The sequence below is a fragment of the Flavobacterium hydatis genome, from assembly GCF_000737695.1.
Lineage (GTDB): Bacteria > Bacteroidota > Bacteroidia > Flavobacteriales > Flavobacteriaceae > Flavobacterium > Flavobacterium hydatis.
In genome coordinates this window covers 1-53,432 of record NZ_JPRM01000043.1, presented here as the reverse complement: position 1 = coordinate 53,432, position 53,432 = coordinate 1, and the positions used below count along the sequence as shown (strand labels likewise).

The 53,432-nt window shown below is 31.8% G+C and carries 45 protein-coding genes; 19 read left to right on the top strand and 26 right to left on the bottom strand.

The window, feature by feature from the left end; all coding sequences use genetic code 11:
- Positions 1-148 precede the first annotated feature (148 nt).
- The 5 genes from IW20_RS21395 to IW20_RS21375 all read left to right on the top strand — a co-directional run bounded on the left by IW20_RS21395 (position 149) and on the right by IW20_RS21375 (position 6,527).
- Positions 149-1,216, top strand: a complete 1,068-nt coding sequence (locus IW20_RS21395) for a hypothetical protein (protein WP_035627334.1) — start codon at positions 149-151, stop codon at positions 1,214-1,216.
- A gap of 177 nt (positions 1,217-1,393) precedes the next feature.
- Entirely contained in the window at positions 1,394-2,908 is a 1,515-nt protein-coding gene (gene hutH / locus IW20_RS21390) for a histidine ammonia-lyase (RefSeq protein ID WP_035627332.1), read from the top strand.
- Positions 2,909-2,956: 48 nt separating this feature from the next.
- Complete coding sequence (locus tag IW20_RS21385) at positions 2,957-3,601, top strand: DUF47 domain-containing protein (RefSeq protein WP_035627329.1); 645 nt, start codon at positions 2,957-2,959, stop codon at positions 3,599-3,601.
- Between the two features lie 34 nt (positions 3,602-3,635).
- Positions 3,636-4,976, top strand: a complete 1,341-nt coding sequence (locus IW20_RS21380) for an inorganic phosphate transporter (RefSeq protein WP_035627327.1) — start codon at positions 3,636-3,638, stop codon at positions 4,974-4,976.
- 174 nt (positions 4,977-5,150) lie between these two features.
- A complete protein-coding gene (locus IW20_RS21375; RefSeq protein ID WP_035627325.1) occupies positions 5,151-6,527 on the top strand; it encodes an SMI1/KNR4 family protein in 1,377 nt (458 codons plus the stop codon).
- 82 nt (positions 6,528-6,609) lie between these two features.
- Here the strand turns inward: IW20_RS21375 and IW20_RS21370 are convergent, their stop codons facing one another.
- From IW20_RS21370 to IW20_RS21355, 4 genes are all read right to left on the bottom strand, one after another.
- Positions 6,610-7,005, bottom strand: coding sequence for a tautomerase family protein (locus IW20_RS21370; protein ID WP_035627322.1), 396 nt, complete (start codon positions 7,003-7,005; stop codon positions 6,610-6,612).
- Between the two features lie 83 nt (positions 7,006-7,088).
- The gene (locus tag IW20_RS21365) at positions 7,089-7,601 is read right to left on the bottom strand and encodes a DUF421 domain-containing protein (protein WP_035627319.1); all 513 of its coding nucleotides are present in this window, start codon (positions 7,599-7,601) and stop codon (positions 7,089-7,091) included.
- Between the two features lie 99 nt (positions 7,602-7,700).
- Positions 7,701-9,071 (bottom strand): 30S ribosomal protein S6--L-glutamate ligase, encoded by a 1,371-nt coding sequence (gene rimK / locus IW20_RS21360; protein WP_035627316.1) that lies wholly within the window; start codon positions 9,069-9,071, stop codon positions 7,701-7,703.
- A gap of 132 nt (positions 9,072-9,203) precedes the next feature.
- Positions 9,204-11,750, bottom strand: coding sequence for an ATP-dependent Clp protease ATP-binding subunit (locus tag IW20_RS21355; RefSeq protein WP_035627314.1), 2,547 nt, complete (start codon positions 11,748-11,750; stop codon positions 9,204-9,206).
- Between the two features lie 257 nt (positions 11,751-12,007).
- On the opposite strand from IW20_RS21355, the gene gyrA reads away from it, so the two are divergent.
- Together gyrA and IW20_RS21345 are read left to right on the top strand one after the other, a co-directional pair.
- The gene (gene gyrA / locus IW20_RS21350; RefSeq protein ID WP_035627311.1) at positions 12,008-14,647 is read left to right on the top strand and encodes a DNA gyrase subunit A; all 2,640 of its coding nucleotides are present in this window, start codon (positions 12,008-12,010) and stop codon (positions 14,645-14,647) included.
- Between the two features lie 47 nt (positions 14,648-14,694).
- A complete protein-coding gene (locus tag IW20_RS21345; protein ID WP_035627307.1) occupies positions 14,695-15,963 on the top strand; it encodes a tetratricopeptide repeat protein in 1,269 nt (422 codons plus the stop codon).
- A gap of 119 nt (positions 15,964-16,082) precedes the next feature.
- Here the strand turns inward: IW20_RS21345 and IW20_RS21340 are convergent, their stop codons facing one another.
- From IW20_RS21340 to IW20_RS21330, 3 genes are read right to left on the bottom strand one after another with little or no spacing between them, the layout of a single operon-like run.
- Positions 16,083-16,724 (bottom strand): endonuclease III domain-containing protein, encoded by a 642-nt coding sequence (locus IW20_RS21340; protein WP_035627305.1) that lies wholly within the window; start codon positions 16,722-16,724, stop codon positions 16,083-16,085.
- A 2-nt stretch (positions 16,725-16,726) separates the two neighbouring features.
- Positions 16,727-17,119, bottom strand: a complete 393-nt coding sequence (gene msrB / locus IW20_RS21335) for a peptide-methionine (R)-S-oxide reductase MsrB (protein WP_035627301.1) — start codon at positions 17,117-17,119, stop codon at positions 16,727-16,729.
- A 50-nt stretch (positions 17,120-17,169) separates the two neighbouring features.
- Positions 17,170-18,036, bottom strand: a complete 867-nt coding sequence (locus tag IW20_RS21330) for an alpha/beta hydrolase (RefSeq protein WP_035627299.1) — start codon at positions 18,034-18,036, stop codon at positions 17,170-17,172.
- A gap of 205 nt (positions 18,037-18,241) precedes the next feature.
- Here IW20_RS21330 and IW20_RS21325 point away from each other — a divergent pair, with 205 nt between their 5' ends.
- A complete protein-coding gene (locus IW20_RS21325) occupies positions 18,242-19,051 on the top strand; it encodes a M48 family metallopeptidase (RefSeq protein WP_035627296.1) in 810 nt (269 codons plus the stop codon).
- Between the two features lie 175 nt (positions 19,052-19,226).
- On the opposite strand, the gene IW20_RS21320 is transcribed toward IW20_RS21325, so the two are convergent.
- On the bottom strand, positions 19,227-20,924 hold the full coding sequence (locus IW20_RS21320) for a hypothetical protein (protein WP_035627293.1): 1,698 nt from the start codon (positions 20,922-20,924) through the stop codon (positions 19,227-19,229).
- Between the two features lie 263 nt (positions 20,925-21,187).
- Here IW20_RS21320 and IW20_RS21315 point away from each other — a divergent pair, with 263 nt between their 5' ends.
- The gene (locus IW20_RS21315) at positions 21,188-22,516 is read left to right on the top strand and encodes an MFS transporter (protein ID WP_035627291.1); all 1,329 of its coding nucleotides are present in this window, start codon (positions 21,188-21,190) and stop codon (positions 22,514-22,516) included.
- Between the two features lie 59 nt (positions 22,517-22,575).
- Here the strand turns inward: IW20_RS21315 and IW20_RS21310 are convergent, their stop codons facing one another.
- The 6 genes from IW20_RS21310 to IW20_RS21285 all read right to left on the bottom strand — a co-directional run bounded on the left by IW20_RS21310 (position 22,576) and on the right by IW20_RS21285 (position 28,274).
- The gene (locus IW20_RS21310) at positions 22,576-23,961 is read right to left on the bottom strand and encodes a serine hydrolase (RefSeq protein WP_051886091.1); all 1,386 of its coding nucleotides are present in this window, start codon (positions 23,959-23,961) and stop codon (positions 22,576-22,578) included.
- A 256-nt stretch (positions 23,962-24,217) separates the two neighbouring features.
- Positions 24,218-25,339, bottom strand: a complete 1,122-nt coding sequence (locus IW20_RS21305; RefSeq protein WP_051886089.1) for a serine hydrolase domain-containing protein — start codon at positions 25,337-25,339, stop codon at positions 24,218-24,220.
- A 49-nt stretch (positions 25,340-25,388) separates the two neighbouring features.
- Positions 25,389-26,120, bottom strand: a complete 732-nt coding sequence (locus IW20_RS21300; protein ID WP_035627289.1) for a head GIN domain-containing protein — start codon at positions 26,118-26,120, stop codon at positions 25,389-25,391.
- A 21-nt stretch (positions 26,121-26,141) separates the two neighbouring features.
- Positions 26,142-27,203: a DUF4097 family beta strand repeat-containing protein gene (locus tag IW20_RS21295; protein ID WP_035627343.1), complete on the bottom strand. Its 1,062-nt coding sequence runs from the start codon at positions 27,201-27,203 to the stop codon at positions 26,142-26,144.
- Positions 27,187-27,723, bottom strand: a complete 537-nt coding sequence (locus IW20_RS21290; protein ID WP_035627287.1) for a hypothetical protein — start codon at positions 27,721-27,723, stop codon at positions 27,187-27,189. Before IW20_RS21290 ends, IW20_RS21295 begins: the two co-directional genes overlap by 17 nt.
- Positions 27,720-28,274, bottom strand: coding sequence for an RNA polymerase sigma factor (locus IW20_RS21285; protein ID WP_035627285.1), 555 nt, complete (start codon positions 28,272-28,274; stop codon positions 27,720-27,722). Before IW20_RS21285 ends, IW20_RS21290 begins: the two co-directional genes overlap by 4 nt.
- A gap of 307 nt (positions 28,275-28,581) precedes the next feature.
- Between IW20_RS21285 and lon the strand changes: the two genes are divergently transcribed.
- The 4 genes from lon to IW20_RS21265 all read left to right on the top strand — a co-directional run bounded on the left by lon (position 28,582) and on the right by IW20_RS21265 (position 34,431).
- Entirely contained in the window at positions 28,582-31,035 is a 2,454-nt protein-coding gene (lon, locus tag IW20_RS21280; protein ID WP_035627279.1) for an endopeptidase La, read from the top strand.
- 188 nt (positions 31,036-31,223) lie between these two features.
- On the top strand, positions 31,224-32,246 hold the full coding sequence (gene porQ / locus IW20_RS21275; RefSeq protein ID WP_035627277.1) for a type IX secretion system protein PorQ: 1,023 nt from the start codon (positions 31,224-31,226) through the stop codon (positions 32,244-32,246).
- 48 nt (positions 32,247-32,294) lie between these two features.
- On the top strand, positions 32,295-32,987 hold the full coding sequence (cmk, locus tag IW20_RS21270) for a (d)CMP kinase (protein ID WP_035627275.1): 693 nt from the start codon (positions 32,295-32,297) through the stop codon (positions 32,985-32,987).
- Between the two features lie 67 nt (positions 32,988-33,054).
- Positions 33,055-34,431: a nucleoside permease gene (locus IW20_RS21265; RefSeq protein WP_035627273.1), complete on the top strand. Its 1,377-nt coding sequence runs from the start codon at positions 33,055-33,057 to the stop codon at positions 34,429-34,431.
- A gap of 86 nt (positions 34,432-34,517) precedes the next feature.
- Here the strand turns inward: IW20_RS21265 and IW20_RS21260 are convergent, their stop codons facing one another.
- Both IW20_RS21260 and IW20_RS26440 read right to left on the bottom strand, forming a co-directional pair.
- Positions 34,518-35,033, bottom strand: coding sequence for a hypothetical protein (locus tag IW20_RS21260; RefSeq protein WP_316930748.1), 516 nt, complete (start codon positions 35,031-35,033; stop codon positions 34,518-34,520).
- A gap of 108 nt (positions 35,034-35,141) precedes the next feature.
- The gene (locus IW20_RS26440; RefSeq protein ID WP_035627271.1) at positions 35,142-35,354 is read right to left on the bottom strand and encodes a hypothetical protein; all 213 of its coding nucleotides are present in this window, start codon (positions 35,352-35,354) and stop codon (positions 35,142-35,144) included.
- 89 nt (positions 35,355-35,443) lie between these two features.
- On the opposite strand from IW20_RS26440, the gene rpsA reads away from it, so the two are divergent.
- On the top strand, positions 35,444-37,222 hold the full coding sequence (gene rpsA / locus IW20_RS21250; protein WP_035627268.1) for a 30S ribosomal protein S1: 1,779 nt from the start codon (positions 35,444-35,446) through the stop codon (positions 37,220-37,222).
- Positions 37,223-37,548: 326 nt separating this feature from the next.
- The gene (locus IW20_RS21245) at positions 37,549-39,666 is read left to right on the top strand and encodes a DUF7619 domain-containing protein (protein WP_035627266.1); all 2,118 of its coding nucleotides are present in this window, start codon (positions 37,549-37,551) and stop codon (positions 39,664-39,666) included.
- A gap of 236 nt (positions 39,667-39,902) precedes the next feature.
- Here IW20_RS21245 and IW20_RS21240 read toward each other — a convergent pair whose 3' ends face one another.
- The 10 genes from IW20_RS21240 to IW20_RS21195 form a co-directional block, all read right to left on the bottom strand.
- Positions 39,903-40,445 carry an ExbD/TolR family protein gene (locus IW20_RS21240; RefSeq protein WP_035627260.1) on the bottom strand — a complete coding sequence of 181 codons (543 nt, stop codon included), beginning with the start codon at positions 40,443-40,445 and terminating at the stop codon, positions 39,903-39,905.
- Between the two features lie 40 nt (positions 40,446-40,485).
- Positions 40,486-41,016, bottom strand: coding sequence for an ExbD/TolR family protein (locus IW20_RS21235; RefSeq protein WP_035627259.1), 531 nt, complete (start codon positions 41,014-41,016; stop codon positions 40,486-40,488).
- 364 nt (positions 41,017-41,380) lie between these two features.
- Positions 41,381-41,797, bottom strand: a complete 417-nt coding sequence (locus tag IW20_RS21230) for an OsmC family protein (protein WP_035627258.1) — start codon at positions 41,795-41,797, stop codon at positions 41,381-41,383.
- A 131-nt stretch (positions 41,798-41,928) separates the two neighbouring features.
- The gene (gene mddA / locus IW20_RS21225; protein ID WP_051886087.1) at positions 41,929-42,666 is read right to left on the bottom strand and encodes a methanethiol S-methyltransferase; all 738 of its coding nucleotides are present in this window, start codon (positions 42,664-42,666) and stop codon (positions 41,929-41,931) included.
- 258 nt (positions 42,667-42,924) lie between these two features.
- Positions 42,925-45,960: a choice-of-anchor I family protein gene (locus tag IW20_RS25615; RefSeq protein ID WP_051886086.1), complete on the bottom strand. Its 3,036-nt coding sequence runs from the start codon at positions 45,958-45,960 to the stop codon at positions 42,925-42,927.
- A 211-nt stretch (positions 45,961-46,171) separates the two neighbouring features.
- Positions 46,172-46,924 carry a triose-phosphate isomerase gene (tpiA, locus tag IW20_RS21215; protein ID WP_035627255.1) on the bottom strand — a complete coding sequence of 251 codons (753 nt, stop codon included), beginning with the start codon at positions 46,922-46,924 and terminating at the stop codon, positions 46,172-46,174.
- A gap of 41 nt (positions 46,925-46,965) precedes the next feature.
- Positions 46,966-47,460 (bottom strand): TlpA family protein disulfide reductase, encoded by a 495-nt coding sequence (locus IW20_RS21210; RefSeq protein ID WP_035627254.1) that lies wholly within the window; start codon positions 47,458-47,460, stop codon positions 46,966-46,968.
- A gap of 304 nt (positions 47,461-47,764) precedes the next feature.
- Positions 47,765-48,430, bottom strand: a complete 666-nt coding sequence (locus IW20_RS21205) for a hypothetical protein (protein ID WP_035627253.1) — start codon at positions 48,428-48,430, stop codon at positions 47,765-47,767.
- A gap of 179 nt (positions 48,431-48,609) precedes the next feature.
- Entirely contained in the window at positions 48,610-49,710 is a 1,101-nt protein-coding gene (locus tag IW20_RS21200) for a BT_3928 family protein (RefSeq protein ID WP_035627251.1), read from the bottom strand.
- 29 nt (positions 49,711-49,739) lie between these two features.
- Positions 49,740-50,288, bottom strand: coding sequence for a DUF1599 domain-containing protein (locus IW20_RS21195; RefSeq protein WP_035627248.1), 549 nt, complete (start codon positions 50,286-50,288; stop codon positions 49,740-49,742).
- 162 nt (positions 50,289-50,450) lie between these two features.
- Between IW20_RS21195 and folP the strand changes: the two genes are divergently transcribed.
- The 4 genes from folP to IW20_RS21175 all read left to right on the top strand — a co-directional run.
- The gene (gene folP / locus IW20_RS21190) at positions 50,451-51,275 is read left to right on the top strand and encodes a dihydropteroate synthase (RefSeq protein ID WP_035627246.1); all 825 of its coding nucleotides are present in this window, start codon (positions 50,451-50,453) and stop codon (positions 51,273-51,275) included.
- A 69-nt stretch (positions 51,276-51,344) separates the two neighbouring features.
- Positions 51,345-52,001: a hypothetical protein gene (locus tag IW20_RS21185; RefSeq protein WP_035627244.1), complete on the top strand. Its 657-nt coding sequence runs from the start codon at positions 51,345-51,347 to the stop codon at positions 51,999-52,001.
- Positions 52,002-52,053: 52 nt separating this feature from the next.
- Positions 52,054-52,680 (top strand): hypothetical protein, encoded by a 627-nt coding sequence (locus IW20_RS21180; protein WP_035627242.1) that lies wholly within the window; start codon positions 52,054-52,056, stop codon positions 52,678-52,680.
- A 296-nt stretch (positions 52,681-52,976) separates the two neighbouring features.
- Positions 52,977-53,432: hypothetical protein (locus IW20_RS21175; RefSeq protein ID WP_035627240.1), on the top strand; the 456-nt coding region annotated here is incomplete at its 3' end.

Genomic DNA, 53,432 nt, shown 5'->3' with positions numbered 1-53,432 from the left:
ATTATAAAGGTTCATGTTTGTGAGAATTGATGTAATTAAATTTTAAAGAATTATTATTATTAATTATTTTAAATTTAACATGTAAAATCCTTACTTTCTGTATTTGTTTTGACTATTTTAGCCGAATTGATTTTAAAAAAAAATAAAAATGAAGAAAAAAATTACTCTGCTATTTGTATCTTTTTTCATACTTGCATCTTGTAGTAGTGATGAAGATAGTTCGGTTATTCCAGTGGCTCCAGTAGCTCCTACTGCTATCCATGCAGTATTAAATGAAGGTAGTGTAGATATTACCTGGACTGGTGTAGAAGGTGCTGGTATTACATATAATGTTTACAGAAATGCTGTAAAAATTAATACAGTTTCACTTAAGGAGGCAAAATTTACTGATGTTCTTAAAAGTACAGGCTCTTTTGTATATACTGTTACAGCTAATTTAGGTGGTGCGGAGAGTACAAAAGGTGAGGTTTCTGAAAAAGTTATATTAGAACTTCCTAAAACAAAAACGATGCAATCAATTGATATATATTATGACACGAAATATGAATATGCATATACTTATGATGCATCTAATATTACTAAATTAGTGAGTCAAACTAGTAAAGAAACCAACATAGATTTAACAACAAAAAAGGTAACTGTAACAAATACGGTACTTAAGTTTACTTATGCGGGAAATTTAATTACAAAAATAGGCTACTATAGTGTTGATGATATTCCTAGGTCCTTTGTTGAGTATGTGTATAATGCGCAAAAAAAAATGATAGGTAGGATAGTAAAAAGATCGAATGGAAGTATTAGTTATACTGTTACTTATGAATACAATGAGGACGGAACAATTACTGAAACAAATGACTCACCTGATTCGGGTCCAGGTATATATACTTTTGGAAATGGTAATTTGGTAAAATATAGTATTACGACTCCAGTATCTAAGGTTGATAAATATGTTGTAGTAACAAATTATGTTTATGATTCAAAGAATGAACCTACTTTAAATGTTTTAGGATTTAATTTTTTTGTAAATAATAGTAAAAATAATGAGATTAGCTCCTCAACAGTTTTTAATTATAACGGTGAAATTGATAGTACAGAATCGTCTAAAAGTGATAATATGTATAATGAAAATGGTTATGTATTAACAACAATGAAAACTCTTAAGGTATCCTCTGGTGAAACATTACAAACTCAACAAACAGTTATAACTTATTACTAATTTAAGAAATTTTTTAGTTTACCTAAAATTATAACAAAAGCAACTCTAAAAAGGGTTGCTTTTTTTGTTTAGGCTCATTCCTTATATTTTTATTTGCTATTAAGATTAAATAATCCTCAATAAACATTGCTTTTTAATATTGATTTGCTGAATTTTGACATTCAAATACAATATAAAATGAGCAACATTCATTATATCAGTACGGAGCTACTGAATTTAGAGCAATTACAAGAGATAATCGTAGAGCAAAAAACATTAGAACTATCTGATGAAGCTAAAATCAATGTACAGAAATGCAGAGATTATTTAGATAAAAAAATGGCTTCGCATTCTGATCCTATTTATGGGATAAATACAGGATTTGGGTCACTTTGTAATGTGAAGATATCCAATGAGAATTTATCTAAACTTCAAGAAAACCTTGTGAAATCTCATGCTTGTGGAACTGGAGAAGAGGTACCGCAAGAAATTGTAAAATTGATGCTATTGCTTAAAATACAATCATTAAGCTACGGACATTCGGCTATACAATTACAAACATTAGAGCGTTTAGTTTCTTTTTACAACAATGATATCTTACCAGTTATTTATACACAAGGATCACTTGGAGCATCTGGAGATTTAGCACCATTGGCACATTTATCATTGCCTTTATTGGGTGAGGGTGAAGTATATTTTGAAGGAAAAAAAGTGCACTCAAGTGAAGTTTTAAAGCATTTTAATTGGGAACCTATTATTTTACAATCTAAAGAGGGATTGGCATTATTAAACGGAACACAATTTATGAGTGCTTACGGAGCTCATATTTTAATGAAAGCTTATAAATTCTCTTATTTAGCCGATTTAATTGGAACAATTTCGTTAGAAGGTTTTGACGGAAGAATCGAGCCATTTCATGAATTGATTCATTTTATTCGCCCTCATAAAGGACAAATTGTCACTGCACAACGTATCAAAGAATTTTTAGAAGGAAGCGAAATCATATCTCAGGTAAAAACGCATGTTCAGGATCCATACTCGTTCCGTTGTATACCACAAGTTCATGGAGCTTCAAAAGATGCGATTGATTATGTGAGAAAGGTTTTTAAAACAGAGATAAATTCAGTTACCGATAACCCTAATATATTTGTAGAAAGCGACGAGATTATTTCTGGAGGAAATTTCCACGGACAACCTTTGGCTTTAGCCTTAGATTTTATGGCAATTGCCTTGGCGGAATTAGGAAGTATTTCTGAAAGAAGAACATATCAGTTAATTTCTGGATTACGTAATCTTCCTGCATTTTTGGTAGATAATCCAGGATTAAATTCAGGATTAATGATTCCGCAATATACAGCAGCAAGTATTGCTAGCCAAAACAAGCAATTAGCAACACCATCTAGTATAGATAGTATCGTTTCTAGTAACGGACAAGAAGATCACGTGAGCATGGGAGCTAATGGAGCTACAAAAGCATTGCGTGTTATGGATAATTTAGAGCGTATTCTTGCTATTGAATTATTGAATGCTTCACAAGCAATTTCATATAGAAATCCGTTGAAATCGAGCGACTTTATCGAGATGTTTTTAAATAGCTACCGCGAAGTTGTACCATTGATTACTGAGGATAGAATCTTACATTATGATATAGAGAAGACAATTTCATTCTTGAATAGTTTCCAAATTGAAAATGATTTGTTAACAATGGCTTAACATAACGAAAGAATAATGAAGTAATTTTGCAGTATTAAAAATATAAAAATGTCAATAAACAGTATTTTCCAATTTTTAGTGCCGAAAGACAAGAAATTCTTTCCACTTTTTGAAGAAGCATCAAGCAATTTAATTGAGTTAGCTTCTAATTTACACGAAGCAGTAAATCTTCCTTTGAAAGAAAGAGAAGTACTTTTTCAAAAGATTGATGAATTGGAACAAAAAGGCGAGGATATTACTCGTCAGACAAATCTAGAATTAAGCAGAAACTTCATTACTCCTTTCGATAGAGAAGATATTCATACTTTGATTACTTCTATTGATAACGTAGCCGATTATTTGCACGGTGCTGCAAGTAGAATGAAGTTGTATCAAGTTGATAAGATTACAAAATCTATCAGAAAAATGACTGAAATCAATCTTGAAGCATGTCAAAACATTGATAGTGCAGTAAAAGAATTGAGAAATTTAAAGAATTTCAAAGTCATTAAAGATGCGTGTGCCAGAATTAACAAACTGGAAAACAAATCTGATAATGTTTATAACAAAGCAGTTTTTGAAATTTTTGAAAACGAAACAGACGCTAAAAATATTATTAAATATAAAGAAGTGTTATCTGTTTTAGAATCTGCAACAGATAAATGTAAGAGTGTTGCAAACATACTAGAATCTATTTCTGTAAAACATTCTTAAATTCAATTCATTTCAATTCTGAAGTTATAATTTTATGACGCTACTTATAATTATTATAGTATTAGCTTTAATCTTTGATTACATCAATGGTTTTCACGATGCTGCAAATGCTATAGCTACAGTTGTTGCCACAAAGGTATTAACGCCTTTTCAGGCCGTTCTTTGGGCAGCATTTTTTAACTTTTTGGCTTATTGGGTTTTCGGTTTTGGTGTAGCAGATACTGTTGCTAAAACGGCAAATACCATGGAGATTAATCTAGTTGTAATTTTAGCAGGGGTTATTGCTGCTATTTGTTGGAACTTATTAACGTGGTGGTTTGGGATTCCTTCTAGTTCATCTCATACCTTAATTGGAGGTTTTGCTGGTGCTGCAATTGCGCATGCAATCGCTGTACATGGTTTCTCTGGTTACGTAGGAGAAGATGGTACGACACAATATTGGTATGAAATTGTAAGTTGGTACAAGGCAGGTAAAGATGGAGGGATGCCTTCGGGAGTCCTCATAATTGTTGCCTTTATTGTCTTAGCGCCACTATTAGGAGCATTAGCCTCTTACCTAATTTCTATCTGGTTATTAAATGCTTCTAAGAAAAGTATTTTACCAAAGATATTTACAGTTGCTTTAATGATTTTTACGGGTGTTTTTATATACTACCAAATGATTCCTTATGATATAATCGTAAAGGATGGAGGGCAACCTCGTTTTGCATCTTCACGTTTTTGGAGTGTAGTATTAGAGGCACATAATATAAAATGGTTTTTGGTAGGATTTATTATCTATTCAATGTCTGCATTTGCTTTGATATTTAGTAGTTTAAATCTTCATCAGGCAGATGGAGCACTGAAAAAAATGCAATTATTATCTTCAGCGGCTTTTAGTTTAGGTCACGGTGGTAATGATTCTCAAAAAGTAATGGGTATTATTGCAGCAGCAGTTGCGGTTTATATTCATACAAATCCTGGTGTTCACATGGAATCTTGGTTAGATGTAGTGCTTCCGTCAGATGGTGGAGCATTCAAGATGCCGCCATGGATTCCTTTAGCTTGTTACTCTGCAATTGCAGCAGGAACATTAAGCGGTGGATGGAAAATTGTAAAAACAATGGGGTCTAAAATTACTAAAGTTACATCATTTGAAGGTGTAGCAGCAGAAACTGCAGGAGCATTAACATTATATTTTACAGAGCATTTTAAAGTACCAGTAAGTACAACACATACTATTACAGGTTCTATCATCGGAGTTGGATTAACAAAACGTGTATCTGCCGTTCGTTGGGGTGTAACAGTAAGTTTATTATGGGCTTGGGTATTAACGATTCCTGTTTCGGCACTTTTGGCTGCGATAGTGTATTATATACTTAGTATTTTTATATAATAGTAAGAACATATTTGTGAAATGTGAGATTCAAAATCATATTTTAAAACTATAAAAAAAAAGCTAGTTTCTTTATTGAAGCTAGCTTTTTGTTTGTTGAAATAATTTGTGCTAAAACTAAAATAGAGTACATTTATTCTATTCTAAATATAGAACGAAGGAATAAAGATTAAAATGGAAGAATCGAATAATAAGTTCGTAACTGAACAAATAGAAAGGATTAAGAGTAAGTTAGTTGAGGTTAAAGCGATAGATAAAGATTTAAAAGTATTTGGATCTTCAAGTCATAAATATATCTTGGGAAAAGTTGTAAGTAAAGAAGATATTTTAAAATTTGAGGCGAAATATAATGTAGCGCTTCCTGATTGTTATAAAGCATTTTTGATGAATGTTGGAAATGGAGGTGAATCATTCTCGTCTTCGGCTGCAGGACCTTTTTACGGAATATATCCGCTAGGAAAGAATGTAAACGAACTAATCTATGAAAATACCGAGAAGTATTTAAAAGATGATTGCGTGTTATATCCTAAAATGTCAGATGAATATTGGGATGATTTAACTGAAAAGATAGAAGATGATACTATTTCTGAAGAAGATTTTGAGAAAGAATTAGGGAGGATATATGGAGGTTTGTTACCTATTGGTGAGCAAGGTTGTTCTTGTTATCATGCAATTGTTTTAAATGGAGAATATAAAGGAAGAGTTGTAAATATTAATAATGAAAGGTATAATCCTCAATTTACTTTTGAATTAAACTTTTTAGATTGGTATGAAAGATGGTTAGACGAAGTAATTTCGGGTGATTTGATGCAGGATAATGCAGGATGGTTTGGATATAGAATAGGAGGCTCTTTGCAAGACATTCTAAAAATGTACTTTTCGACTAATGATATTGAGATTAAGAGTGATTGTTTGACAGGGATTTTAATAAAGCAAAAATTAGATTCTGAGATATTAGATATAATCGAAGAGGAGTACAAGATAAGTAATGGCGAGATAAAAAAAGAGTTACTTCTGATACTTACTAAATTTGATTATGAACGTGCATATCCATATTTAGTAGATTTTGCAGAGGTGAGTTTATTGCATGTTTTTCAATTTGTGTTTTGGTATGCCAAAGGCAAAAGTTCAGATTGGCTTGGAATAATTGAGTCGAATATAGAAACAATAAATGACGACGAAACGTTTAGTTTTTGTGTGTATTTATTAAAAGAAATGAATATCGATTATAGTTATCTTATAATTCCGTTTACTCAAAGTAATGATGAAAGCATAAAGGTTACTACATATTATATGCTTGGGCAGTTAAGTAATAAAGAAAATTATATAGATGTTTTTATTATAGGATTAAATGATCAATCGAACCGAGTTGTTCATACGGCTTTGCAAGCTTTATCAGGAGTAGAGGACAAGAAGCTTTTAAAGCATTATAAAAGTATTGCAGAAAGGTTTCCTGTAGAGCAAGATTATATTTTGGTGAATCTAAACCACAGACTTAAGCCGTTCGGATTAACTAATACAACAATTAAAGACTTGGATCTTGATGCTTAACGTAATTTCGATTATATAAAAAGAGAGCATAATTTTCATCGAAAATTATGCTCTCTTTTTATATTTTTCAGGTATTGAAACTTTAAACTTCAACTTTAAATCCTAAATCAACATCATGTGCGGATTGTCCTCCTTGAACACCCCAGCTTTCTTTTTTGCTGTCTCTAACAACAATTAAAATATGGTCTTTTGGGATGCCTAATTCAGATAAGTTTTTAACGATTTCGCTAAATAATTTTCTTTTCGCATCAATAGAACGTCCCGAAAATGCATCAATGCTTATTAAAGTGTATAATTCAGGTTGAGTTTTAGTTGGTGAAACTGCAAATCTATGTGGCGGATGAACCAAAAGTCTAACGGTTTTGTCTTCAGGTGGAATTTGAAAAGCTGCTACCATTGCAGAATGAACTGCATCGATAATTTTAGTACCTTCTTCTTCGTTATAGTCTTTTCTAACTTCTATTAAAATTGCTGGCATACTATTTTGTGTTTGAGCTATTTGGTTTTATTGATGCTAATCCTTTTGACTTTATGACTTTTAAACTTTCGACTTAATTTTAATTATTTCTGAAAGTTTTTATGATTGTGTTTTCGTTTGTAAATAGTTTGTTTTAAATGATCAGTACCTTTCGAGATAATACTTATTGTGCCATCTATTTCTAACATCGCTAATTTTACCTCTTTATAGTGTTCTACACCGTGCTCGCGCATAGCTTCTTCAATTTCATCCGAGGATATATTTAATTTACTTAACGATTTAAAATCGATATGACCATTATGGATGAGAACCTCGGGTTTTTCGAGCAAAAGATTGTGTAGGGTTTTGTATTTGTATGTAAGCTTTTTCAGAATGTAATTAATGATAAACAATACGGCTGCTGCGGCAATTCCTCCTAAAAGACTAGTGTCGCTGCCAACCATTGCATTCTGTACAGCATTACTAATTAATAATATCAGAATTACATCGGCAGTATTAAGTTGAGATAATTCTTTTTTTCCAAAAACACGTAATGCGATTACCATAAAAAAGTAAACCGAAGCACTGCGGATGACAATATCGAGATATGGATTCATTTTTTGTATTCGGTTTTTAGTTATAGTGTTCGGTCGCAGTATTCAGTAATCAGTCTCAGTAATCGGTTACTGCGACTGTAAACTGCGACTGGAAGAAACTTATCTAAGCTTAAAATTCTTTTCGATAGCTTTTATCATTTCACTGGCAACATCTTTATTTGTAGCTCCTTCAATTCCTTCTAATCCAGGAGAAGAGTTTACTTCTAGTAATAAAGGTCCTTTTGATGAGCGTATAATATCTACACCAGCAACTTTTAAATCCATTGCTTTGGCAGCTTTTATAGCAATTCTTTTTTCTTCGCTAGTTATTTTTAATATTGATGCAGTTCCGCCTAAGTGAATATTTGCTCTAAACTCGCCAGGCATAGCCTCACGCTGAATAGCTGCAACTACTTTTCCGTCAATTACAAAACAACGGATATCTTTACCATTTGCTTCTTTAATGAACTCTTGTACCAGAATGTTGGCATTTAAGCTTTTAAAGGCATTTATAACACTCTCAGCAGCCTTTTTTGTTTCTGCTAATACAACACCTTTTCCTTGAGTTCCTTCTAATAGTTTTACGATTAAAGGAGAACCTCCAACCATTTTTATTAAATCATCAGTATCCAAAGGAGAATTAGCAAAACCAGTTGTCGGAATATCGATTCCGCTATGCAGTAATAATTGTAAAGAATACAATTTATCACGTGATTGGGTTATTGCTGAAGCGGAATTTAAACAGAATACCTTCATGGCTTCAAACTGGCGTGTTAAGGCACAACCATAAAAGGTAATACTTGGACGAATACGCGGAATAATTGCGTCAAATTCGTTTAGAATTTTCCCGCCACGATAATGAATCTCAGGAGTTTTAGCATCAAGTTTCATGTAGCATTCTTTGATATTCAAAAATTGCATATCATGACCTCGCATTTCGCCAGCTTCCATGATTCTTTTGTTGCTGTATAACTCAGGATTACTAGCCAAAAGACCAATTCTTAAACCAGAACTTGCTTTCTCAGAGTTTTTATATAATTCTTTTAAGGTGTCAGAAGTTGGTTGCCCTAAAAGATATTTTTCCTCAGGATCTACAAGCACTCTACCGCTCATTGCTTCACGACCTAAAAGCATTCTGAAACCCATCGAATCTCGATTGGTCAAAGTCATTTCTATAGGCCATTTAATATCACCAATTTTTAAGCTGGTTTGTATAACATAGCGTTGCTCTCTAAATCCGCTAGAACTTTTTACGATCCTTTTGTCTACAAGAGGAGCTTCGCAATGTATTATTGTTTTTGTATTGTTTTGTATCGGATTAATATCAAACTTAACCCAATTTGCATCATTTTTTATAAAAGGAGCTATGTTAATGGCATGCATCGCCGAAGTTTTTGCACCCGAATCTACACGTGCTTTAATTGTAGGGATTCCCAATTCTGGAAATGAGCACCATTCTTCGCTACCTAGGATGACTTTATTTTGAAGCATAATTTGATTTGTTTTACTTAATCAAAAGTAAATATTTGTTTTTAATAATTGACTCATTTCATATAAAGAATAAACCCGTTATGTTATAAAAAACGTAACGGGTTTAGATTTTGTTATAAAAAATAAATTATATTATTGATTTGTTGGTTCTTCTGCTTTATGAACATCAACAGTAAGTTCTTGAGACTCTTCGTTTAAATCAATTAAGATTTCATCGCCCGAAGTAATTTTAGAAGTAATTATTTCTTCTGCTAATATATCTTCAACGTATTTCTGAATCGCTCTTTTTAACGGTCTTGCTCCAAATTGCTTGTCGAAACCTTTGTCTGCAATAAACGCTTTGGCTTTATCAGTAAGATTTAATTTGTAACCTAACTCTTCTACACGTAAGTATAGTTTTTTAAGTTCGATTTCGATAATCAAATCAATATCGCTTTTCTCTAAACTGTTGAATACAATTACATCATCAATTCTGTTTAAGAATTCTGGTGCGAATGTTTTTTTCAAGGCGTTTTCGATAATGCTTTTAGAATTTTCATCGGCCTGAGCTACTTTTGCAGCAGTTCCGAATCCTACTCCCTGACCAAAATCTTTTAATTGTCTTGCTCCAACATTTGAAGTCATGATAATTATAGTGTTTTTAAAGTCAATTTTTCGACCTAAACTATCAGTTAAATATCCATCATCAAGTACTTGTAGCATCATGTTGAATACATCTGGATGTGCTTTTTCTATCTCATCTAGAAGTACTACACAATAAGGTTTTCTACGAACTTTTTCAGTCAATTGTCCACCTTCTTCGTATCCTACATATCCCGGAGGCGCTCCAACTAAACGAGAAATAGCAAATTTCTCCATGTATTCGCTCATGTCAATACGTATTAAAGCATCTTCAGAATCGAATAATTCTTTTGCTAGAACCTTTGCTAGTTGTGTTTTACCTACACCAGTTTGTCCTAAGAAAATGAATGATCCAATAGGTCTGTTCGGATCTTTAAGACCAGCTCTGTTACGTTGGATAGAACGAGCAATTTTTAAAACAGCTTCGTTTTGACCAATTACTTTATCTTGAATTAATTCAGGTAATTTAGCCAATTTGTTGCTTTCTGTTTGTGCAATTCTGTTTACAGGAATTCCTGTCATCATAGACACTACATCGGCAACATTATCTTCGGTTACAAGGATTCGATTACTTTTAGAATCTTCTTCCCATTGTTCTTGAGCTACAGCTAATTCTTTTTCGATGCGTTTTTCATCATCACGAAGTTTAGCTGCTTCTTCATATTTTTGTTTTTTAACAACTACGTTTTTCAGTTCACGTACTTCCTCTAGTTGTCGTTCTAAATCTAAAATTTGTTTTGGAACATCAATGTTGGTAATGTGTACGCGAGAACCAGCTTCGTCAAGAGCATCAATCGCTTTGTCTGGCAAGAAACGCTCCGACATATATCGGTTTGTTAATTTTACACAAGCTTCAATTGCTTCTGGCGTATAGGTTACATTATGGTGATCTTCGTATTTGTCTTTAATGTTATTTAAGATTGCAATTGTTTCTTCAACAGATGTTGGTTCTACAATTACTTTCTGGAAACGTCTTTCTAAAGCACCGTCTTTCTCTATATATTGTCTGTATTCGTCAAGAGTAGTTGCTCCAATACATTGGATTTCTCCTCTTGATAAGGCAGGTTTAAACATATTCGAAGCATCTAGAGATCCAGTTGCACCTCCAGCACCAACGATAGTATGAATTTCGTCGATAAAAAGGATGATATCATCATTTTTTTCTAACTCATTCATTACAGCTTTCATTCGTTCTTCAAACTGACCACGATATTTGGTTCCTGCTACAAGGCTTGCTAAGTCTAGGGTAACTACACGTTTGTGAAATAAGATACGGGATACTTTTTTCTGTACAATACGCAAGGCTAGTCCTTCGGCAATAGCAGATTTTCCTACTCCAGGTTCACCGATTAATAAAGGGTTGTTCTTTTTTCTACGGCTTAAAATTTGCGAAACGCGTTCAATTTCTTTCTCACGTCCTACAACAGGATCTAGTTTTCCTTCCTCTGCCATTTCTGTTAAATCTCTCCCAAAATTATCTAAAACAGGTGTTTTTGATTTTTTATTGGACTTATTGGCTGGATTATTAAAACTTCCTTCTTTAAGACTGTCATCTTGTCCTGAATCATCATTATATGATTCGTTTCTTGGCAAGTTTTCTAAAAATTCTTCTTCGCTTGGAGTCATATTTAAGTATTGTTCTTTAGCTATATCATAATCTATTTTTAGTTTATTCAATAGCTTGGTTGTTGGATCGTTTTCGTTTCGTAAGATGCATAAAAGCAAGTGTGCCGTACTAATAGATGAACTCTGGAATACTTTGGCTTCTAGAAATGTAGTCTTTAGCGCTCTCTCTGCTTGACGTGTGAGGTGCAGGTTTTTTTTCTCTACATTAACTTCGGCACTAAGATTGGCAGGGCTCAGTATTTCGACCTTCCTACGTAAATGCTCTAAATCGACTGCTAGGTTATTTAATATATGAATGGCTTTTCCGTTTCCATCCCTTAAAATGCCTAGCATCAAATGTTCAGTACCAATAAAGTCGTGACCCAATCTTAAGGCTTCTTCTTTACTGTAGGTAATAACATCTTTTACTCTTGGTGAAAAATTATCATCCATAATATATAATTAGTATTGTAAATTTAGTGAATTAGTGTATGAAAAACAAAAACCATACCCATTAGAAACTCATGTCAGCTAAGGGACGAAAAAAATAATAATAAATGAGTTAAATAAGATTTAAATTATTAACTAAAATGCAAAATAAAGTTGTTAATAAATCATTGAAATAAGTAGGGGAAAATACCCTCAAAAATTTCAAAAAGGCGTATATTGGCACGTTTTGAAACTAATATAATTTTTTAATATAACAACTTATGTCTGAAGGAGAAAAGTTAATTCCTATTAACATAGAGGATGAAATGAAATCAGCTTACATCGATTATTCGATGTCGGTTATTGTATCGAGAGCTCTTCCTGATGTTAGAGATGGTTTGAAACCAGTGCATCGAAGAGTTCTTTACGGAATGTATGACTTAGGAGTAACTTCAAAATCTGCCCACAAGAAATCTGCGAGAATCGTAGGGGAGGTTCTGGGTAAGTATCACCCACACGGAGATACATCTGTTTATGATGCAATGGTTCGTATGGCACAGGAATGGAGTATGCGTTATTTATTAGTAGATGGTCAAGGTAACTTTGGTTCTGTCGATGGAGACAGTCCTGCAGCAATGCGTTATACGGAGGCTAGAATGCGCAAGATATCTGAAGATATTATGGCAGATATCGAAAAAGAAACAGTTGATTTTCAATTAAACTTTGACGATACATTATATGAGCCAAAAGTAATGCCTACAAGAGTTCCTACTTTATTAGTAAACGGAGCAACAGGTATTGCAGTTGGTATGGCAACTAATATGCCACCACACAACTTAACTGAGGTTATCAATGGTACATTAGCATATCTTGATAATAACGATATTGAAATTGACGAATTAATTACTCATATTAAAGCTCCCGATTTTCCAACAGGAGGTATAATATATGGATACGAAGGTGTTCGTGAAGCTTTTAAAACTGGTAGAGGACGTATTGTAATGCGTGCTAAAGTTGGTTTTGAAGAAGTAGATGGTAGAGAATGTATTATTGTTACCGAGATTCCATATCAGGTTAACAAAGCCGAAATGATTAAACGTACGGCTGATTTAGTTAACGATAAGAAAATTGACGGTATTGCAAATATCCGTGACGAATCTGACAGAAACGGTATGCGTATCGTTTATATCCTGAAACGTGACGCTACGCCAAACGTAGTTTTGAATACCTTATATAAATTTACATCATTACAATCATCTTTTAGTGTAAATAACATTGCATTAGTAAAAGGTCGCCCACAAATGTTGAATCTAAAAGATATGATTCATTATTTTATTGAGCACCGTCACGATGTTGTAGTTCGTAGAACTCGTTTTGAATTGCGTAAAGCAGAAGAAAGAGCACATATCTTAGAAGGTTTAATCATTGCTTCTGATAATATTGATGAAGTAATTGCAATCATTAGAGGTTCGAAAAATACTGAAGAAGCTCGTGAGAAATTGATCGAAAGATTTAGTTTGTCAGATATTCAGGCTCGTGCTATTGTTGAGATGCGTTTACGTCAGTTAACAGGTCTGGAACAAGACAAGTTAAGAGCAGAATACGAAGAGTTAATGAAATTAATCGAGCATTTGAAAGCATTATTAGCAGATGTAGAGTTAAGAACTAATTTGATTAAAGAAGAGCTTATCGAAATCCGTGATAAATACGGAGATGCGCGTCGTTCATTAATTGAGTATTCAGGAGGAGATGTAAGTATCGAAGATTTAATTGCCGATGAGAATGTTGTAATTACAATTTCGCATGCGGGTTATATTAAACGTACAAACTTAACAGAATACAAAACACAAAATAGAGGTGGAGTTGGACAAAAAAGTGCTGGAACAAGAGATCAGGATTTCCTTGAGCATATGTTCGTAGCGACCAACCACCAATATATGATGTTCTTTACGCAAAAAGGAAAATGTTTCTGGATGCGTGTTTACGAGATTCCAGAAGGAAGTAAAACTGCCAAAGGTAGAGCTATCCAAAACTTAGTAAACATTGAAAGTGATGATAAAGTAAAAGCTTTCATTTGTACACAAGACTTAAAAGACAAAGATTATATCAATAGTCATAACCTTGTAATGGTTACTAAACAAGGACAGGTTAAGAAAACATCTTTAGAGAAATATTCTAAACCTAGAGTAAATGGTGTAGCTGCAATTACAATTAAAGAAGGAGATGAGTTACTTGAAGCAAAATTAACTAACGGAGAAAGTCAAATTATCTTGGCTGTTAAATCTGGTAAATTAGTTCGTTTTGAAGAAACTAAGACTCGTCCGATGGGAAGAACAGCTTCAGGAGTTCGTGGAATTACATTAAAAGACGAAACTGATGAAGTAATTGGAATGGTTACTGTTGATAAAGACAACGTTAACGATTCGCAAATTCTTGTTGTAACTGAAAATGGATACGGAAAACGTACTAAATTAGTTGATGATGATGGAGAAGATGTTTACAGAATTACCAACCGTGGAGGTAAAGGAGTAAAAACTCTTAACATTACCGAAAAAACAGGAAAACTGATCTCTATTAATGCTGTTACAGATGCTGATGATTTAATGATTATCAATAAATCTGGATTAACAATTAGAATGGCCATTGAAGATTTACGTGTAATGGGTCGTGCAACGCAAGGTGTTCGATTAATTAACCTTAAAGGTAAAGATTCTATCGCAGCAGTTACAAAAGTAATGAAAGACGATGTTGCAGAAGTTATTGTTGACGAAGATGGTAATGTTATCGAGAGTGTTATCGAAAGAGTAAAACCAGATTCAGAAGTTCTTGAAGATGATGGTACTGTTGAAGACGATGATGAAGACGAAGATGATGTTGAGGACGAAGACGATTCAGAAGAAGAGGAAGAGTCTGAAGAATAAAAAATAAGAACCCAACAAACAATTTAAATAAATCAAAAATTAGAATTATGAAAAGTAAATATGTAATACTAGCGTCAGCATTATTGATATCGGTAGCTACTTTTGCTCAAAAAGATCAAATTAAAGACGCTGAAAAAGCATTGAAAAATGGCGATTCTAAATCGGCTATTACTATTCTAGATGCAGCAGATTACCTAATTGTAAATGCAAAAGATAGCGAGCAAGCTCAATATTATTTTGTAAAAGGAAATGCTTATTTAGATATGGCAAAAAAAGGAGTAGAAGAAGGTAAATATCTTTTACTTGCTGCAGATGCATATAAAACATTAATAGATACAGAAAAAACTTCAGGAAAAGTTAAATATTCAACTCAAGCTGCTGCTTCAATCACTGATATTAAAGGAAGATTGATTAACGGAGCTATAGCAGATTCAAAAGCTAATAAAAATGCTGATGGTGCAAAAAAGATATATGATGCTTATTTGCTAGACAAAAAAGATACTATCAACTTGTATTATGCTGCTTCTACTTATGTAAATGCTGGAGATTATACAGCTGCTTTACCTTTGTACGAAGAGTTAAAAAAACTGAACTATTCAGGAAAAGGAACAGCTTACTTGGCAACAAATAAAGCTTCAGGAGAAGAAAATGCATTTAATACTGCAAGTGAAAGAGATCTTGCTGTTAAAATTGGAACTCATGAAAAACCAAGAGTAGAAGTTTCTCCATCTAAAAGAGGTGAGATTTACAAAAACATTACTCTTATCTTAGTTCAAAGTGGTAAAATTGAAGAAGCTAAAAAAGCAGTAGCAGAAGCTAGAGCTGCAAATCCAGAAGATTCTTCATTAATCTTAACAGAGGCAAATTTATACTTAGAAACTAAAGATTACGATACGTATAAAAAATTAATCGGTGAGGTTTTGAAAAACAATCCAAACGATGCTGATTTACTTTTTAACTTAGGAGTACTTAGCGGAAATGCTAAAAACCCAGCTGATGCTGAGAAATATTACAATAAAGTAATCGAAATTAAACCTGATTATACTAATGCTTATATTAACCTAGCTGCATTAAAATTAGAGGACGAAAAACCTATAATTGATGAAATGAACAAGCTTGGAACATCTGCAAAAGATATGAAGCGTTATGATGAATTGAAAGCTAAAAGAAATAACCTTTTCAAAAGCACAATTCCTTACCTTAAAAAAGCTTCTGAGTTAGATCCTAAAAACGAGGATATTTCTAAGACTCTTTTAAATGTTTACAGCGCACTTGAAATGACTGCTGAATACAAAGCATTGAAAGCAAAAATGTAATATTATTTTACAAGCATAAAAAAACCGAGATTCATATCTCGGTTTTTTTATGCTTTGTAGTGACGCACTCTGTAGAGACGCACCGCAGTGCGTCTTCTTTAATTTATAAGAGGAGGTGATTATTTTAAACTGAGGTAATAATTGCAATGTGGATTAATCAAACATTCATTGCATTTTGGTTTAGGGCGGCAAATTTCTCTTCCTAAAAATGATATTGCCATTCCTATTTCTCCCCAGATATCTTTTGGTAAAACCTGCATTAATTCTTTTTCGACTTTATTACCATCTTTAGATTCTTTTGTTAATCCAATTCTTGGAGCAACTCGTATAACGTGTAAATCAGCAATTATTCCTTCAGCAGGTTTGTTTGATTCTCTCAAAATTACATTTGCAGACTTTCTACCAATGCCTTTTAAAGCAACTAAATCCTTCATTGTCATCGGGATGTTTTCATCCTTTTTAAGTGTATTTGCAATTTCTATTAACCATTCAGCTTTTGTTCTGTAGTTTCTAACTTTGCTAATGTCAGTAAAAAGTTCTTCTAGATTTGTTGCAGCAAGACTTTGTATATTTGAATATTTTGCAAAGAATGTAGGCGCAATTGTATTGATATTTGCATCAGAATCTTGTGCCGACAATACCACCATTACAAGTAATTGATAGGTGTTTTTATAATCCAAAGGATGTTTTCGCCCTTTATATTTCGCTAGTAGCGGTTCTAGATTTTCTTTCCAATTTTGGGAATCTCCAAATAAGTCCATGACTATTTGTCTTTAAAATCTATCGATAGAGAATTTACACAATAGCGTTGTCCAGTTTCAGTTGGACCATCATTAAATACATGTCCTAAATGACTTCCGCAATTGGCACATAAAATTTCAGTTCGTTTCATGCCATGACTCGTATCTGTGATATATTCAACTTTTCCGGGAATCGATTCATCAAATGAAGGCCATCCGCAATGCGCATCAAATTTTGAATTGCTTTCGAATAAAGGTTCATTACAAGCACCACAACAATAAACACCTTTCTCGAAATGAAGATTGTATTCTCCAGTATGCGGGCGTTCAGTTCCTTTTTGGCGAAGCACATGATAACGATCATTACCAAGTTGTTCTCTCCATTCTTGTTCTGTTTTTTCGATTGGATATTTCATGTGTTTTTATTTTAATTTATTTTATCAAAAAGTAAGACTAACAAAATTAGTTACTTATGTTCGATAAATTGTACAGTTTTATTAATAACATTGTTATTACCCAAAATTTTGCGATGCCCTAATCCTTCGGTTAATATTAACGTACCATTTTTTAAATGCTCATTAATATGAATACCTGCTTTTACAGAAACTTCAGGATCATCTTTATCATGAATAACCAAGATAGGAATATGTACATCGGCAGCAGCTACATATGCCGAGAAATCATTCATTTTTATGTTATGTTTTTCTTCAAAATAATCACGTAAACGAATGCTTATTTCTGGCTTTAATTCTAGTTTAGCAACGAAATCATCGACAATATCCTGAACAATATCACCACTGCCAATAATAACTGCTCGATTAATATTTAATCCCTGTTTTATAGCATTTAGTACAGACATACCACCTAATGAATGTCCTACTGCGGCTTCAAAAGGTCCGTATTGTTTTTCAATCTCTAAAATTGAAGCAATAAAATCGACCATGTGAGTAGTTTTTCCAGGAGATTTTCCGTGAGCAGGAGCATCAAAACTTATGGTTTCATAACCAAGCTTGAGTAGTTCATCGGCAATCTTAAATAATTGTGTACCACGACCTGACCAACCATGAACCAATAAAATCTTTTTTTGGCTTTTGCCAAACTGGTAAACAACTATTTCTTTGTTAATTGCAGGAACTTGTAATGTATTCTGGATGCTTTTATGATCCATTTCTAGTTCTCTTTTTGGAACTTTGTGTTTTATTGGAGTTATAAAGAGTTTTACCGCATAAGATGTAGCCAGTTTAGGCGAAATAAAATTAAGAAGTTTGCCTGTAAATATTATAAATTGAGGAACTTTTAATGACTCTGTAGGACTAGGCTTTTTTTTAGACATTATAATATGTTTTTAAGGAGCTTTTGTTATAACTCAAATTTTAAAAATATAAAAGTAACATAATTAATAAAATGTATTGATAAGTTAGAATTTAATAAGTACGATAGTATAGCATAATAATCTAATTATGATATTTTTTAAGCGAATTGTGTAAAAAATAAATTTAGAATAATCGTATTTTTGTGTGTCATAAAATATAAAAGTCATGAGAAATAAATTATTGTTGGGAATATTCACTATAGCTTCAGTGTATTCATGTGCAGTAAATCCTGTTACAGGAAAAAAGAGTCTTAATTTTGTTTCTAATAGTGAGTTATTTCCATCTTCGTTTCAGCAGTATAATACTTTTATAAAAGAAAATAAAGTAATTACAGGTACTGCCGATGCTAAACGAGTTGAAGCTGTTGGGATGAAGATTAAAGCAGCTGCCGAGAAGTATCTAACTTATTTAGGGCAATCGCAATATCTTAAAGATTATCGCTGGGAATATAAACTAGTAGATAATAAAGAAGTGAATGCCTGGTGTATGCCAGGAGGTAAAATTGTAGTGTATTCGGGTATTTTACCAGTTACTAAAGATGATGCTGGTTTAGCAACAGTTCTTGGGCATGAGGTTTCGCATGCTTTGGCTAATCATGGAGCACAACGTATGAGTGCTGCTCAATTACAGCAATTAGGTGCAGTAGGAGTTGCTGCGGTAACAGGTAGCCAGAGTGCAGACAAACAAGAAATGTGGCAGAAATATTATGGAATAGGCTCGCAAGTAGGAGTGATGTTGCCATTTAGCCGAAATAACGAAAGCGAAGCTGATAAAATCGGATTAACACTTATGGCAATTGCAGGATATAATCCAGATGAATCTATTGCTTTCTGGAAAAGAATGTCGGCTCAATCTTCAGGACAAACGCCAGAGTTTTTGAGTACACACCCGTCTGATGCTACCAGAATTGCTAATTTAAATGCATTAATTCCGGAAGCTAAAGCTACAGCACTTAAAGTTGGGATTATTAAGTAAAATTTTTCTAGGCTTGAGTTGCGATTAGATAGATAAAAAAATAAACACGAATTTCACGAATTGACGCTAATTGGTTTGTGAACTTCGTGTTCAAAATAGATTCGCTATTTATAAGAACAAAAAAAAGATTGACCTTTTAAAGTCAATCTTTTTTATTTAGCACCTATTTTGAGTGTTATTTAGTAACAGTCATTTGTGGGTATATGCTATTTGTAGCAGGATTAATTACTCCAGTAGCGATGTAACCATTTGCATCTTTGATAGTAATGTTTTTAATATTACTTGTTTTTGCAACACTAAGAATGTTAATTTTTCTGAATGGAATACAAAGGTTAAATTTAAAACTATTAGCAGTGATATCCTTTGCAGCAACCGTTACTTTTTTTGCAGTTTCTAATACAGTTCCTGTATCTGAATAAACATCATAAGTTACTTCTAAGTTACCAGAAGAAAGTGTTTTACCAGTAATAGGGTATTTGTAATCTAAAGTAACATCAAAACCATAAGAATAAAGACCACTACAAGGTAATGAAGAAGTTTTAACAGATCTGAAATTAGATACAGTCATAGTTTTAGCAAAACTTCCAGTATTCCACAATTGTTTGTTTTCTTTAAATAATTCTGTAGTATAAACTGTTAATCCCAAAGCTCCAAAAGAGAAAGTTCCTGAAGAATAGAAATTTCCTGTAGAAGCAAAAGCAGATGGTTGAGATAAACTTCCGTTTCCGATAGTAAAGCTGTTTATTCCAAATACTATATTTCCTTTTACATCTAAAATATTAGAATCTAATAATTGAATTTTAGGTTTGATTGATATTTTCATATCCGTACTAACTTCTCCTGCTAAATCACCTTCGGTAATTTTTGAATTTGTGATAGTATTTTCATAGATAAAATGACTCTTTTTTCCAGGGATACCATTATAATAAGCAAATCCTATTTTGAATATTCCGTTAGAGTTAATAGCAAAATGTGAACTTTTTGATAAGTTAGCTTCAACTTCCATTGGGAAAGCAATTTCGTCAATACTTATTTTTGCAGGAATATCTCCTAAAAGATCTCCAGCAGGAATAGTAACATCTATTGATACTTTTTTAAGTAAGTCTAAAATATTAGCAGGAACATTATCGATTAGGTTATAAGTATATTTTTTGTTTACAGCTCCAGCAAAGTTAAAATATGGGTTGATAGCACTGTTAATTTGATAATACACTTCTATTTCGTTAGGAAGTAATTTAGACTTTCCGAATCCTATTTTCATGCTAAGAACTGAATTTACTGAAGTATTTGGACTCATATTGAATCCGTTAGATTTATATTCAGTAATGTTATTGAAAATATCATAAGTGAAACTATTGTCGTAGTTTCCTTTTGCTGTAAGCAATGAAGTTTTTTTAGATCTTAAGGCTTTTTCATTTTCTTGTACATCCATCGACAGCTCAATAGAACCTCCTTGAAATAAATCTCCGATATAAGCTTCGGTTGTTTCTAATGAATAGCTATTGTTGTTTTTAATAACATTAGAAATTTTTCTGAAATATACTTTACCGCTGTCAGAAGTTAAGTAAATTAAATTTCCTGAGATAAGTTTTTCGCTCATTTCAGAAGATGAAGTTTCAACTTCGAATTTACCTTTTTCCATATCTGTTGCAGAACTAGTAATAGTTGCATTTTCAGAAGAAAGTTTTGTCAAATCAGGGTTTATAGCTAAGTCTTGAAGCTTATAAGTTACCCCGTCAGCAGATCCAGACGTATTAATCACTCTACTAGGATCATTCGCAGTAGCGGATAGGTCTTTGCCCAAATCATTATCACTGGAACATGATGTTAGTGTGATAAAACCGGCAATAAATAAGTACAGTACTTTTTTCATAGTTTATTTTTTTAAGATTAGAACAAAAATATTGTGATGTACACGCTGTAATTACCCCAAAAGATTATTAAAGTGTTCAAATAAGACTATAATTAGCAATTAATTAGCATCGGTTTTGTTTTAGAAAATAGAACTGTTTTTTGAGTTCTTAAAACGATAAAATTTTAAGTGCATCATGTTATTAATACATTGTTTTTTCGAAAATGTATTTAATTACAAATAATAAATAGATAAATTCGCAGCCTATTAACAAAACTAATTTTATGAAAAACTTACCAAAAGGAGATAAGAAATTATTAAATGCTTGGGCATTTTATGATTGGGCTAACTCTGTTTATACTCTTACTATAGCGTCGGCAGTATTTCCAATATTTTACGAAGCATTGTTTTCAGAACGTGATCATTACATTCATGTTTTCGGAATGAATCTTAAAAATTCGGCGTTGATTAGTTTTATAACAGCATTAGCATTTTTGGTCGTTTCTTTTATTTCTCCGTTATTATCAGGAATTGCGGATTATGTGGGAGATAAAAAATCATTCATGAAGTTCTTTTGCTATATGGGGGCTTTATCTTGTATGGGTTTATATTGGTTTAACCTTGAGAATATATACGTAGGATTAGCATTTTATTTTCTGGGATTATTAGGATATTGGGGAAGTTTAGTATTTTATAATTCATACTTACCAGATATCGCTTTTGTAGAGCAACAAGATAAAATTAGTGCCAAAGGATATTCTTTAGGATATATAGGTAGTGTTATTTTGTTGGTTCTTAATTTGGCTATGATTATGAAACCTAAACTTTTTGGAATCACAGGAACAGATGGTGAGGCAGCTATGAAAGCCATGCGTTATTCTTTTTTGATGGTAGGGGTTTGGTGGATATTATTTAGTCAGTATACCTATTATTATTTACCGAAAGGGAGCAAAGAAAAAGGAGAGAAATTAACTAAATCTGTTGTTTTTAATGGGTTTAAAGAATTAAAGAAAGTTTGGGCATTATTAAAACAGAATATTCCGTTACGAAGATATTTAGGTGGTTTTTTTGTTTCGAGTATGGCAGTACAAACGGTAATGCTTGTAGCTACTTATTTTGGTGCACAGGAGATTCAATGGGCATCTAAAGAAGAAAGTACTTCTGGTTTAATTATTTGTATTTTATTGATACAATTAGTTGCTGTTGTTGGAGCTGTTTTAACTTCGAGAGCTTCAGCAAAATTTGGTAATATCCCAACCTTAATCGTAATTAATATTATTTGGGCAGTTTTTTGTGTACTTGTCTTTTTTATTACATTACCAATACATTTTTATGTAATGGCAACGATGGCAGGGTTTGTAATGGGAGGAATTCAGGCTTTATCACGTTCTACATATTCTAAACTATTGCCAGAGACAGAAGATACAGCTTCGTTTTTTAGTTTTTATGATGTGGCTGAAAAAGTCGGAATTGTAATCGGAATGTGTGTTTACGGTATAATTGATCAAATAACCGGAAGTCCGCGTGCAGCTATTGTAATACTAGGAATCTTTTTTGTGGTGGCTATTTTTCTATTAAGAAGAATACCTAAAAGTAACTCCGTAAAAGAGTAAAGTTTGATTATATGATAATTACTTCGCCACAATTAACTCATATTGTGGCGAAGTAAAAATTATTTGTTTGAAATTTCTACTAACATATCTTCAGCTATTTTGTTAGTTGAATCTAGTTCTAAGGCTTTTTTATAGAAAACCTTTGCCATTTCTTTGTTTTTATTTTTCAAATAACATTCTCCAATTAAAGTATATGTATTTGAATTTTTATTTAAATTAGAAAGGTCTATAGTTGTAGCACTTAGCGTAAATATTTTGATAGCATCATCATATTTATCTCTTCTCATGAGGTATTTGCCAGTATTAACTAAATCTGAAGTTTCATTCGAGAAATCATATTTATCTTTTTCTTTTGATTTAATATGATTGTAAAATGTAATACCCGAATCGTAATTATCAAATAATTTACCTATAATGTTTAAGTAAATAGATTTTTTAGGTACAGTGAATGGTTTATTGTCTAGAATATTCAGGATTGACTTAGCAATTTCAGGAAGTTTAAAATTCTGATTATTAGTTATCATGGATATGATTATATCATCTTCATTTCTGTAAAGAATAAAGGATTCATAATTGTTTCCTGATCCTTGATGAGAATGTTCCTGAATCTTTCCTTTTTTTATAACTACATTTCCTAAACTGGATTCAGCGTTTGTATCAAAACTTTGCGAAAGTATATTTAAAGAATTTTGATTTATTAATTTTCCATCGTGCAAACCTTTAACCCAGTAAAATAAGTCGCTATTAGTAAAATACATTTCGCCACCACCGTGAATAAAAGTTGTTTCTTTATAATCATTATCAAATGAACCTGCCATATTTAATGATAGCGTGGAATCTTTTGGAATACTTCCGCCAGCGATATCATAAGGTTTAAATAAATATTGTTTTAAGAAATCAGGATAAGAAAGAGATATGATTTTCTTTATGATTTCTTGCTGAAGAAATATATTGGCATTGCTATAAATATATCCTTTGCCAGGAGTAAATTCTAATTTTTTAATTTTCTTTAATTCCGAAATATATTCAGCATCGGTATTTTTTGATATTCTAGGTAAACCGCTAGTGTATTGTAAAAGATGTTGTATTTGAATTTCATTTGCCCATTCTGGTAAATAGGTTAAGTAATCAGAAATTTTATCCTCTAGTTTTAGCTTTCCTTTTTCTTTTAATAACAGTATTGCGACACTGCTAAATTCTTTACTAATAGAACCAATTGGCATAGAAGATTGGTAACAAAGTTTTTTGCTTTTAGTGTAATCAGTATATCCTAATTGTGACAGATAAATGATTTTTCCTTCTTTAGAAACGATTATATTTCCGTTGAATACTCCAGTTTCATTTGCTGCTCTCATTAAAGAATCTAATTTTTTTTGATTATTAGGTTGTCCAATAAGTATGGAACAACTTAAAAAAGTAATGAGAAAAAGTAATTTTTGTTTCATGATTTCTATATTTTTTGATTAGTAGCTAAAAAGAAGACGTTTGAAACATTAATTAATCTTTATAGCTGATGATTTATTTATTCATTCTGTTTTCAATTTTAACAAGCACTTGCTTGTATTATCGTTTTTAGGATTTAATACTCTTTTGCCCAAAAGATAGAGCACAAGAAAACACCAGACGGAAAATGTAAATTATCCGTCTCATTTTTATTTTATTGAGTTTAAGGAGGTGTTTTTTTCTTAGATTCTTTGCATTTTATTGCTTGCCAATAGGTTTTAGGTCAGTAAATAAACCTAGTGATATGGCTTCTAGGTGAGTACCTGAATCTTTATCACTTTGATTCATAATAACTATAAAACCTAAATTATATTCGGGGTATATTTTTAGCATGTTTTGCGTGCCATTAGAGCCACCATCTTTGGCATAACAGATATCTTTATTACTAAGTTCTTGAATTTCCCAAAAATAACCCATATCTCCATTTGTATAGATTCTTCGATGTGATTCGATTACAACTTTATTGGTAGTGTCTAATTCAAATTTTATGAATTTGATTAAATCGCTCATTGTCGATTTTAGCATTTTTGAGGCTCCCCAAAGATTGCTTGATAAATTGGTCATTAACAAACCGCTTGCATTATATCCATTAGCAAGAACATCACCAGGAACTAATTTTAGCTTTGTATTTTTCATTCCGGCTTTATCAAAAATTACTTGATGTAATAAGTCTTCATAATTTTTTTTGTACACATTTTCAAGAATATGTGCACATAATTCGGGACCTAAAGCTCCATATTTAAATGCTGTTCCGGGTAAGGTATCTACTTTTACTTTTCTCAAAGCATTAAAGAAATCTGTTTTGGTATAAGATTTATCAAGCCTGTTTTTATGAACTAGAAAACTATCAGGACTAAATTTCTGTCTTATTTCTTTAGTATCTGGAAAGGGAGTTAATATTCCGCTTCTGTGAGTAATTAGATTTTTGATTTTTATTGGAGTTCCTTTAAATTCTAAATTAGGAAAGCCTTCATTTAGATATTTTCGAATGTCATCATCTAATTTTATTTTCTTTTCTAAGACAGCATTAGCAACGAGAGTTCCTGTGAATACTTTTGTAGTTGATGCTATTTCAAATAAGGTTTCATCGGTAGCTTTATTTGCTTTCCCTTTGTCGATTTCACCATAATGTCTAGTATAAACTTTACCATCTTTTACTACACCTATAGAAACCGAATATGCTTTTGAATCTCTTAGTAATGTATTGGCATTTTTATCTATAGAAGCGAAAATTTCTTTTTCACTAAGTGCCTTTATTTTTGGCTGACTTGAGCATGAAAAACTAATGCTTAATAAAAAAGCAATAATTATATTTTTCATTTTTTTGAGTTTTAGTTAATAATTATTGCTTTTTTATGTCTTTAATTATTTAAGCTTTTGAGATACTTCCCGAACCGCTTACTTTAGCATCTTTTGTTTTTGGATCTCCTTTATATTGAATTTCACCAGAACCAGAAACTCTTGCTTTTAGGTTTTCGCTACAAAAAACTTTGCTATCTCCAGATCCAGAAATGGTTATATCTACATTTTTAGCTTTTAATGCATCCGAATCTATATCGCCTGAACCTGATAATTTAGTTGTAAAAGTTCCAGCATTTCCTTTTAAAACAGCATCACCAGAACCGCTTATAGAAAGGTTAAGCGTAACTGCATCAACATCTAGATCTAAATTTCCAGAACCAGACAACACAGCTGTAAAAGAATCTGATTTAATCATATTCTTAGATCTTACATCTCCAGAACCAGAAAGTGAAACACCAGATATTTTTTCGAAAGGAACAGTTACTTGAATGTTTTTACCCATGCTAGAACTAATATTTTTGTTTTTCTCGGTGTAAATTTTAAGTACATTACCATCAACTTCAACTTTAATGTATTGTTGTAAATTTTCTTCGGCTTTTACTGTAATAGAACCTTCTTTTCCAGCAACTAGATCGACATCAAACGATCCCATTACTTTAATCTCGTCATAAGAAGTCGTAGAACGAGTATTAGTTACTACTTTTCCATTTCCCTTGATACGTTCTTTAGACCATTGTGCATTGGCAACTGTACTTAAAAAGAATACACTACAAACTAATAATTGGATTGATTTTTTCATTTTTTGATTGATTTTATTGATTTATTGTTTTTTTACTAATAATATGCTTCCGTAATTTGAGGTAAGAACAAGTTTGTTTTGACCTTTTTTCTTGTAGAATCCGCTAACTTTTTTAGCATTGCTTTTTTCTTCACTATTAGAAATCTGCATAGAAGAATCTGTTTTTAGACCTGAATATCTTGTCGAAATATCAAAGTCGAAAGCGTAGTTACTGTCATATCCTAATGATACATCCGAGTAGCCAGAGGTAACATTTATGTTATTCGCTTTTTCGTTTATGATTCCTACAGCCAGATTACCATAATTAAGATCAACACTTAACATATTAGAAATCTCACCAATATTAACAGTTAGATAATTTCCTGCTCCTGCGACAGAACCCATTTTTTGAAATTTAAATGTTCCGTAATTGCAATCGTATTTAATATTTTGGCTGTCACCCATAACAATATCAGTATAATTAGTATCGAGATTGATTTTGCCCGCACTGTTTATTTTGAGCCCTGAGTATCTAGCTTCGATATTTCCATTTTTAATATAATTAATACTTGAGTTTTGGCAATATTCTATATGAATTGTATTTGTATTCCCGTTTAACCTTCCAAGGTTTACTTTGCCATATTTACAAAAGATATCTGCAGTTGAGGCTAAATCTCCTGTTGTGATGTTACCGTATTTATTATTCAGCTTTACAGTTCCATTTTTAGGAATTTTAAGGGTATAATTAATCTCAAAATTGTTGCTGCTTCCCATGCTTTTTAATGAAGAACTCCCAATATTTGTTATGGCAGTAAGCATAGATTTTAGAGCTGTAATGTCGACATTAATACTGTTTAATTTTTCGTTTACCCACTTTTCATTACTGCCAGAAACCTTTATGATAACTTCTATGTCTATTTTATCTTCATCCCAAGTTGTTACCGAGATATTTCCGTACTTGTTATCTATATCAATTCCGGCGTCGGAGTTAACGATATACGTTTTCTTGATGGTTTTTTGTTTTGTCGAATAGCCATCATCATTTGCAAATCCTAAAAAAGGAATTATCAGTAATAAAATAAGGAAGTTATAGTGTTTTTTCATGGGTGCTATTTTTAAATTTTTCATTTTCGTCAATACGAGTTAAAACGTTTTGCAAGAATGAAATACGGGTTTGTAAATTGCTAATCATAGCGTAAATGATCTGTTTGTTTTCGCCGTTTTTTTCTAGTTCGGTAATGATTTTTGCATAATCATTATCCATAACTTTCATTTGTTTAAGAGCATCGCTAATTATTTGCTCGTTTTCGGGAGATTTTTTGTCATGAAGTTTTTCTAGTTCATTGGCAATTAGAGCTCCAAAAATAGAATCGGTTCTTTTAGTTTCTTGCGAGGCAAATTTTAATTCTTTTGGTTTTTGATTTGCATTAAAAAACATAGAAATTCCCAACATAAGTACTATCGAAGCTGCAATAGCATACGTAATTGTATAATTCTTTTTCGGTTTTGTTTTCTTTAATTTATTTAAAAAGTCTGCTTCATGTTGGGTTTCCATCTCCTGAATATCCCATTGGTTTTCAAACTTTTCAAATAATTGGTCTAATTTGTCATTTTCCTTTTTCATATCTCCTCTAATTTTTTTCTTAAACTGTTTTTAGCTCTGTTCAATGTGGTCCGGCAGTTGGCATAGCTAATAGTAAGTATTTCACTTATTTCTTCTTGATCGTACCCCTCAATATAAAATAAGGTCAAAACCATTCTATAGTTATCCTTTAAACTTAAAATAGCTTCCATGACCTGTTTTACTTTCAGAGAATCCAAATCTAGATTTTCAGAAAAGAAACTATCGTTTTCTTCTATTTTGTATAAAGTCTTACTAAGATCTTCTATTTGAAACTTATTGTTTTTTTTGTAAAAATCAATACTGTAATTAATTACGATTTTCTTGAGCCAAGCTCCAAAAGCGACTTCTTGTTTATAGTCATCAATTTTGGTGAATGCTTTAAGAAAAGCTTCTTGCATAACATCTTGAGCATAGTGTTCGTCTTTTACAATACGATACGCAACATTATACATGGCTTTACAGTATCTGTTGTATACTTCAAATTGTGCTTTTTGATTCTTTTGTTTGCACAATGTTATTAATTCTTCGATATTTTGGTTAGTTATATTCAAGTAGCGTCTAATGGTTTTTATTAATGACGGAGGTTTTTTTGGTTTGTTACACTTTGGATAAAAATAAATGTAAATTTTTTATAAAAGTTTTTTTGAGGCCTTAATTTAAAGTGAAACTTTCTATATTGCCAATTCTTAGAAATCAAAGTTGTTGCTTGCGTTTGTTTTGGCACAATGATTGTCTATTTTTATAGTTATGCAAATAAATTAAGCTCTTGTAGCGCTTTTATTTGAGATTAAGCAAGTTTATTCGATAATTTGCGATTTGAGTTTATTTTTTTAATGACAAAACGACTTATATTATACTATGTCAAATCATAAAATACTTACTATTGACAATCTGTCACTTCAGGAATTTGATTCTGAAGCCGAATTAATACCATTATTGACTCCAGAGGATGAGGAAGAAATGAATAACGAAGAATTACCTTTTTCGTTACCAATTTTACCTTTACGCAACACTGTTTTATTTCCAGGAGTTGTTATTCCTATTTCTGCGGGTAGAGATAAATCTATAAAACTTATAAATGATGCAAACGCAGGTGATAAAATCATCGGAGTTGTATCTCAGATAAACGAAGAAGACGAGGATCCATCCAAAGATGATATTCATAAGGTAGGAACAGTTGCGAGAATTCTTCGTGTCTTGAAAATGCCTGATGGAAATATTACGGTTATTTTACAAGGAAAAAAACGTTTTGAAATTGCGGAGGTAATTTCAGAAGAGCCTTATATTACTGCAAATGTAAAAGAGGTTGAAGAAACGCGTCCAGACAAAAATGATACGGAGTTTAATGCTATTGTTGATTCTATAAAAGAATTGGCAATCCAGATTATTAAAGAAAGTCCAAGCATCCCATCAGAAGCTACATTTGCAATTAAAAATATTGAAAGTCAATCGTTTTTAATCAATTTTGTTTCATCGAATATGAATTTATCGGTGAAAGAAAAGCAAGGATTACTTTCTATAAACGGTTTAAAAGATCGTGCGCTGGAAACATTGCGTTACATGAACGTTGAGTTGCAAAAATTAGAACTGAAAAACGATATACAATCGAAAGTTCGTTTTGATTTAGATCAACAACAACGTGAATATTTCTTGCATCAGCAAATGAAGACCATTCAGGAAGAATTGGGTGGTGTTTCGCAAGAGGAAGAAATGGACGAAATGAGCCAGAAAGCCAAAGAAAAGATTTGGGACGAGAAAACGCAAAAACATTTCGAGAAAGAATTGTCTAAAATGCGAAGAATGAATCCGCAATCGCCAGATTTTGGTATCCAAAGAAACTATTTAGAGTTGTTTTTAGAATTACCTTGGGGAACATTCTCTAAAGATAATTTTGATTTAAAACATGCTCAAAAAGTATTAGATAGAGATCATTTTGGTTTAGAAGAAGTGAAGAAAAGAATGATTGAGCATTTGGCAGTTTTAAAATTGCGAAATGACATGAAATCACCAATTATATGTTTAACAGGACCTCCGGGAGTTGGTAAAACATCTATAGGAAGATCTGTTGCTGAAGCTTTGGGTAGAGAATATGTACGTATTTCGCTTGGCGGATTACGTGACGAAGCCGAAATTCGTGGACACAGAAAAACGTATATTGGAGCAATGCCAGGAAGAATTATTCAGAGTTTGAAAAAAGCTGGAACTTCAAACCCTGTTTTTGTTTTAGACGAAATAGATAAATTATCAAATAGTAATAGCGGTGATCCATCATCAGCTTTACTAGAGGTTTTAGATCCAGAGCAAAACAATGCTTTTTATGATAACTTCCTAGAAATGGGATATGACTTATCTAAAGTAATGTTTATTGCAACTTCTAATAATATGTCGGCTATACAACCTGCGTTGAAAGACAGAATGGAAGTTATTAAAATGTCTGGATATACTATTGAAGAAAAAGTAGAAATTGCACGTAAGCACTTGTTTCCAAAACAACTTTTGGCTCATGGTTTAACTGCAAAAGATTTAACAATTGGTAAAAAACAATTAGAAAAAATCGTTGAAGGTTACACAAGAGAATCAGGTGTTCGTAATCTAGAAAATAAAATAGCTCAAGTAATCCGTAATGCTGCCAAATCGGTAGCAATGGAGGAAGAATATAACAAAAAAGTAACCGACGAAGATATTGTTAAGATATTAGGAGTACCAAGATTAGAGCGTGATAAATACGAAAGCAATGATGTTGCTGGTGTAGTAACGGGATTAGCTTGGACAAGCGTTGGTGGAGATATTCTTTTTATAGAATCATTAATTTCTGAAGGAAAAGGTTCTTTGAGCATTACAGGGAATTTAGGAACTGTAATGAAAGAATCGGCTACAATTGCTTTAGAATATATTAAGGCAAATGCTAAGAAATTAGGATTGAATCCTGAATTGTTCCAGAAATATAATATTCATATTCACGTGCCAGAAGGAGCAACTCCTAAAGATGGACCAAGTGCAGGTATTGCAATGTTAACTTCGTTAGTGTCATTATTAACACAAACTAAAGTGAAGAAAAATACTGCAATGACTGGAGAAATCACTTTGCGTGGAAAAGTATTACCAGTAGGTGGAATCAAAGAAAAAATATTGGCAGCTAAAAGAGCTAATATTAAAGAGATTATTCTTTGTCATGAAAACAAAAGTGATATTGACGAAATAAAACCAGAATATTTAGAAGGTTTAACTTTTCATTACGTGAAAGAAATGAGCGAAGTTTTAGCTCTTGCTTTAACAGATCAGAAAGTTAAAAATGCTAAAGATTTGAAATAAAAGGCATTGAATAAGTCTTAAGACAATTCAAAATCTGAAATAAAATTCCAGATTCTAAACGATTTAATAAAAAGTTTAGGGTTTGGAATTTTTTATTTTAAATTGAAATCCACAATTTGTAATTTGTCACATTATAATTTTATCTTCGCAGCTGCGTTTTAGTAAAAGGTAAAAGCAATATATAAAGCATGCTAAAAAAACTGGGATTCTTTTATTTATTTACTTTTTGTACTGTTTCCTACGGGCAAATAGGAGGTAAGTATACCTATCAGTTTTTAAACCTAATGCCTTCGCCTAGACAAGCCGCTTTGGGTGGCAAAGTAATCACTATTTATGACGACGATGTAAACCAAGTATTGTTTAATCCTGCAACTCTAAATCAGGATATGAGCAATCGTCTGGCATTAAATTACGGAAGCTATTATGGCGAGGTAACTTATGGTAGCGGTTCTTACGCATATACATACGATCAGCATTTGCAAACTTTTCAGGCTGGTGTAAGTTATGTTAACTACGGAAATTTTGACGGATATGATGAGAATGGTCAGGCAACTTCAGACTTTACAGGGAGTGAAGCTGCACTATCTTTTGGGTACGCCTATAATATTCCGTATACAGATATTCATATTGGGGCAAATGCCAAGCTGATTTCTTCGACTCTCGAGAGTTACCATTCTTTTGGTGGAGCTCTGGATTTAGGAATGATTTATATCGACGAAAAAAATGATATAAATTGGGCTTTGGTCATCAGAAATATAGGAACTCAATTTAGTACCTATTCAGGAATTCACGAGAAATTGCCTTTGGAGGTAATTGCAGGAGTCTCGCAAGAATTAGAAAATGTGCCTATTCGATGGCATCTTACATTAGAGAATTTGCAACAATGGAATCTTGCTTTCTCTAATCCAGCACGAGCCGAAACCGGTATTGATGGAACTACAACCGATGAAAAAGTGCCCTTCTTTAATAATGCATTGCGACACGTGATTTTTGGGGTTGAACTTTTCCCAAAAAGAGCATTTAATTTGCGACTGGGATACAATTTTAGGAGAGGCGAAGAATTGAGAATTCTAGAGCAGCGTAATTTCTCTGGAATGTCTCTAGGTTTCGGACTAAAATTAAATAAATTGAAATTTAATTATTCCTATTCCAGATATAGTTTAGGAGCAAACACAAATCTTTTTGGGTTAACGATTAATTTTCAGGACTAAAAATAAAAATAATTAGAATTACTATCTTTAAACATTAAAATCGATATTTTGAAAAAAATAACTATAGCTATCGACGGATTTTCGTCAACGGGAAAAAGTACTTTGGCAAAACAATTAGCAAAAGAGTTGGAATATGTATATGTAGATACTGGTGCAATGTACCGCGCCGTAGCACTTTATGCTATGAAAAACGGATATATAAATGCAGATTCTTTTGATAAAGAAAAATTGGTTGCTAGTTTACCTTCAATACAATTGGTATTTCAATTTAATGCCGAATTGGGTTTTGGAGAAATGTTTTTGAATGGCGAAAATGTAGAAAAAGAGATTAGAACAATCGAGGTTTCTAGTTTTGTGAGCAAAGTTGCCGAAGTTTCTCAAGTGCGTTCTAAATTAGTAGAGCAACAACAAGAAATGGGAAAAAATAAAGGTATCGTTATGGATGGTAGGGATATAGGGACTGTAGTTTTTCCTGATGCCGAACTTAAAGTATTCATGACAGCAAGTGCAAGTACACGTGCGCAAAGACGTTTTGATGAGTTGCAGCAAAAAGGAGATGATGTATCTTATGAAGAAGTCTTGAAGAATGTTGAAGAGCGTGATTATATCGATACGCACCGTGAAGATTCACCATTAGTAATCGCCGATGATGCTGTAGAGATAGATAATTCTTACCTAAATAAAGAAGAACAATTTGCAGCAGTAATGGAATTAGTGAATGATGTTGTAAAAACAGCTTAATTCTTTGCAGATTTCATTTTAAATAGTAGTTTTACCGCCTAATTTTATTTTAAAGACAATTCATCATATGGGAATTAAAAACAGATTGATTATAATGAGCTTTCTTCAGTTTTTTGTTTGGGGAGCGTGGCTTATTACAATCGGAAATTATTGGTTTGGAACTAAGAATTGGGAAGGAACTCAATTTGGTTTAGTATTCGGAACCATGGGAATTGCTTCTTTATTTATGCCAACTCTTACAGGAATTATTGCCGACAGATGGGTAAATGCCGAAAAATTATATGGAGGTTTACATATAGCATATGCTTTAGTTTTATTTGGAATAGCCCAAGTTACAACTCCAGATATTTTTATATATGTTATGCTTGCAGCAATGTGTTGCTATATGCCTACAATTGCATTGAGTAACTCCATTTCATATACTTCGCTTAAATTAAATAATAAAAATATCGTAAAAGATTTTCCACCTATTCGTGTATGGGGAACAATAGGTTTTATTGTTGCCATGTGGATTACTAATCTTAGCGGAAACAAATCGACAGAATATCAATTTTATATTGCAGGAATTGCAGCTTTAATATTAGGAGTGTATTCATTTACATTACCTAAGTGTAAGCCACAACGTTTAACTAAAGAAAATGCTTCGCTAACAGAAACATTAGGATTAGAAGCCTTTAAGTTATTTGCAAATTACAAAATGGCTTTATTTTTTGTATTTTCTATGTTTTTAGGAGGAGCTTTGCAACTTACAAATGCGTACGGAGATGTTTTTCTGGATGAATTTAAGCATTTTCCTAAATATGCCGATTCATTTGTAATTCAGTATTCTACAATTATCATGTCAATTTCTCAAGTATCAGAAACCTTGTTTATCTTGGCAATTCCATTTTTCTTAAAGCGTTTTGGTATCAAACAAGTAATGCTTATTAGTATGCTTGCTTGGGTATTGCGTTTTGGATTATTCGCTTTTGGAGATCCTGTAAATGGTTTATGGATGATTATTATGTCATGTGTAGTTTACGGAATGGCGTTTGACTTCTTTAATATTTCAGGTTCATTATTTGTTGAGAGTAATACAGATTCTAAGATACGTTCATCTGCACAAGGATTATTCATGATGATGACTAATGGAGTAGGAGCTATTCTAGGAAGTTTAACTTCAGGATGGGCAATAGATAGATTCTTTACAAAATCATTTAAAAACTCATCTGAATTGGCTGGATTTCTTCAAACGGAATCTACAAATCCTAAGATGTTAGATTTTGTAAAAAGTCATGGAAATACAGTTTCTGCTGATGGTGTTTTTGGTAGTGAAATCTTAATGAAAGACTGGCATAACATCTGGTTGTCATTTGCAGCTTATGCCTTGGTTATTGCAATTGCTTTTGCTATTTTATTTAAGCATAAACACGATCCAAAAGAATTTGAAAATATGAGTCATTAAGACTTTTTAATATATATAAAATCCCGTTTTCTAGTTATAGAAAACGGGATTTTTTATTTAGCTACATTATTTTAAAATTGTATGCTTTAACTTAACGAAGCAATCAGGTTTTCTACTTGCTTTTTTTGTTCGGCATATTTTTGTTGAAGTTCAGAACCTTCGCCCATTCGGTCGTAGTATTCCAGACCTTTGTTGGCGAAGAAAATTTTATGAAAGTTGGAGATTTCGGGTAGGTTTGGAAACAGAATATTAAAATTCATTTCGTAATAAGCCTGCCATTCTCGTTCGTTTTTGTTTAAAATGTACGGTTTCGTAGTTTTTTGGTTTACATGAACCATTTCATGAACTATAAGAGCAAGCATTAATTCTAGAGGGAATTCAAATGTGTTTTCTGGAATTCGGATGATTTGTGGCTTTCCAAAATCACCTTCGGTAGTCATTAGGATAAAACTAGGTTCGGCTTTTTCTCTAAACTCAAATCCTTTTAAGTTAGAATTCTTTAGACTATACTTTTTTAAAAGCCAATAAACAGCATTGATAACTTGTCCGTTATTATGGAAAGTATCAATTTTTAGTTTTATCTCTTCGAGTGTCATAGCCATAGAGTAAAAGTAAAGAAAATTATATTCTAGATAAACCTTTGTCAAAGTTTTAAACTTTGACAAAGGTAGGTTACGTACGCTTAGTAAGCCTAAAAGAAGGGTTAAAAACTACAAAACTTCTAATCTAGCCCCGATAGAAGTGAAAATCCTTTTGTGCCAGGGTTCGGCACAAAAGATTGTAACGGATAGCGGGACTATTGTTCCTGAAAAAAACGAATTATTCTGCTCCTGAATAATTGGCTGATAATCATCTGGATTTATTTTGTCAGTACAAATAAATGTATTAATTTTGCAAACCTTTTGGTAGAGAAGAGTTTCCATTAGGTATCAACTATTTATGTAAAACAACTTCTGTTTTTTCTATCACTTTAAGAAACTCGAGAAAAACAGAATACAAATTTTTTATCAGCATGTCTGAACAATTAAAATCACAAGAAGAGTTTTTAGCAAATTTTAACTGGCATAACTTCGAAGAAGGTATCGATGCAGTAGATGAGAAAAACTTACAAGAATTCGAAGACTTAGTATCAAAAACTTTCATCGCTACAGATCAAGAAGAAGTAGTAGAAGGTGTAGTTGTTAGAATTACAGATAGAGACGTTATCGTTGATATCAACGCAAAATCGGAAGGTGTTATTTCTTTAAACGAATTCCGTTACAACCCAAACTTAAAAGTTGGTGATAAAGTAGAAGTATTAATCGACATCCGTGAGGATAAAACAGGTCAATTAGTATTATCTCACAGAAAAGCTCGTACTATTAAATCATGGGATAGAGTTATTGCTGCAAACGAAACAGGTGAAATCGTTAATGGTTTTGTAAAATGCAGAACTAAAGGTGGTATGATCGTTGACGTTTTCGGTATTGAAGCTTTCTTACCTGGATCTCAAATTGACGTTAAGCCAATTAGAGACTACGATGTATATGTAAACAAAATGATGGAATTCAAAGTGGTAAAAATTAACCACGAATTCAAAAACGTTGTTGTATCTCATAAAGCGCTTATCGAAGCTGATATCGAAGTACAGAAAAAAGAAATCATCGGTCAATTACAAAAAGGACAAGTATTAGAAGGTGTTGTTAAAAACATTACCTCTTATGGTGTGTTCATTGACTTAGGTGGTGTTGACGGATTAATTCACATTACTGACCTTTCTTGGAGTAGAATCAACCACCCAAGTGAAGTTCTTGAATTAGACCAAAAATTAAACGTTGTAATCCTTGATTTCGATGATGAGAAAACAAGAATTCAATTAGGATTGAAACAATTAAACGCTCACCCATGGGATGCTTTAGATGCTAATTTAACTATTGGTGACAAAGTAAAAGGTAAAGTAGTTGTAATCGCTGATTACGGTGCATTTATCGAAGTTGCTGAAGGTGTTGAAGGTTTAATCCACGTTTCTGAAATGTCATGGTCTACTCATTTACGTTCTGCTCAGGATTTCGTAAAAGTTGGAGATGTTGTTGAGGCTGTTATCTTAACTTTAGATAGAGATGACCGTAAAATGTCATTAGGTATCAAACAATTGACTCAAGATCCATGGACTGATATTACTTCTAAATACCCAGTAGGTTCTAAACATACAGGTATCGTTAGAAACTTTACAAACTTTGGTATTTTCGTAGAATTAGAAGAAGGAATTGATGGATTAATCTACATTTCTGACCTTTCTTGGACTAAGAAAATCAAACACCCATCTGAATTTGTAAATGTTGGTGAAAAACTTGATGTAGTTGTATTAGAATTAGATGTTGAAGGACGTAAATTATCTTTAGGTCACAAACAAACTACTGCTAATCCTTGGGATCAATACGAAGATTCTTTCGCTGTAGGAACTATCCACAATGGTGAGATTTCTGAAATCGTTGACAAAGGAGCTACTGTAGAATTCGGAGATGATATCGTTGCTTTCATTCCTACTCGTCACCTTGAAAAAGAAGACGGAAAGAAATTGAAAAAAGGTGATACTGCTGATTTCAAAGTAATCGAATTCAACAAAGAATTCAAAAGAGTAGTTGCTTCTCACACTGCTATCTTCCGTGAAGAAGAAGAGAAAAACGTGAAAGCTGCAACTGAAAATACTTCATCTAACTCTACTACTAATGCACCAGCTGCAACTTTAGGAGATAACAATGATGTATTAGCTGCTTTAAAAGCTAAAATGGAAAAAACTGAGAAAAAATAATTCTTAGTTTCCTCTATATAGAAAGTCCCACAGCAATGTGGGACTTTTTTTTGTTTAATTTTTACAGCAAAGAGTGGAGTCAAAGAGTAGGAGCTATTTCCTGCTATCCACTATATCTTTTTATTTTTAAAGAAAAAATAAAAAGGATGTCGTTACTATCAGGGCTATAAGAATCATTTTCATTAGAATATCATTATTTAAATAATAACGTGGACTATAACTTAGGATTCTTGGTGTTTAGTAAGTAATGTGATTTATTTGGTTTATTTTAACAAAAAAAGTTGTGTTATTGTCTTAAAAAGTTATTTTTGTTCAAAAATAACTATATGAAGAAAATCTACTTTTTAATTCTAACTTTATGCATTTTTAATGGATTGAGTGCACAGGTTATTAATTTTCCTGATGCTAACTTAAAAGCAAAACTTTTAACTGCAACTAACGGAAATACTGTACCGGTTGCATCGATACAATATTTTAATCCAGGATATCCGACTTATTACAATAAGATTGATACAAATAATGATGGTGAAATTCAAATTAGTGAAGCATTATTAATTAAGTCATTAGATATCTCTAATGCAAATATTACTGATTTAACAGGCTTATCGTATTTTAGTAATTTGCATACACTTTTTTGCCATTATAATAAAATATCAAATTTATCTGAAGTTAACTCAATTCCAAGTTTAGTGCAATTTCAAATGAATAACAATACTGGTTTGAATGAAATTAATTTATCTAATTTAATTAATTTAAAAACACTTACTTGTATATCTGATAATTTAACCCTGTTAAATGTTTCGAAAAATGTAAGCTTAGAAAATATTTCTTGCCAACTTAATGAACTTACTTCATTAGATGTGTCAAATTGCCCAAATTTAAATTGGTTAGTATCTTTTTATAATAAATTAGAATTTTTAAATATTAAAAATGGCAACACCAAAAATTGGGTGAATTTATCTATTCGTAATGGGGAACGATATTTAAGATATATATGTGCAGATGAAGAAGATTTATCGTTGGTTCAAAAGGAGACTTCAAATTTACCAAATTGTCATGTAAATACTTATTGTAGTTTTACACCTGGAGGTACGTTTTATACTATTGAAGGTAGTCAAAAATTAGATTTTTTAAATGACGGTTGTGATAGTGATGATAATTTTATTCCATATTCCAAATACTTATTAACTGATGGTACTTCTACACAAACACTATTTGCAAACAATTTTGGATCCTATTATATTCCTGTGCAAGCTGGAGAATACACACTAACACCACTACTAGAAAATCCAAACTATTTTTCTATAACTCCTCAAAATATCACAGTTAATTTTTCAACGCAAACTAGTCCGTTTATTCAAAATTTCTGTGTTTCTAATTTTGACAAACATGATGTTGAAGTAATAGTTGTTCCTATTAATTCTGCCAGACCAGGATTTGACTCTAATTATAAAATCATCTATAAAAACAAAGGAAATAGAATAGAAAACGGGACAATTAATTTACAATTTAAAGATGCGGTTTTGGATTTGGTTGTTGCTAGTCCTATAGTTTCTACTCAAACTGAAGGTAACTTATCCTGGATTTTTTCTAATTTAAAACCATTTGAGACTAAAGAAATTAGTTTTACATTAAATTTAAATTCGCCAATGGAAATACCTGCAGTAAACAATGGTGATATATTAAAATTTGTAACAACAATAGCATCACAAAACGTAGACGAAACTCCAACTGATAATGCATTCACTTTAAATCAAACAGTCGTAGGTTCTTATGATCCAAACGACAAAACGTGTTTAGAGGGTTCAGTTATTACACCAAGTCTAATAGGCGAGTATGTACATTATATGATTCGTTTTGAAAATACAGGAACATATCTTGCGCAAAATATCGTTGTAAAAGATATGATTGATTTATCTAAATTTGATATTTCAACTTTAATTCCAACGAGTTCAAGTCATCCTTTTGTAACCAAAATTTCAGGAACAAACAAAGTAGAATTCATTTTTGAGAATATCAATCTTCCTTTTGATAATGCTAATAATGATGGTTATGTTGCTTTCAAAATTAAAACAAAACCAACATTAAAGGTAGGAGATTCATTTATGAACGAGGCAAATATTTATTTCGATTATAATTTTCCAATTCTAACCAATAAAGCAATTTCTACATTTCAAACAACATTAGGAACTCAGGATTTCGAGTTTTTAAATTATTTTACAGTATTTCCTAATCCTGCAAATGAGGTTTTAAATATAACCAATGCAAAGAATATCGAAGTACAATCGATTGCTGTTTATGATGTTTTAGGACAATTAGTAATTGCTATTCCAAATGCAAAGTCGGTTTCTACAATAGATGTTTCGAATCTTAGAACAGGTAATTACTTTATAAAAATAAAATCGGATAAAGGAAATTCAAGTACTAAGTTTATTAAAAAGTAATTTTTAGTTTTCCAGAATATAGAAAGTCCCACAGTAATGTGGGACTTTTTTTATGCTCAATTTTTATCACTCTGATAAAGGTCGTAGAGTTTGAAAGTTTGTCTATATAGTAACGTGGATGATATGGATTTACTAAAGCAAAGTCGTAGAGTATAACGGATTTTGTTTTAACTTTAAACTTGTCTTTCTGAGGGACGAAGAATCACCACAAGAATCACCGTTTGCTATATTAAGTTTTAGTTGACTGCCAACAATTCTGATTCCTCAGGTGTAAAATCATTTACAATTGCATAGGTTTCAATTTTAGCAATTGCCATTTCGTCCAAAATATCAACTAAATTTTTATAATTTGATTTTTTGCTTGGTTTTATAATTACAATTGGACCAATTTTTGGCTTTCCAATTGCTGCTGAATATTCCAAAATAGTTTTATTTCTATTAAAAAGTTCTTGACGGATTCCGTTCTTTCCATAATTTAATTCTTTTGGACCAGTTATCGGAGTAAATAAAAGACCGGAATAGCTAATAATTTTATCATTATCATCTAGTAAAATGGTTATAATGCGGCTCATATCTGCACCACAGTTGATAACGCGGTGCTCTTCTTCATCGAAATCTTTCTCAGGTAAGCTTAAACTCATGATTTTCGGTTTACCCAATTCAGTCGTAACCATAAAAAATATAATTAATAAAAAGGAAACACTTACCATGGCAGTTAAATCTACTTTTGCTTTCAGTTTTTTGCTTCTTACTTTTTTGTCTTTTTTATAGATTTCCATAACTAGTAGATTAAAATGAATGTATTATAAAATTAGGAGATTATCTAACTGCTAATAATTTTGATTCCTCAGGTGTAAAGTCATTTATAATTGTGTAAGTATCAATTTTAGCAATTTCCATTTCATCGAGAATATCAACTAAATTTTTATAATTAGACTTTTTACTAGGTTTAATGATTACAATTGCTCCTCTATTAGGTCTTCCAATGTTAGCTGAATATTCTAGAATAGATTTGTTTTTGTTGTACAATTCTTTACGAATTCCGTCTTTGCCATATTTTAGATCTTTAGGGCTATCCATTGACCATTCTAGGAATCCGCTATAAAATACTATTCTATCATTATCATCAAGTAAAACTGTTAGGACGCGATCCTCAATACCTTTACCACAACCACTCCAACCAGGATATTTTTCAGGTAAGCCTAAATCTATAGCTTTCGGTTTTCCCAATTCAGTTGTAACCATAAAAAATATAATTAATAAAAAAGATACGCTTACCATTGCGGTTAAATCTACACGTGCTTTTAGTTTTTTGCTTCTTACTTTTTTGTCTTTTTTATAGATTTCCATAATTGAATTTTTTTAATAAGCTAGAAGTGAGTTTATTTAGGTTTTTTGGTTGTTTATTTGTTATAAATATAATAATTTTTGAATATGATTGCGAAATAAGTTGATTTGTTTTTATGTATTGCTATTTCAAAACAAGACATAAATAACAAAGTCCCACAGTAATGCGGGACTTTGCTTTTATTTAATTTTATTACTCTGAAAGAAAATCATGAAATTAAAATAGTTGTCTAAATAGTAACGTAGGTAAAAACAGATTTTTAAAGTAATAGAATAAAATCCGTTTTAATCAGCGTTTTTGCTTTAACAAATCCGTGTCATCCGTGTATCATTTTTCGCAAACATTATCTCATAGTTACTTTTTTAGTTAGAGTAAATTTACCGTTAAAGTAATATTCGTTTTCAATAACTTAGATATCGGACAAATTTCTTTGGCTTTTAATGCTGTTTTAGAAAACTCATCTTCGGAGATATTTGGAACTTTCCCTTTTAAATCTAAATTAATCTGAGTTATTGTACCGTCTTCAAACGTAACTGTAGCCTCTGTATGTAAATCTTCGGGTACATAACCTGCTTCTGATAGTAAGAAGCTTAATTGCATCGTAAAACAGCCAGAATGAGCTGCAGCAATCAATTCTTCAGGATTGGTGCCTACACCATTTTCAAAACGTGTTTTGAATGATAGTTGAGCATTATCTAATGTGGTACTTTGTGTACTAATAGTTCCTTTTCCTTCCATTCCAGTACCTTTCCAGTTGGCATGTGCTTTTCTAGTAAATTTCATCTTTTTTGAATTTAATGGGTTTAATAATAATTGTAACAATTAAGTTAATTGGATTATGTATATTATTTTGAATTTCAGGCAATTGAATTCTCAAATGTAATCAAATTTTGCGGAAGCATTAAATGTTAGTTTTACTTCCTAATAAATGGAACTAACATTGGTACTTTTTTTTGATAATTTTTATATTCTTCTCCAAATAACTCTCGAAGATCTTTTTCTTCCAGAAATTTTACCGCAATAAAAATATAAATGGTTGTAGTTAGTGCAAACACTAAGTGTCCGATTGTCATTACAGGCGTAGCCCAAAATGCAATTAAAAATCCCAACATAATCGGGTGTCTTACGATTTTGTATAAATGAATTACTTTGAATGTAGTACACTCGGGTTTTAGATCTTTATTTTTCATGCTTTGAGTAATTTGTTTCAATCCAAATAAATCAAAGTGATTAATTATAAAGGTAGAAAGTAATGCGATAATCCATCCTAAGAAATAAATGCCATTTATAATCATGGCTGCAGTTTCATTCTCAATTTTCCAGACTATAGCCTGCATTGGTCGCCATTGCCAGTATATTAATAGTAGTGCTGAACTTGAAAGTAGTACATAGGTGCTACGTTCGATTACGGGATTAACAATATTTGTCCACCATTTTTTGAATGCTGGTCTGGCCATTACACTATGTTGCAGTGCGAATAAGCTTAACAAGAGTACATTAATGAGAAGTGCTTGTGTAAAGGTTGTTTCAGTTCCTGTGTCGATTGATTTAGGAACTATAAAATTGCCTATAAATCCTATTGCATAAAGAAAAGCGATGAGAAATAGAAGATAAGCAAATACTCCATAAAGAAAAGTGATTAATTTTATCATAGTTGTAGGTTTTATGATGATGATTAATTTAAAAAAGGTTGTTTTGTTCTTTTGAATTTGGAGGAAGGAGTAACAATTGTAAGAAGTGAATTTAGATTGTATTATTCTGAATTTTAAACAATTGTAATCTCAAATATAATAAAAATTTGTTTAAGTTTTATGTACTTGTTTTACTTTTGTGTAAACAAAAAGAGTGATAAAATTAATTATCACTCTTTTTTATTTTGTTGTGCTGGGGAGTACAACAGTAGGCTTCAATTACTTTACTATCATTTTTTTGACAATTCCTTCAGAGGTTTTTACAAAATAAATACCTGTTGTAAGTTGAGATGTATTAATAGTTTGTGCATTTTTTGTAGTTAAAACATTTTTGCCATTTATATCAAAAACCTGAATATCGGCAGTTCTGTTAAAATATACAATTCCTTTTTGGGATGGATTTGGAAACAATGCAAAAGTAGGTGTGCTGTCCGAAACAAAATCGGGAGCGGATAAGCTTTTAGCATTTACCTCAAAGATGGTAATCGTACCACTTATTTCATTGGCTACAAGTATATATCCTTTTCCTGTAGGGCTATTTTCGGGAGCAATATAGGTAATACCTTCAGGTCCGTGATCTCCAGCATATGCCGATGTGCTACGGCTATTTTTATATTCTACAAACTTCGCATTATTTGGGTCAGTCACATTATATACCATAACACCACCTACGCGTTCTAATGATATGAAAGCAAAAGTTTCGCTTCCGATTTTTGCAGTTGTTATACCTTCTGGTTCTGGACCTTTAGCACGACTTCTTGCTTTAGCAGTATTACTTTCGTGATCAGCATTAAAGAGTGATGGTAAATTTGCTGCAGTGTACATTTCGAAGTCATCTCCGCTATCAAAAACAATTTGTTTGGTAGTTGCATTAAAAATAGAAAAAGAACGTCCTCCAAGGCAATTAACCTCTTCAAAATCGGCATTGCCATCTAAATTCCCATTTAGATTTGTAGTTCTAAAACGACCCAAATTATACGATTGTTTTAAAACGGCTGCATTAGGAAAAATAGTCGCATCAAGATTGGTTGCGCCTACAGTTGTTCTTTCTACAAAACCGGTATATTCTTTTTCGTCACCTTCATTTGCAGTAACCAAGTATGTATTTGCTCCAACAGTATAATTGGCAACGCCATCAGGAAGATAAAAGGCTTTTATAGGCCAATTGGCAATTAAAACTTCACCGTTGTTATCAGATACATCAAATCCGTTTCCAGGAATACTGATGTCTTTTGTTCCTAATGCCCAAATATCAATTATAGTATTGTTGGTTAAATCAATCTCGGCAATAGCATTATTTTCTTGCAAAGTTACCCATGCCTTTTTAGAGTCGGAATTTATAGTAACATATTCTGGTTCTAAATCCTGAGATAGTGTACTGGTTAGTTTTAGTTTTCGAACGCCAGACGCAATTAAAGCAGCTTCCTGAGCATTATAAGCTGTAAAGAGTAAAGTGGTAACATTCGATTGATTTAAAGCAGCAATTCCGCCAGAAATATCGATAATACTTACAGAGCCTTCGGGGTCAACAGTGTAATCAAGATTTGGTTGTCCTTCATTAGCAGTCATAACCTTTTTTCCGTCTGGCGAAAATGTAATCATATCGGGTAAAGCGCCCACAGTTACTTGTTTCTGGAAAGCACCATCAGTATCAAAAAATACAACCGAACCATTTAGCGCTTCATTTGTATTTGGAGATGCAACAGCTACAATTCCATTTTTTACAACTACACTTGTTACGCCACCATATACGTTCATATCTATAGATTTTATCACTTTGGGAGATGTAGGATCACTAAAGTTTATTACATCTAGGAATCCTGCAACGGCACTCGTAGTAAACAATCGTTGAGAATCTTTATCATGAACAACAATCTCGCAGGTACTAGTATTGCTCCCAGATGGATCAAAACTGCCTATGTAATTTAGTTCGATTTCTTTGTTAGGAACTGGAGCTAAACGGTCATTATCTTTTATGTAAATTGTAGCTGTAGGTGTTCCTGTAATTGCAAAACCAACAGGATTTTCTAAACTTAGTACAAAATATTCCGCTTGTTGTTCTTCTAGATTATCATCGATAATAGGAATTGTAATAGTTTGTGTTAAAGCGCTTGAATTGGTAAAATGCAAGGTTTGTGTACTTAATGTAAAATCATTCGCGTCTGCGGTACTAAAAGGAGCTCCTTTTACAACTAAATCTACAGAACCAATTATTGGACTTCCTAAATTGATTACAAAATTTAAGTTTCCTGCATTTTCGTTTACAGTAACAAAGTTTGATGCAAATGAAACAGTTGGACTAGCTGTTGTAAACGTTGATGATTGTGTTGTAGTAATTGCATTGTTACTTAAATCTTCGATAGTATTTGGTAATAATGCTAGATAATATGTTTGATTATTTGTCAATGTTTGTGAAGGTACAATTGTAATAACTTTATCATTTATTGTTGCAGTAAAAGGTACCAAAGCGCCAGTTGCATTATTTAAACGTAATTCTAGCAAAGCAGCTACATTAGTGTTATCGATACTATTATCATTAATTAAGCGGATACTTTCGTTAAAAGTAATAGTAGGATTAACTGTAGTGCTAATGGCTGTACTTGCGTTTACGGGTAAAATAGTTGCAATTGGAGCGCTTATATCTCCGCCACTATTAGGAATTCCTTCTGTTGTGAAATTATCAAAACGATTGTTTCCGCCAGTTCCACCTGGACCTTGAACAAATTCGACTTTTACTTTAAAATTCGGATTGTTGTTTGCACCCGTAATTGTTGTAAAATCTAAAGTTGCTAATGCCGGATCGCCATTATTTGGAGTAACGGGAATAAACGAAGTATATGTATTTCCGTCTAGAGAGTAGAACCAGTTTTGAGTTCCTGCCCCTTGTGCAGAGCGGCGTGTAGCAAATTTTACAATTATATTTTTATAGCCTGTGGTTGGTAAGGCAAATATAAGTGCGCCACCTATAGGATTGCTAAAACGGAGGTGAGTTCCAGAAACTTCGCTATTACGAGAGTTTAGATTTAAAAGGTCGAAATTTTGACCTGTTCCTCCATTAAATTCAATAAAACTTGTTCCTCCCGCAATGGCAGTTATTGTAGTTCCGGGAACTAGAGCAACATTAGGCGTTGTTATAGTCGCTAGAGATGCGGGATTATTAAAAGACCAATAATTAATTAGTGTTTGACTCCAAGAGAAAGAAGAGGTTAGGAGTAAGAAAGAGTAAAGTAATTTTTTTGTGTAAAGTTTTCTCATAGTTTGTAGTTTAATGGTAGACTACAAACATCACTTAAAACTGTTATAATAAGATTAATATAAAAACAAGGAATAATTAAATCAATACACTAAACGTTTACAAAAGGTTATGATTTGTAATTGTTATTCAGACGATTATGGTTTTATTGAATAAAAAAATGGTTTGAAAGTTTTTACACTCTCAAACCATCTTTTATGTATATGGGAAATATTAAATTGCGGTTACAATAGCAACAAAATCATCTGCTTTTAATGCAGCTCCACCGATAAGCCCACCGTCTACATCAGCTTTAGAGAATATTTCTTTTGCATTTTCTGGTTTTACACTTCCTCCGTATAAAATAGAAACTTCTTCAGCAATCTCTTTTCCAAAAGCTTTACGAACAGTTTCTCTAATAAATTCATGCATTTCTTGTGCTTGCTCTGGCGAAGCAGTTTCTCCAGTTCCGATAGCCCAAACAGGTTCGTAAGCCAGGATAACATTAGCCCAAGATTCTTTTTCTATCTGAAACAAACCATCAGTTAATTGGTTTTCAACCACATTAAAATGATTTCCTGTTTGACGGTCTTTTAATTCTTCACCAAAACAGAAGATAACTGTTAACTCATGTTTTAAAGCAGTATCTACTTTATTAGCAATTAGAGCATCAGTTTCTTTAAAAATAGCTCTACGCTCAGAGTGTCCAAGAATAACGTAGTTTACACCAACGCTTTTTAGCATATCTGCAGAAACTTCACCTGTAAAGGCTCCGCTTTCAGCTTGGTGAACATTTTGCGCAGCAACCTCAATAGTTGTAAACTCTAAATGTGCAACTGCAGAAGCTAAGTTTACAAAAGTAGGAGCTACAATTACTTGAGCCTCACTTACAGTTGGTAATTTAGCAATTAATTCGTTTAATAAATCTTCAGTTTGTTCTGCGTTTTTATGCATTTTCCAGTTTCCTGCAACAATTTTCTTTCTCATCTCGGTTTGTTTTATTTTTATTTTTTTGAAATTTTATACTATTATTTTAAGCCTTGTAAAGTTTGATTGATTACATCAAAATCTTTTTCGATCGCACGATACAAAACAATTTTACCTTTTTTGTCTACAATGATATATCTCGGAATCCAATCTAAATCAATTGCTTTTCCAAAAACACCTTTCATACCATCATTCATCATATAATGATCGCCTTTTATTTCGTGTTTTTCAATTCCTGCTTTCCATTTATCAGCAGTTTTATCAGCCGAAAGGAATAGGTAAGATACATCTGGATTATTTGCTTGTAATTCTTTTACTTTTGGCATTGCTTTTACGCAATCTCCACACCATGAAGCCCAAACTTCGATAACCAAAGTTTTTCCTTTATACTTTTTTAAAATGTCTTTAAAAGCAACTTGACCATTATCAGTTGCTAATAATTTTTCTGATAAAGCCTCTTTAGAGAAAGCTGTTTTTTGTGCATTTGTACAAGAAAACGTAACAAAAGCAATAAGTGATAGAACTATTTGTTTCATGGTTAATTATTTTTTACCAAAGTTAAACAAACAATTCGAAAGAAAAATAGAGATTAACAAAATTTGGCAGTGTGCTTATTTTGTCACAAATTGAGAAGTTTTGGTTACAAAAAAGAAAATGAAATCGTAATAGTTACACCTCAAAACGAGTTTTTGGAGTGTTTTTTATTCAATAGATTTTATGAAGAATAAAAAAAGTTGTTTTTTTATTTAGTTAGATGATTTTTAAAAGCCAAAAAACGTCTAGGGAGCTATAAAAAATGTTCAATAAATTCTGAGTCAGAATTATATTGAACATTATGTTTTATTTTAGTTGATAATTGCCATTTGCCCATTTTTTGCAAGGCACAATCCAATCATTTAAAGCTTTATATAAAAAGCCGTGTTTTAGACCTGTATTCAATTCAATTTCTTTGAAATGATTGATTTTTAATTTAGAGGTCTCTTTTCTTTTTATGGCAGAAACTCCGTAGATATCTGATTTCTCATAGATTGTCAGGATATTTCCGCAATAATTTATATCTGGAATTTGTTGAATGTCAGCTTCTGTGAAACAGCCGATAAATACAAAGTTAACATTAGGATTTGCCAAATATGTAGAAACGTATTGTGCAAGATAACCTCCTTTAGAAGTTCCTATTACCGTTATTTTGTTTGGTTTAACACCTTTTTTTATTAGGCTATTAATTTGCTTTACTACTTTTTTAGCATAATTACCAAAATCGGTATTCTTATTTCTTATCTCGCTAAAAACGATGAAATTATCATCTTTAAAAGATTGAAGTATTTCGTTGTATTCGGCTCTTCCATATTCAGGATGTTCTGCATTTAGATCGTTTTCTTCAAGAAATTTATTATGAAAAAAGAAGATATAAGCTTGGGTTGTATCCTGTGTTTTGGCTTGACCAAAACTGAAAGAGCTAAAAAGCATCAAAAATAAAGTAAACACGAGATTGTATATTTTGTTCATTATGCTTTTGCTTTTTAAGTAAGAATGTTATTGACTTTGATATTAAAAACCCTATAAGTGGTGTAAGAAATATAAGCGTGACTAATCAGTATAAAGCTTAAGTGGACTTACATCACTTATAGGGTTAATTTTTTTTGTTACAATCTAAATTTTTGTAACAAACTATAATTATTCAAATTTTATAATTTCAAATCTTTGATATCGTTGTAATGTACTTTTTGAGTAATAGTTCCATCATTTAAGATTACAATACTAGGATTTGCTCTTTCGATTGTTTTTAGCGTTATAGCATCGCAAAAGTAAAAATCAACATTAAGTTTGTATTGTTTTTTTGCTGCAGCAATTTCATCTTGTCCCGAAGCAGTCATAGCAATTACTTTATATCCTTTTGCTTTAGCTTCCTGATTTAATTTTTCTAATTTTTCCATTCCAGATGGTTCAGAACGAGTTAAATCATAAGTAACAAAAATCATAAGTTTAGGTTCTTTTAGCAATTGGTCTTTATGGTCTTCACCATCTTTTTCCATGCTAAAATCGTGAATTGGCGGTACATAACCTTCAGTGATTACCTTGTCTTTTCTGTCAACAAAAGTTGCTCCTTCCGGAATTGCCATTAAGTCTTTTTCTGTGAATTCTTTATTTACACCATTTACGTTGTAAATAAAAATCATTTCAACAACAGATTGTGGTGCTCCTTTTGGAATTTCCATTCCTTTCTCGATGTTTGTACCTACTTTATAAGGACGGAAATCTTTTATTGGTAAATGGTTTAATACCCAAACTCCCATAAAGATGCATAAAATGATGCTTATGTAAGCAACAATATTTTGAACACTTTTGCTAAATAAAGGTTTAACTAATTCTTTATTAATGAACAATATTAAGATGAAGAATAATAAAACAATATCTTTTGTAAAGGACTGCCAAGGTGTTAAATGTAATGCATCACCAAAACATCCACAGTCTTTTACCACATCAAAATAAGCAGAATAGAAAGTAAGGAAAGTAAAAAGAATAATAAGGATTAATAAACTCCAAATTGTAGCTTTAGATTTATATCCAATAAGTAACATTACACCCAAAACTACTTCTAAGATTACTAAGAATAAAGCTAGAGGTAAAGTAATTGGCTCTAGAAAAGGCATATTAAAAACTGGTTCGCTAAAATATTCTGCCAGTTTATAAGAGAATCCAACAGGGTCATTTAGTTTTATTAATCCAGAAATAATAAATAATACTCCAACAAATAATCTAGAGAATTGTGTAATTATATTTTTCATAAAAGTTTTTTTAATTTACAAATTGCAATTTATTTTTTTGTGTCCAAAGGGTTTAAGATCAATGCAAAAACAGCATAATTAATCATATCCTGATAATTAGCATCGATACCTTCAGATACTAGAGTTTTTCCTTTATTATCTTCGATTTGCTTAACGCGAAGTAGTTTTTGAAGAATTATATCGGTTAAAGAACTCACACGCATATCACGCCAAGCTTCGCCATAATCATGATTTTTGGCAAGCATTAATTCTTTGGTAAGTTTTACCTTGGCATCATATAATTCGGTAGCTTTTTCTACATCTAAATCAGGCTGATCTACAACACCTAATTCTAACTGAATTAATGCCATTATAGAATAGTTGATGATTCCGATGAATTCTCCTTTTTCATCCTCATCAACTTTACGAATTTCATTTTCTTGTAAACTTCTAATTCGTTGTGCTTTTATAAAAATTTGGTCGGTTAATGAAGGCAACCTTAATATGCGCCACGCACTACCATAGTCTTTCATTTTATTGATAAAAAGCGAACGACAAATCGCAATTACATTATCGTATTCTTGAGAAGTATTCTTCATTATTGATGTATATTTGTCTAAATTTCTTCAAAAATAGGGATAAATTTTTGAAAGAGTTTAAAGTTTCAGGTTTAAAGTTTTAAGTTGTTGAAATAGTTAATCTTGATTTCTAAGCCCAAAACTTTAAACCTGAAATAAAGAAAACATTAAATAAAATACAAAATGACAACTAACTGCAAAGGGCAACTTATTGATTTGTCAGTTCCTAAAGTAATGGGAATTTTAAATGTAACGCCAAATTCTTTTTTTGATGGCGGAAAATACGATAGCGATGAAGCTATAATAACACAAGTAGGAAAAATGCTTGCCGATGGAGCAACATTTATAGATCTTGGCGCATATTCTAGTAAACCAAGTGCCGAATTTGTTTCGGGAGAAGAAGAACTAAACCGAATTGTTCCCGTTGTAAAGCTGATTTTAGAGCATTTTCCAGACGCATTGCTCTCAATAGATACTTTTAGAAGTGAAGTGGCAGAAGCTTGTATAGAAAACGGAGCAGCAATTATCAATGATATTTCGGGAGGAAATCTAGATGATAAAATGTTTGAGGTTATAGCCAAATATAATGTTCCGTATATTTTGATGCATATGCGTGGTACGCCACAAACCATGCAAACTCTAACTGATTATGATGATATTGTAAAAGAGATGCTTTTTTATTTTTCCGAAAAAGTAGCTGAAGCGAGAAGTTTAGGCATAAATGATATCATACTAGATCCTGGTTTTGGTTTTGCCAAAACATTAGATCAAAACTATGAAGTCTTGCAAAAAATGGAATTATTCAATATCTTAGAATTACCAGTTTTGGCAGGATTTTCTAGAAAATCAATGATATATAAATATCTAAATACCAATCAGCAAGAAGCATTGAACGGAACAACAGTTTTGAACACGATTTCTCTAACAAAAGGAGCAAAAATTTTGCGTGTTCATGATGTAAAAGAAGCGATGGAATGCGTGGCTTTGTTTGAGAAATTGAACCATTGATTAGTTTACTTTGTTATTAAAAGTTTCAAAAAAGAAATACTTTCGTTATAAATGGGTTAATTGGGAATTATGAAAAAACCGAATATCTTAAACAGTTTTAATATACTTCAAAAGGTTACAATAGAAGAGAACAATGCTGTTCTATTCTATTTTGGGGACACTCCGAATTGGGGAAAAACAGAAGTTATAATAGACGCTGTAAATTCTAGCGATTTTTATGAGGTTATAGAAATAAATTTGAATTTGGATTATGAAGATTTAATTAGTTTGTATTGGAAAGTTCATCGATATGCTGGAGAAGAATTCTTCATAGAGATTGATAATGATAAAATGAAAATTTGGCAAGGTGAAATTAGTGAGTACGAGGAACAGTGGGGGAGCTTTGAGGATTTAGATGATGAAATTTTGTTTCTAAATTATAAAAAATATAATATTGAAAAAACTTCAGAAGAATGGAAAAATGATTATGAGAATCTAAGAAAAAGATATTATTCATTATATAATAAGAAAACAATACAATTAGATAGTTTTAGAGAGAAAATAAAATTAGAACTAAAAGTAAAAATTGAAAAGCATTTCGAACAATTAATTAATACAAAACGAAATTCTGATAGTTTTACACAAGAAGAGGTAAATAAAGTAATAAGTTTAGCTTTGAATGATAACAATAGTGGCGTAAGAATAGATTTGCTTACGGAATTTTTATACGATGAATTTAAAAAATGAGTAATTAATAACAAGACATATTTTCATGTCTAGTTAAATGAAAAATTAAAATATGAAATACCTTAGCTTAATCCTTGTTTGTATACTTTTTTCTTGCGGAAAAAAAGAAGATGTTTTGTTACCAAAAGCAAATGTATCTGTAGTGAAAGATGTACAAGATCATTCGCCTATTTATATCTTTTTTAGAGTAAACGGAAAAGATACTTTGGCAGAAGTGAATAGAAAGAACAGTATTATTTCGACCAATTGGCTATTTAATATTGATAAACGATTGCCTTTAAGATTGGTTGTTCCAGAAGTAGCAAAATTGCAAGAAAAGAAACGAGCTGAAAAAGCGCATAAAAACGAAAAAGCCGAAAATTATTATTCATACGCAGATAGCATCGGAAAGAATTTAGCCTTTGTACCCTTTACAGAAGTGTATTATAAACTCGAAAAGCCAAAATCGGAAGGATTAACCATATTTTTCGAAAAGAATAATAAAACGGTTAAAGTGAATAACGAAACAATTAAAAGAGAAGAATTGCTCAATTATATTGCATGTCTTGATTTTGCGGTTAAACAAAAAATGCAATTTTGTTTTGATAAGAATATGAGTTTTGAAAGCTATATTCAGGATAAAATATTGATTAATAAATTACAATCATTTGCAATGGTTATAGATGAATTTATCTATTAAAAACGAATATACTTAACTTCGTGTCAGTAAGAAATATTAAAGAAAACTTCGTAGAAATGCGAGGTTTTTTTTATGTCTTATTTTATTATAAATAAAATTGTAAGTGGTTTATTTAGTGTTTGTTAGTTGTTAGTTTTGGCGAAAATAAGATAGTTTAGAAACACACATTAAAAGTGAGAAAAATTTTTCTGTACTGATAAGAAAAACGATGAAAAATGAAAAAGTATATTTTGGTACTCATGCTTGTAATATTATATTCTTGTACATGTAGACAATTAAATCTAACTAAAAATGAAATGGAGTGGTTAGATCCATACAAAAAAGGCGATTTATTAATTTTTAAAAGTAATAAAGGAAATATTGATACTATTCTTGTTTCAGATAAAGAGGAGTTTTACACAAATGAAAAATGTCAATGGTTTACAATTGGAGATGCACAAAAGCAGGGTATAGGTATTGATCTAAAGCCCACAATATGTCATAATGAGTCTTATTGTGAAGGAAGAATATCAATGATAAAAAGTGAGGTTGATGATGAGACAGCACCATTTTTTAGAATTTTCGGTCTTGAGTTTTCTAAAAATGTAAATCAATTAATTAAACAAAAAGTTGTACTGTCGACTACAGGAAAAATTTATGATTCAGCATATTTATTTCAAGACGAGATTAATGCCAATAATTATGGTAATAATTACATGAAATTATTTTTCTGGGATAAAGAAGATGGATTAATAAAATATGAAAGTAATGAT

What these genes read in the sequence shown, in the direction of transcription:
- IW20_RS21395 (WP_035627334.1), top strand. Translation starts at nt 149, where the DNA reads ATGAAGAAAAAAATTACTCTGCTATTTGTATCTTTTTTCATACTTGCA.
- hutH (WP_035627332.1), top strand. Translation starts at nt 1,394, where the DNA reads ATGAGCAACATTCATTATATCAGTACGGAGCTACTGAATTTAGAGCAA.
- IW20_RS21385 (WP_035627329.1), top strand. Translation starts at nt 2,957, where the DNA reads ATGTCAATAAACAGTATTTTCCAATTTTTAGTGCCGAAAGACAAGAAA.
- IW20_RS21380 (WP_035627327.1), top strand. Translation starts at nt 3,636, where the DNA reads ATGACGCTACTTATAATTATTATAGTATTAGCTTTAATCTTTGATTAC.
- IW20_RS21375 (WP_035627325.1), top strand. Translation starts at nt 5,151, where the DNA reads ATGGAAGAATCGAATAATAAGTTCGTAACTGAACAAATAGAAAGGATT.
- IW20_RS21370 (WP_035627322.1), bottom strand. Translation starts at nt 7,005, where the DNA reads ATGCCAGCAATTTTAATAGAAGTTAGAAAAGACTATAACGAAGAAGAA.
- IW20_RS21365 (WP_035627319.1), bottom strand. Translation starts at nt 7,601, where the DNA reads ATGAATCCATATCTCGATATTGTCATCCGCAGTGCTTCGGTTTACTTT.
- rimK (WP_035627316.1), bottom strand. Translation starts at nt 9,071, where the DNA reads ATGCTTCAAAATAAAGTCATCCTAGGTAGCGAAGAATGGTGCTCATTT.
- IW20_RS21355 (WP_035627314.1), bottom strand. Translation starts at nt 11,750, where the DNA reads ATGGATGATAATTTTTCACCAAGAGTAAAAGATGTTATTACCTACAGT.
- gyrA (WP_035627311.1), top strand. Translation starts at nt 12,008, where the DNA reads ATGTCTGAAGGAGAAAAGTTAATTCCTATTAACATAGAGGATGAAATG.
- IW20_RS21345 (WP_035627307.1), top strand. Translation starts at nt 14,695, where the DNA reads ATGAAAAGTAAATATGTAATACTAGCGTCAGCATTATTGATATCGGTA.
- IW20_RS21340 (WP_035627305.1), bottom strand. Translation starts at nt 16,724, where the DNA reads ATGGACTTATTTGGAGATTCCCAAAATTGGAAAGAAAATCTAGAACCG.
- msrB (WP_035627301.1), bottom strand. Translation starts at nt 17,119, where the DNA reads ATGAAATATCCAATCGAAAAAACAGAACAAGAATGGAGAGAACAACTT.
- IW20_RS21330 (WP_035627299.1), bottom strand. Translation starts at nt 18,036, where the DNA reads ATGTCTAAAAAAAAGCCTAGTCCTACAGAGTCATTAAAAGTTCCTCAA.
- IW20_RS21325 (WP_035627296.1), top strand. Translation starts at nt 18,242, where the DNA reads ATGAGAAATAAATTATTGTTGGGAATATTCACTATAGCTTCAGTGTAT.
- IW20_RS21320 (WP_035627293.1), bottom strand. Translation starts at nt 20,924, where the DNA reads ATGAAAAAAGTACTGTACTTATTTATTGCCGGTTTTATCACACTAACA.
- IW20_RS21315 (WP_035627291.1), top strand. Translation starts at nt 21,188, where the DNA reads ATGAAAAACTTACCAAAAGGAGATAAGAAATTATTAAATGCTTGGGCA.
- IW20_RS21310 (WP_051886091.1), bottom strand. Translation starts at nt 23,961, where the DNA reads ATGAAACAAAAATTACTTTTTCTCATTACTTTTTTAAGTTGTTCCATA.
- IW20_RS21305 (WP_051886089.1), bottom strand. Translation starts at nt 25,339, where the DNA reads ATGAAAAATATAATTATTGCTTTTTTATTAAGCATTAGTTTTTCATGC.
- IW20_RS21300 (WP_035627289.1), bottom strand. Translation starts at nt 26,120, where the DNA reads ATGAAAAAATCAATCCAATTATTAGTTTGTAGTGTATTCTTTTTAAGT.
- IW20_RS21295 (WP_035627343.1), bottom strand. Translation starts at nt 27,203, where the DNA reads ATGAAAAAACACTATAACTTCCTTATTTTATTACTGATAATTCCTTTT.
- IW20_RS21290 (WP_035627287.1), bottom strand. Translation starts at nt 27,723, where the DNA reads ATGAAAAAGGAAAATGACAAATTAGACCAATTATTTGAAAAGTTTGAA.
- lon (WP_035627279.1), top strand. Translation starts at nt 28,582, where the DNA reads ATGTCAAATCATAAAATACTTACTATTGACAATCTGTCACTTCAGGAA.
- porQ (WP_035627277.1), top strand. Translation starts at nt 31,224, where the DNA reads ATGCTAAAAAAACTGGGATTCTTTTATTTATTTACTTTTTGTACTGTT.
- IW20_RS21265 (WP_035627273.1), top strand. Translation starts at nt 33,055, where the DNA reads ATGGGAATTAAAAACAGATTGATTATAATGAGCTTTCTTCAGTTTTTT.
- IW20_RS21260 (WP_316930748.1), bottom strand. Translation starts at nt 35,033, where the DNA reads ATGGCTATGACACTCGAAGAGATAAAACTAAAAATTGATACTTTCCAT.
- IW20_RS26440 (WP_035627271.1), bottom strand. Translation starts at nt 35,354, where the DNA reads ATGGAAACTCTTCTCTACCAAAAGGTTTGCAAAATTAATACATTTATT.
- rpsA (WP_035627268.1), top strand. Translation starts at nt 35,444, where the DNA reads ATGTCTGAACAATTAAAATCACAAGAAGAGTTTTTAGCAAATTTTAAC.
- IW20_RS21245 (WP_035627266.1), top strand. Translation starts at nt 37,549, where the DNA reads ATGAAGAAAATCTACTTTTTAATTCTAACTTTATGCATTTTTAATGGA.
- IW20_RS21240 (WP_035627260.1), bottom strand. Translation starts at nt 40,445, where the DNA reads ATGGAAATCTATAAAAAAGACAAAAAAGTAAGAAGCAAAAAACTGAAA.
- IW20_RS21235 (WP_035627259.1), bottom strand. Translation starts at nt 41,016, where the DNA reads ATGGAAATCTATAAAAAAGACAAAAAAGTAAGAAGCAAAAAACTAAAA.
- IW20_RS21230 (WP_035627258.1), bottom strand. Translation starts at nt 41,797, where the DNA reads ATGAAATTTACTAGAAAAGCACATGCCAACTGGAAAGGTACTGGAATG.
- mddA (WP_051886087.1), bottom strand. Translation starts at nt 42,666, where the DNA reads ATGATAAAATTAATCACTTTTCTTTATGGAGTATTTGCTTATCTTCTA.
- IW20_RS25615 (WP_051886086.1), bottom strand. Translation starts at nt 45,960, where the DNA reads ATGAGAAAACTTTACACAAAAAAATTACTTTACTCTTTCTTACTCCTA.
- tpiA (WP_035627255.1), bottom strand. Translation starts at nt 46,924, where the DNA reads ATGAGAAAGAAAATTGTTGCAGGAAACTGGAAAATGCATAAAAACGCA.
- IW20_RS21210 (WP_035627254.1), bottom strand. Translation starts at nt 47,460, where the DNA reads ATGAAACAAATAGTTCTATCACTTATTGCTTTTGTTACGTTTTCTTGT.
- IW20_RS21205 (WP_035627253.1), bottom strand. Translation starts at nt 48,430, where the DNA reads ATGAACAAAATATACAATCTCGTGTTTACTTTATTTTTGATGCTTTTT.
- IW20_RS21200 (WP_035627251.1), bottom strand. Translation starts at nt 49,710, where the DNA reads ATGAAAAATATAATTACACAATTCTCTAGATTATTTGTTGGAGTATTA.
- IW20_RS21195 (WP_035627248.1), bottom strand. Translation starts at nt 50,288, where the DNA reads ATGAAGAATACTTCTCAAGAATACGATAATGTAATTGCGATTTGTCGT.
- folP (WP_035627246.1), top strand. Translation starts at nt 50,451, where the DNA reads ATGACAACTAACTGCAAAGGGCAACTTATTGATTTGTCAGTTCCTAAA.
- IW20_RS21185 (WP_035627244.1), top strand. Translation starts at nt 51,345, where the DNA reads ATGAAAAAACCGAATATCTTAAACAGTTTTAATATACTTCAAAAGGTT.
- IW20_RS21180 (WP_035627242.1), top strand. Translation starts at nt 52,054, where the DNA reads ATGAAATACCTTAGCTTAATCCTTGTTTGTATACTTTTTTCTTGCGGA.